Here is a 56,511-nt window from a genome sequence, read left to right as displayed (position 1 = left end):
GCGCCCGGATTGGCGCGGCGCGCGTCATCCAGCGAGATCTGGTTGGAGGGGTTCTCGACCTTTTCGACGACCAGCATATGGCGCGACAGCCGGAGCTCGCCTCTGCGCGGGTCGATCTCGGCGTGAACGTCAGTCTCGCTGCCATAGCGGGCGCGGGCGGCCTTGGCGATCGCGTCTTCCATGGCGGCGATCACGATGCCGCGGTCGATCGACTTCTCGCGCGCGACGGCGTCGGCGATCTGCAGCAGTTCCAACCGGTTGGCGCTGACGGCCATGGCTCAAATCTCCTCTAATCAGGATCGATCTCGCCTCTGCGCGCACGATCGGCGGCGAGGCGATGTTTCTTGGTGTTGGTCGGCAGCGGCTTCTTCGCCGCCTGGCCGTCTTTCAATTTCGGTTTCGGCTTGGCCTGGGCCGCAGGCTTGGCGTGCGGCGCCAGCGGCGGGGCAAGCCCGAGGTCGCGCTTCTTCTCGCGCTCGGCCGCCTTGCCGCGGCGCATCGACTCGGCGATCAACTCGTCGGTCAGCACCAGCTTGGCGTCGCCGATGTCGGTCATCGGTAGCACGACGCTCGGGTCCTGGTCTTTCGCCACGTCGTCGCGGGTGATGCACACGCCGTCGCCGTCGAGCCCGGTGATGATGCCGCGGAAGCGTTTGCGGTTCTGATGCGCCACCGCCATCTCGATCTTGACGAGATGGCCGATGTGGCGCTCGAAATCGGTGCGGCGGACCAGCGGTCGGTCGATGCCCGGCGAGGAGATCTCAAGCCGATAGGCGCGATCGATCGGGTCGGCGATGTCCAGCACCGGCGACAGCGCCCGCGACACCGCCTCGCAATCCTCGATCTGCATCGTGCCGTCGGGACGTTCGGCCATGACCTGGACGGTGCAGCCGGCCTCGCCGGAGATGCGGATCCGGACCAGGCGGTAACCCATTCCCTGCAGCACCGGCTCGGCCACCGCGGCCACGCGCGCGGCGACACCCGGCTCGACCACGAGACGGGGCTCGGTCAGAAGATCGGTGTCAGCGGCTGCGAACGTGGGTTCAGTCATCAAGGGGTCGATCGCGTGTCTTGCTTGCGGCCATTCTGCCGGCTCGATCGCGTTCACCGGACCAAATCGCCTCGCGGCGGAGCGATCCAGGTAACAAAAAAGAGCGGGTCCGGAAGGGCCCACCCTCACTACGCGATCGTATATGAGATGATGTTTGATGCGGCTCATATAGCCGCTTTGCGGGCTGACGGCAAGGGTCGTATCGGCCCAGGAAGGGTGGAACTGCGAAATTGCCGGCCCGCCGCGGCCGTCCTTCGGCCCATCGCCTCAACCAGGGTGCTGCGGACATTCCCGACAAATAACTGGCCGTTCACCAAGATTGAATAAAATTGAAGGAGAGGATTTGCCCGGCTCAGGCCAAAAGCGAGCGGGCTGAAATGAGGCGGGTCGCCTCGTCTTGCTGTGGCCGTCATGGGCTGAGTTCGGCACTGGGGCGGCGGGGACGACCGGAGTGCGCTCCGAGGCTCCGATCCCGCTTCGCCGACGGCCGAACGCTGTGCAACGGCAGTCCGGTCGTCTGCGGGCCTATGCGCGCCTGCGGTCATCGACGAGCAAGTGGCCGCGTTCTCGGCGCGGCGACGCCGGTCGGCGCGCGGACAATGGCTGATCAGCGTCGCCTGAAAATGAGATAGTTCGCGACCCGGCCCTCGCGCATCGCCTTGCGGCCATAGCGCGTCATTGTGTAGCCGTTCCATGGCAGGCGCCAATCGTCAGCGCGCTCCGCAGTCCAGGCGAAGTCGGGTGAGCGCAGCAGATGCCACAAGGTCCATGCGCAATAATCGGCGATGTCGCTGACGAAGCGGAATTCGCCACCAGGTTTCAGGGCTCGCGCCATCGCGGCGATCGTCGCTTCTTGCACGAAGCGTCGTTTCCAATGGCGCCGCTTCGGCCAGGGATCTGGATGGATCAGATCGATCCGCTGAACCGAGCTCGGCGGCAGCCAGGCAAGCAGTTCGGCTGCATCGCCCGCGAGCAGCCTGACATTGCCGATATTGTCGGCCTCGATCGTCGCAAGGATCTTGGCCATGCCGTTGATATAGGGTTCGCAGCCGATGAACCCGGTTCGTGGATAGGCCTTTGCTTCGGCCGCGAGATGCTCGCCGCCGCCGAATCCGATCTCGATCCGCAGGTCATCGATCGGCGGATCGAACAACGCCGGCAGCACGGCATCAGCAGGCGAAGCAAGATCAAGGGCGAGATGGGGAAGCAGGTTTCCCATCAGATCGGCCTGATGCGCACGAAGCTTGTGGCCTTTGCGCCGTCCAAAGAAGGAGCCCTGACGGTGCGAAGCCTCGGTGTCGGCGTGATCGTGATCGACGGGCATGATGGTCGCAGTACTCATCGCAGGGTTTGATAGAGACGGTGGAGGAGGCGCGTCCGCGGCTCGATCGAGGAGATGTACATCTGCTCGTAATGCGTATGTGCGCCCTTGCCGTCGACGCCGAGCCCGTCCAAGGTCGCCGTGAACGGCGCGGTGAAGTTGCCGTCGGAGCCGCCGCCGGTGATGGTGTCGACAAGCTCGAAGCCGATCTCTTCGGCGAGCGAGCGCGCATGTTCGAACAGCGCAGCACCGGCGTTGCCCTTGACGTAAGGCGGGCGGTTGACGCCGCCGGTCACTTCGACGCTGACGCCCTCGCTGCGCGACGTCAGGCCGAGAATCTTCGGCACGATCTCCTCGGCGTCTGCTGGCGTCGGCAGGCGCGCATCGACCTCTGCATAGGCTTCCTCGGCGATCACATTTGGACGCGTGCCGCCGCGGACGACGCCGACATTCACCGTGATGCCGCGCTCAAGATCATTGAGAGCTTCAAGCGCGTGAATCACGTTGGCGAGTTCGCGGATCGCACTGCGTCCATCCTGCGGCCGCGCACCGGCGTGGGCCGGAACGCCGCGGATGGTGACATCGAAACGCGCCACGCCTTTGCGGCCGGTGACGATCCTGCCGCCGTCGCGCGCCGGCTCGGTCACCAGCACGTATTTGGCCTTGCGGCCCTCCTCTTCGATCAGTACGCGCGAGGTCGGGCTGCCGATCTCCTCGTCGGAGACGAACAAATGAGTAATGCCGAGGGGCGATCGCTTTCCGGTCAAACAGAGATGACGAAACGCATGATAAGCAAGGTAGGCGCCGCCCTTCATGTCGTAGATGCCCGGCCCGAAAGCGACGTCGCCGTCGATCGAAAACGGCAGGCGCCGAAGAAAGCCGATGGGATGCACCGTATCGAGATGGCTGAGGATCAGGATTCCCGGCTCCTGCTGGCCCCAGCCCGACCGGGCGATCAGGTGGTCGCCGCAGCCGTCCCGGCCGGATACGCGCTCGACCACTGCGTCCAGCCCGCGATAGCCCTCGGAAACCAAAGAGACCAATTGATTGATCTGATCAGGGGCTTCGGTGGGTGTTTCAATCTCCACCCATTGGCGGATGCCATCGAGGATTGTTCGGCTATCGAACGGATTGGTCGGGACGGTCATGTGTGTCGGCTTGTCGGGTGTCTAACTTTAGGGGATCCGATCGCTGGAAAGAGGCTGACCGCTGCGAGCTGCCAATGCATGCGCCAGCGGTCAACCTCTTGGTCCACATGCGCACAAAACGGCCGGACGCGCGACCCTGATTTCCGCCCGTTCGGCTCCAGCTGCGAGCGCGACGATCGGATTTTCCTATCGACCGTTTTGATTTTCAGAATGAAGATTGCGAAGAGGCGGCACGGGCTTCGCTGACAGCGGCCGTGCTCGGAAGACTGACATTCGGCTCGTGATGGTCGGTTAGTAGATCGAACGACCTCGCTGTTCGCCAGGACCGTACGTCGAACTCACCGGAGCCAGTCACATGTTCTGAAATCGAGACCCTGCCGGAGCGGGGCGCCGGACGTGTCGTCAGTCCGGCATGAAGCCAAATGTCTGATTTGTCGCGATTTCGTTCCGAAGTTCCGATGAGGAGGATGTTGCCGCCCGATCGGAACTTCAATCTCGGTGGGGTTCAGGCGTCATCTTCCGGCGCTTCGCGATCAGCAATCTGCTCGACAAGGTCGACGATGCTGCGACGAAGCTTGGAGTCGTGAATCCGCGTGAACGCGCGGGTCAATGCCAGCCCTTCGGAAGTTGCCAGAAAATCTGACACATAGGCCGGAGAGGCGCCGTCGAAGGGCTCGCCATTGGTGCTGCCGCTCGGGACGCCTTCAAACAGGAAGGAGACCGGAATCTGCAGAACCTCAGAAATTTGCTGAATACGGCTAGCGCCGACACGATTGGTGCCTTTTTCGTACTTCTGGATCTGTTGGAAAGTAAGCCCGAGAGCCTCACCAAGCTTTTCTTGGCTCATACCCAACATGATACGGCGCATCCGCACCCGGCTGCCAACATGCTTGTCAACAGGGTTGGGCGCTTTCGTCGACATCTCTCAACTCCCTAGAAATCAGGTCCCGGAACGAGGCGCTTGCAGTATGCCTCAGGCACTCACGCCGTCAATTTATGCTCGCATGTCCTACTAACTAGGACGGTCGAGCAGCAAATTGAGCGGATCATGCTGCCGCGCGAGAATGCGAATTGCAGCACGCCTCTGTCAACACTTGGAGTTTTACTTGTCGAAAAAAATCTTACGATGTCGGAAAGAATCGGGATTAGGCGCTGTCAGGGACGCTTTTCAGCAACACGCCGGCGCACAACGGTGCCCAGAGCGATCACTAACAGGATGATCGCCGGGATATCGCCGGCCTTGGCGTAGATCGTCGGCCGCAAGGCCGCTGGCAGCGCCGCATCGAGTATGCCCTCTGCGCCGAGCGGCAACTGCGCGATAATGCGGCCGACGGGATCGATCACAGCAGATATGCCAGTGTTCGCGGATCGAACTAATGGAAGGCCTTGCTCGATTGCGCGCCATTGCGCTTGTTGTAGATGCTGATGAGGACCGGTCGAAATACCGAACCAGCCATCGTTCGTCAGGTTGACGATCCAGCCCGGTCGCTCGTCCGATCCGCTGATATCGCCCGGGAAAATGGCCTCATAGCAGATCAAAGGAAGAACACGCGGTGCGTGTGGCACCTCGAGGTTGCGCCTGGCTGTCCCGACGATGAAGCCGCCCTGCACCCTTGTCAGTTGCTCAAGACCGATCCGCTCCATCAGGTCCTGGAACGGCAAGTACTCGCCGAAGGGGACGAGATGAAGCTTATCGTAGTATGACAACACGCTGCCGTCGTGATCGATGACGTAGATCGAATTGTAGGCGCGGGTGATCGGGCCATTGCGCGGGCCGTCAGGGGCGCGCACCGAACCGGTGATCAGTACTGTGTCCGGGGCCAGCAGATCAGCGATCTGGGCCATCGCGTCCGCCTCGCGCGTAAGGAAGAACGGAAACGCCGATTCGGGCCAGATCAGGATGTTGGTGTCGCGCACACCGGTGGAGTTCGGCCCGGAGGCGCGATCCGACAGAGCCAGATAGCGCCGCATCACGTCGGCCTTGGCGCCATAGTTGAATTTCACGTCCTGCTGCAGGTTCGGCTGCATGATCCGGAGTTTGAGATCGCGGACCAGGGACGTCGGGTGCTGGGCGAGCCGGATCGCGCCGAATGCGCCCATCAGGACGAGCACGGCCGCCGCCGCCGCTGGCAGATGCCAGCCGTCGCGCCATCTCTTGCCGTCGATCAGCACCGCGGGGCTTGCGAAGATCGCAACGGCCAGGAAGGTCATCCCCCACAGCCCGATCAGCGATGCCGATTGCGCCAAGGCGAGCGGCTGAGACAGCGCGTAGCCGAACGTATTCCAGGGAAAGCCGGTGAGCGCGTGGCCCCGCAGCCATTCGCTCGCTGTCAAGCAGACGGCCAGCGCCAGGATCCGTGTCGGCCCACGGGTCCATATCGACCGCGCCAGGGCGAAGCCAAGGGCGTGGAAGAGGGCGAGATAGGCCGGCAGGCCGAGGACGGCGAACGGCATCAGCCAGGCGAAGGTCTCGGCATCGACCAGGAACGCGTTGCCGATCCAGTACAGGCCGGGCACGAAATAGCCCATGCCGAAGCAGAAGCCCGTCAACGCAGCGGCTGGTATGCCACGGCGCGCGCCTGCCGCGGCGCCGTCGATCAGCCAGACCACCACAGGAAAGCTGATCGCCAGCACCGGCCAGGCGTTGAACGGCGCCATGGCCAGCGCCGACAGCGCACCGGCCGCGACGGCGATCGCTGCGCGTTTCCAGCCCCAGGCCAGCACGACGCCGAGCGCGACGCCCCGAATCGACGAAGGGCGGATCACTGCGGGCTGGCTCCGTCGGTTGCGGGCGGATTGTCGTCGTCGGCGCCCGGCGGCTTGCCGCCCTCGGCGGCCCGCGGCGGCTCGATCACCTCATTGCTCTCGCCGGAGGCTTCGCCGCGACGCCGGCTCTCGCGCGGCGGACGCGGGACGGGTCGCTCCTTGCGCGGCGCGATGCGCAGCCGCTTGACCCGGCGCGGATCGGCATCCAGCACCTCGACCTCGAAATTGCCGGGGCCGGAAATCAGCTCGCCACGCACCGGCAAGCGGCCGACATGGTTCACCAGGTAGCCACCGAGCGTCTCAACGCCTTCGCCGGCCTCGCCGGTTACGAACTCCTCGCCGATCACCCGGCGCACATCGTCGAGGCTGGCGCGGGCATCGGCGATGAAGGCGTTGTCGGCCTGTCGCATGATCGCCGGCGGCTCGTCGCTGTCATGCTCGTCATCGATCTCGCCGACGATCTGCTCGACGATGTCCTCGATCGAAACCAGCCCGTCGGTGCCGCCATATTCGTCCACGACGAGTGCGAGATGGATGCGCGAGGCCTGCATCTGCGCCAGCAGGTCGATCGCGCGCATCGAGGGCGGCACGTAGAGCAGCTTGCGGATGATGTTGGCCTCGAACAGCGGCATCGCGAGATCGACGGTCTTGAGATCGAGGCCGGCGGGCAGCGGCTTCTTGCGTCTGGCCTTCGCCTCGTCGGAGACGCGGGCCTGCGCCGTCATGAAGGCCAGCAGGTCGCGGATGTGGACCATGCCCTCTGGATCGTCCAGCGTGTCGTTGTAGACGACGAGCCGCGAGTGCGACGCGCTTTCGAACAGGCTCATCAGCTCGCCAAGCGGGATATCACGCCTGACCGCGACGATGTCGGCGCGATGCACCATCACGTCGGCGATGCGCCGCTCGTGCAGGTCGAGGATGTTGCGCAGGAGCGTGCGTTCGACCGCAGAGAAGCCGATGTCATCCGGCGTCGAGGCGTCGAGCACGACCTGCAGGTCATCGCGTACCGAACCGCCGCCCTTCCAGCCGAACAAATTGCGCAGCGCCCGCAACAGCCAGTTCTCGCTCGGCGAACGGCCGAGCTCGGCCGGCGGGACCACGGCCGGCAGGTTGCGCGTCTGGCGCGGATTGTCGTGAATGGGCTCGGAATCGGCCATGGTCAGTCCAACCGCTCGCGGTCGGCATAGGGATCGGGGACGCCGAGATGCGCCAGGATCTCGGTCTCCAGCGCCTCCATCTCCTCAGCCTCGGCATCGCTCTCATGATCGTAGCCGATCAGGTGCAGGAAGCCGTGCACAGTGAGGTGGCTGAGATGGTGGTCGAACGGCTTCTGCTCCTCGTCGGCCTCGCGGCGCATCGTCTCATAGGCGATCGCGATGTCGCCGAGCATTCGCGGCGCGTCATCGTCGCCGCGGGGCCCGGTCGGCTGCAGCGCCGGAAATGACAGCACGTTGGTCGGCTTGTCGATGCCGCGCCAATTGCTGTTCAAGGTGCGGATGCCGGCATCGTCCGTCAGCATCACCGCGATCTCGGCGTCGCCGACCTCGGCGTCGACCCTTTCCGCGGCGGCGAGGATCGCGCGATGTATGACGTCCTCGGCGTCGGGCTGGTCCTGCCAGCAGTCGGCCGCGATGATCACCTCGGTGGTTGGAATGGGACTTTGTGGCATCCTGGTCGATATCTGTGCGGATGGCGCGCTCATGTCATGCGCCGATCGGCGTGCTTGCTCTCGCGTCAGCGGGCTTTCGGCCCCTCATAGGCGGCGACGATGCGGGCCACCAATTCGTGACGAATGACGTCCTCGCCGGTGAACCTGACCTGGGCGATTCCCTCGACCCCCTCCAGCAGGCGCGCAGCCTCGGCGAGGCCCGACGTCTGGCCGTTGGGCAGGTCGACCTGTGACGGGTCGCCGGTGATGATCATGCGGCTGTTCTCGCCGAGCCGGGTCAGGAACATCTTCATCTGCATCGATGTGGTGTTCTGGGCTTCGTCGAGGATGATCGCGGCATTGGTCAGCGTGCGTCCGCGCATGAAGGCGAGCGGCGCGATCTCGATCTCGCCGGCCTGCAGCGCGCGCTCCACGATTCGCGCATCCATCAGGTCATACAGCGCGTCGTAGATCGGACGCAGATACGGATCGACCTTCTCGCGCAGATCGCCCGGCAGGAAGCCGAGCCGCTCGCCGGCCTCGACGGCGGGACGCGACAGGATGATGCGATCGACTTCCTTGCGCTCGAACAGCTGCGCGGCATGGGCGACCGCGAGCCAGGTCTTGCCCGTGCCGGCCGGGCCGATGCCGAACACCAGTTCGTGGCGCTTGAGCGCGCGAATGTAGGAATCCTGCGCGGCGGTGCGGGCGCGGACCGGCCGCTTGCGCAGGTTGATGCTCTCGAAGGCGTTCTTGGCGCCCTTGGCGTCGAACTCGAACAGCGAGCCCTGGGCGACGACGGCGCGGATCGCGCCCTCGACGTCGCCCTGAGACAGATCCTGGCCCTGCACCGCCTGCGTATACAGCGATTCCAGCACCCGCCGCGCTGCGTCGCAGCCGTCGCGTGAGCCGCCGATGGTGATGTGATTGCCGCGGGAGTCGACAACGACGCCGAGCCGGCGTTCGACCAGCGCCAGATTCTGGCCGTAGGGGCCGACCAGGGCGGACGCGGCGCGGTTGTCGTCGAAGTCGATGACGACCTGGGTCTCGGGGGGCATGGACATGTCGCGGTCGAACTTGCGGCTGGGAGCGAGGGAAGATGAATCCGATGCGCTCTTGGGCAAGTGCTCAGCCTCCGATGGACACAAGGGGAGTGGCGGCGCCCGCAACCGGAGCCGCTGTTGCTACAAGCTCGCCAAGCAGGCTGTAGCGTTCAAGACTGTCGATTCGAACCGGCAGGACCTGGCCGATGATGTTGTCGGGCGCCATCACATGGGCCGGCTGCAGATAGGCCGTCCGTCCCACCAATTGACCGGGCTTGCGCGCGGCCCGCTCGAACAACACGTCCACGACCGTGCCGATCGCAGCCTTGTTGAAGGCCGCTTGCTGGCTGTCGATCAAGCTCTGGAGGCGCTCCAATCGCTCGTCCATCTCGGTCGCTGACACCATCTCCTGCATGTCCGCCGCCGGGGTGCCCGGGCGCGGCGAATATTTGAAAGAATAGGCTGCAGCGTAGCCGATTTGCGCGATGAGCGCGAGGGTGGCGCGAAAATCTTCCTCGGTTTCGCCCGGGAACCCGACGATGAAGTCCGAAGAGAATGCAATATCCGGCCGCGCCGCGCGAAAACGGTCGACAACTTTCCGATAATCGGACGCACCATGTTTACGGTTCATCAGGCCGAGGATCCGGTCAGAACCGGACTGCACCGGCAGATGTACGAACGGCATCACCGATGCGAGATCGCGATGGGCGGCGATCAGGCTGTCATCGACGTCATTGGGGTGGCTGGTCGAATAGCGGATCCGCGCCACGCCGGGGATCTCGGCAATGCCGTAGAGCAGGCGGCCGAGCGTCCAGGTGCTGCCGTCCGGCGCTTCACCGTGATAGGCGTTGACGTTCTGGCCGATCAGCGTGATCTCGCGGACGCCGTTCTCGGTCAGCCGCGTCACCTCGTCGAGGATGCGCGCCACCGGACGCGACATCTCGCTGCCGCGCGTATAGGGCACCACGCAGAAGGTGCAGAACTTGTCGCATCCCTCCTGCACGGTCACGAAGGCCGAGACGCCGCGGGCGCGAATGGCCTCGCGGCTCGGCCTGGCCAGGAAGCCGAACTTGTCCTCGGCCGGAAACTCAGTCTCGATCGCCGGCTCGCCACGGCCGGCGCGGGCAAGCAGTTCGGGCAGATGGTGATAGCTCTGCGGTCCGACCACGACGTCGACGGTCGGGGCACGGGTGACGATCTCGGCGCCCTCGGCCTGGGCCACACAACCGGCGACCGCAATCTGCATCGCGCGGCCTTGCCGCGCCGCCTCCTCCTTCGCCACCCGCAGCCGCCCGAGCTCCGAATAGACCTTTTCGGAGGCCTTCTCCCGGATATGGCAGGTGTTGAGGATCACCAGATCGGCGTCGCCCGCCTCGGCGGTCTCGACGAAGCCCTCAGCGCCCAGCGTGTCCACCATGCGCTGGGCATCGTAGACATTCATCTGGCAGCCATAGGACTTGATGTGCAGCTTCCGCGGCGGCGTCATGAACCCTTGCATGCGATCGGGAGCGCGCCCCTTCGGCGCAGGGCTCAGATATAGGCTATAGGGCCGAAAATCCAGCGAGCGGGCTCGTTTTCTGGCTCAGCCGGCCCAAAATGGCCGGAAGTTGCCGCATATCGTCGAAAACCAGGGTGGCGCCGGCAGCCCGCAGGTCGTCTGCATGCCCGTCGCGGCAGTGGCTGCCGCCATGAAACCCGAGCACCGTCATGCCGGCGGCGACGCCTCCCCGGATGCCGGCCGAACTGTCCTCCACCACCACGCAGGCGCTGGGTTTGGCGTTCATCTGCGCCGCGGCGAACAGGAACAGGTCCGGAGCGGGCTTGCCATTCTCGACCTGGGACGAGGAGAAGATATGGGGGGCCAACCGGTCGTACAGGCCGGTCGCGCCGAGGCTGACACGCATCCGCTGATGCGAGCCCGAGGACGCCACGCAAACCGGAACCGTGAGGGCATCGAGCGCGTCGGCGATGCCGTTGATCGCCTGCAGGTCCCGCTCAAACGCGCTGTACATCTCGGCCTGCAGCTTGGCGCTGAAATCGTCGGGCAGACCGTGCCCGAGTTCGGCTTCGATCTCGACGCAGGCCTGCTTCAGCGATCGGCCGAGGAAACGACGGAACACCTGATCGGTCGTGATCGGATAGCCGCAGCGGCTGAGCACGTCGGCGTGCGTCTGGCAGGAGATCACCTCGCTGTCGACCAGCACGCCGTCGCAATCGAAAATGACGAGATCGAAGCTCACCGCGCCGGATCAGCCATTCGTCTCTTCGTCGAGCGGCACGCAATACAGCTCGAGCCGGTGGTCGACGAGCTTGTAGCCGAGCTTACGGGCGATCTCCGCCTGCAGCTTCTCGATCTCTTCCGACGTGAATTCGATCACCTTGCCGTCGCGCAGATTGATCAGGTGATCATGATGGCTGTCGCGCATCTGCTCGTAGCGGGCGCGGCCCTCGCGGAAATCGTGACGCTCGATGATGCCGGCGTCCTCGAACAGCTTGACCGTGCGATACACCGTCGAGATCGAAATCTTGTCGTCGACGGCGACGCAGCGGCGGTAGAGCTCTTCGACATCGGGATGGTCGCTGGAATCCGCGAGCACGCGGGCGATCACCCGGCGCTGCTCGGTCATCCGCATGCCGGTCGCGGCGCAGCGGGCCTCGATCCCGGTGGAATTGAGCGCTGGAGTTGGTTTCAAGGAGGTCATCGTGTTTCGCCTCAAGGATGCGCTTTCTGCCACCAAGCGCAGTTTACGACAAGTCCCGGCGCATCAGAAGCGCATTCAACTGTTCCCCGCCGGGCTGCAGGTAATAGCGTTCCCGTCGGCCGACGGTCGCAAATCCGGCGCGTTCATAGAGTCTGCGCGCGGGCTGGTTGTTCTCCTCGACTTCGAGGAAAACTGTGCGCACGCCGCGGCCCGCCAGATGCCCCAGATGTTGCAGCAACAGATCACGAGAAAATCCACGGCCGCGCTGATTTGGGTCAAGTGCAATCGATAAAATTTCCGCCTCGTCGGCGCCGATCCGCGAGACGATGAAGCCGATGACGCGACGCCCGAGGCGCAGCCGGTGGACCATCGTGTTGCGCTCGGCGAGCATCGACTCGAACTCGCCCTCACCCCAGCCACGGTGAAACGATGCGGCATGGATCTGGGCCAGCCGAGCGGCGTCGCCCGGGGAGGCGGCCTGGATCGACGGTTTGGAGCGTCCAAACCAGCGGAACAGCATGTTCATGACGAGGCAGCCGTGTGCGCCAGCTCGGGCGCCGCGCCCGCCGGTGGCTTCACATCTGGCGCACGCAGATAGAAGGGACGCGCCGGCGCATGCGCCGGATCGGCCGCCGCACCCAGCCACGCCACCCACGCGATGTCGGGTCCCGGCTGGTTGTCGACCGCCACCGGCGCCGTGGCGCCGGCGGGCCATCGCTCCGCCAGCATCGATGCGGCATTGCCGACGAGATGCGGCGCGGCAAAGCGCGCGTCGGCAAGCAGATCGTCGATCGGCGCCACTTTCGGCGCGACCAGCTCGTCGCCATTGCCGCTCACGATCTGGTAGTAGACGTGATCATGCCGGGCATCGATCGCCGAGATCACCGGAGCATCGCCGTCGGCGCTGACCACCGGCGCAGCGTAGGCCGACAGCGTCGTCACCCCCACCACCGGCTTGTGCGCTGCCAACGCAATGCCACGGGCAGCGGAGAGGCCGACGCGCAGCCCCGTGAAACTACCGGGGCCGGTGGTGACGACGATGCGGTCGAGTTCCTGGAAGGCGATGCCGGATTGCTGCCTCACGCGTGCGACCAGGGGCATCAGTGCCTCAGCATGGCCACGCTTCATCGGCAGCGTTTCCTGCGCCCGCATCACGGCGGAATCCGTGTCCAGAACGGCGGCTGCGCAATGGTCGAGAGCCGTATCGATGGCCAGTATCAGCATCCTGTCAGGGTCGCATTGTTGGAGGCGCGCGATGCGCGGAATACCTTTGCGGTAACGCGATAAAGTGAGTTGCTACGTTCTTACACGGTCGCCGCGCGGAGCGCATCACGGCGCGAGGCAGGATTTAGTTAAATTACTGGATATGCTGCCGTTTAAGCAAATCTTTCCGTGCCCAAAGGCCGGAGGCCCGGCGACGCCGGGCGACGGCGCCGGTCGCAGTGGTCGTTGTCCGGCCGCCGAAAGCAAGTTCGTTGTGATTCAAAGGGCGCCGCGCGATCCGCTGACAGTGGTCGACGCCATCAGCCGCGCGCTGGTGATGATTGCGTTCGATCTCGACGGCACGCTCAGCGCGCCCGGACGGCTTCAAGCTGGCCCGGGGCCTGTCATCAGCTGTGGGTGCGATCGAGCTGATCAGCAGCATCACGGGCAGATCAACCTGCCGGCGTCGAGCCGCAAGATCGGGATGGCCCGCGCGGGCGAGTCGACTCCGGATTCCGTCGGAAACGCAAACCGGAACGTCAACGATGACGTATCATCGGCAACCCGGCCCGCGACCGGAACGACGGCGTGAGCAGCGGGACAATGATGATGTCGCGAACAGGAAAGCTGTTCGCGACCTCTCTATCAGCCTTCGCTCTCACATCGGGCGGACTTCGACCACCTCGGGTACGAAGTGCTTCAGCAGATTCTGGATGCCATGCTGCAGCGTCGCGGTCGATGACGGGCAGCCCGAGCAGGCGCCCTTCATGTTGAGGTAGACGATGCCGTCCTTGAAGCCGCGGAAGGTGATGTCGCCGCCATCATTGGCGACCGCCGGGCGGACGCGGCTTTCGATCAAATCCTTGATCATCCCGACCGTCTCGGTGTCCGCCTCGTCATAGAACTCGTCGTCCTCATCGGTGGCGTCGTCATTGGCGGCGCTGCCATCGGCGAGCAGCGGTGCGCCCGACATATAGTGCTCCATGATCGCGCCAAGGATGGCCGGCTTGAGATGCTGCCATTCGCCGTCGTTCTTGGTCACGGTGATGAAGTCGGCGCCGTAGAACACGCCGGTGACGCCGCCAATGGCGAACAGGCGCTCGGCCAAGGGCGAACGCGCAGCCGCCTCGCGGCTCGAAAATTCCATCGTTCCGGAGGGCAGCACGACGCGGCCCGGGATGAACTTCAGGGTGGCAGGATTGGGGGTGGCTTCGGTCTGGATGAACATGATCTTCTCCGGCAGCGCCGGTTCAAGGCCGGCCTGGTGCGTCCTCATAGCAGATGGCGCGCGGCCGCGCACGATCAAGAGGGGCGCGTCCCGGTTTCGGACCTAACCCTATGACAGCGCGTCGATATCGGCGTCGGCGAGGTCGCCCGGCACGATCACCAACGGCACCGGGAAGGCGCCGATGGTCTTGGTGACGTGGCTCACCAACGGCCCCGGCCCTTCGGCGCCGGCATTGGCCGCCAGCACGAGCAGCGCAATATCGCGATCGGCCTCCACCGTCGCCAGGATCTGCGTGGTGGGATCGCCTTCCCGGATCACCCGGTCCGGTGCCTGGATGCCGATGGACGACAGCAGCGTCGCGGCCTGATCGAGCGCCGCATTGGCCTCGTCCTGGGCTTCCGCGCGCATGAGATCGGCGACCCCGAGCCATTGCTGGTTCTGGTCCTCCGTCTCGATGACATGCAGCATCACGATGCCGCCGCCCGCGCGCGCAGCCCAACGCCCCGCATAGCGAATCGCGCGGTCGCATTCCGCACTGTCATCGACCACGACCAGGCATTTCGGCGTGTGCCCGATATCGTAGCTCTGCCGCTGCACCGCCATTGCTATCCCCGCCTGCTGCTGCGAGATGGACATCGCGATGCTGCCACACCCCGGTTGCGTTGGGGAGAGGGGCCGCAGGTTCCTTGCCGTCGACAACGGCCGCGCACCCCGAACGCCAGGGCGCCGTCGCGCTCAGCTCTTGCGGATGAAGCCGACGATATCCTTCGCCGCCTTCATGGTCTCTGCTGCAATGGCCTGGGCACGCTCGCCGCCATCGATCAACACGGAGTCGACATAACCGGGATCGGCTGTGAGGCGCTTCATCTCCGCGGCGATCGGACCAAGCTTGGTCACGCACAGTTCGACCAGCGCATTCTTGAAGCTGGAGAACTGACCGCCGCCAAAATCCCTGAGCACCTCGGCCTTGCTGCGGTCCGACAAGGCCGCATAGATGCCGACGAGGTTGTCGGCCTCGGGACGTGCCTCCAGTCCCTTTTCCTCGGTCGGCAGCGGCTCCGGATCGGTCTTGGCCTTGCGTACCTTCTGCGCGATCGTATCGGCGTCGTCCGTCAGGTTGATGCGGGAATAGTCCGACGCATCCGACTTCGACATCTTCTTGGTGCCGTCGCGCAGCGACATCACACGGGTCGCAGGACCGGTGATGAAGGGCTCCGGAAGCGGAAAGAACAGGCCATCGCCAAAGCCGTGGCTGCGGATCGAGTCGCCGAAATCATTGTTGAACTTCTGCGCGATGTCGCGTGACAGCTCGAGATGCTGCTTCTGGTCCTCGCCGACCGGAACATGGGTGGCGCGGTAGAGCAGGATGTCGGCCGCCATCAGCACCGGATAATCGTACAGACCCACCGACGCATTTTCGCGGTCCTTGCCGGCTTTCTCCTTGAACTGCGTCATCCGGTTCAGCCAGCCGATGCGCGCGACACAGTTGAAGATCCAGGCGAGCTCGGCATGACCCGAGACCTGGCTCTGATTGAACACGATGTGCTTCTTCGGATCGATGCCGGCGGCGATGAACGCCGCGGTGACCTCGCGGGTGTTACGTGCGAGCTCGGCGGGGCCACCCCAGACATCGACGGGCATGGTGATCGCGTGCATGTCGACCACGCAATAGATGCAGTTGTGGGTTTCCTGCATCTTCACGAAGTTGACGATCGCGCCGAGATAATTGCCGAGATGCAGGTTGCCGGTCGGCTGGACGCCCGAGAAAACCCGTTCCACGAAGGCCATGGTGACTGTTCCAGATGATGGATTTGGTGCGTCGTTTGGCACGGGCGCCTCAAAGGTGCAAGTCGCCGGCGGGCCGCTGCCGTAGTGCCCGGACGGTTTCGCCCCAGCTCACGACGCGCAGGGCCGACAGCAGCCCGACATAGAGCATGACGGCTCCGCCGATCAGCACGGCGAGCAACGCGGCGAGGCCGAGATGGCCCGTGGTCTCCGGGCTGGTCAGTTGCACCGCTGCCGCGAGCGCCGCCCCCATGATCGCCGCCGCCAGCACCATGCGCGGCAGCCGGCGCCGTGATGCCTGGGAGATCGCAAAGCCGAAGCTTGCGGTCCCGCGCCGGATCAGCACCGCGGCATTGGCCCAGGCGCCGAGCGCCAATCCCGCCGCGATGCCGTCCACCCCGAATCGCTGGCCGAGCAGGAACGCCAGCGCGATCGCGACGCCGCATCCGATCAAGGTCGCGCGCAGCGGGGTCTGCGTGTCCTCGCGGGCGAAGAAAGCGGGCTGCAGTGCCTTCGTCAGCACCTGGGCGGGAAGGGCGGCCGCCAGCCAGCCCAGAACATGCGCGGTCGCGGTCGCGTCATCCGAGGTGAATGCGCCGTGTTCGAACAGCAAACGAATGATCGGATCGTTCAGGATCATCAGCCCCAGCGTGGCCGGCAGCGCGAGCCCGATGGTCAGCTCGAGGCCGTGCGACTGCACCTCGGCCAGCGCCTGCTTGTTGCCGCCATGCAGCGCCCGTGTCAGTTCCGGCACCAGCACGGTGCCCATGGCGACGCCGACGAGCCCGAGCGGCAGCTCGATCAGGCGGTTGGCAAAATACAGCCACGACACCGCCGAGGGTTGGCTCGATGCGATGATCGCACCGGCGACGGCGAGCAACTGCGGGCCGGCGCTGGCAACCATGCCCGGCAACGCGTTGGCGAAGAAGCCGCGCATCTCCGCGTCGAATGCGAGCCGCACGGGCGAGGCGATGCGCGCGCCGCGGCCGCGCCGCGCCAGCATCGCGAGCTGCAGCAGGCCGGCGACGCCGATCGTGGCGGCGAGCAGCAGCGCGGCCCGCGCGGGATCCGGATGTTGCGTCAGCAGCACGATCGTCACGCCGATCAGCGCGACGTTGAAGAGCAGCGGTGCAAACGCCGCCAGCGCGAACCGTCTTTGTGCGCTGGAGAGCGCGAGCAGCACGGTGGAGGGGCCGGCGAAAGCGAGATAGGGCAGCATCAGCCTGGAGTCATCCACGGCCAAGGTGAGCGTCTCTTCACCGCTGAATCCCGGTGCGAGGATCGCCATCACGAGCGGCATCAGCAGTGCGAGCCCGACCGTTGCTGCAAAAAGTCCGGCGCTGACGGTGCCGAGCACGCGGCCGGCGAAGGCCGCTGCCTGCATTGTGCCAGCCTGCTGGTATATTCGAAGCCACGCCGGCACCAGCGCTGCATTCAGCGCGCCCTCTGTCAGCAATCGCCTCACGACATTGACGAGCTGGAATGCTGCGAGAAATGCGTCCGCGACCGGGCCTGCGCCCAGCAGCGCGGCGATCAGCGCGTCCCTGCCGAAGCCGAGCAGGCGCGAGGCCAGTGTTCCTGACAACACGGTGACGAATGAACGGATCATGAGGCTTCTATAGCAGCGCGGCTTGTGATAGGCCGCAGCGTTTGCAAAACGCCGTAAACGGGGCCCGTGAATGACTGACGCGAAATACGATGTTCTCGGTATCGGCAACGCGATTTTCGACGTGTTGGTGCACGCCGACGAAGCCTTTCTCGCCAAGCATGCCATGACGAAGGGCAGCATGGCGCTGATCGACGAGGCGCGTGCCGCCGCGATCTACCGCGACATGGGCCCGGCCACGGAGATGTCGGGAGGGTCTGGGGCCAACACCATCGTCGGCCTCGCAAGCCTCGGCGCGCGTGCCGCTTATGTGGGCAAGGTCCGGGACGATCAGATCGGCCGGATGTATTCTCACGATATCCGCGCTGCCGGCGTGACCTTCGACACTGCGCCGGCCACGGACGGTCCGGCGACCGGCTGCTGCTACATCCTGGTGACGCCCGACGGTGAGCGCACCATGAACACCTATCTCGGCGCCGCGCAGAACCTGACCGCCGCCGACATCGATCCCGCCCAGATTGCCGCGGCCCGCATCGTCTATCTCGAAGGCTATCTGTGGGACCCCAAGGAGGCCAAGGAGGCCTTCGTGAAGGCCGCGACGGTCGCGCATGATGCGGGACGCGAGGTGGCGCTGACATTGTCGGACTCGTTCTGCGTCGACCGCTATCGCGAGGAGTTCCTGGACCTGATGCGGGGCGGCACCGTCGATATTGTCTTCGCCAACGAGGCCGAACTGCACTCCCTGTATCAGACCTCCGATTTCGACGGCGCGCTGAAGCAGCTGCGGGAGGATGCGACACTCGGCATTGTCACCCGCAGCGACAAGGGCTGCGTCGTGGTGTCGAATGACGGCGTCATCGCGGTGCCGGCGCATCCGATCGAGACGCTGGTGGACACGACCGGCGCCGGCGACCTGTTCGCCGCGGGCTTCCTATTCGGGCTGGTGCGCAAGACCGGCTACGAGATGGCTGGACGGCTCGGCGGCCTCGCCGCCGCCGAGGTGATCCAGCATATCGGCGCCCGTCCGCAGGTGTCGCTGAAGGAGTTGGCCGCGCAGAACGGGCTAAAGGCGTAACTGACCAGACGAGCGTTTCCTGAGAGACGGCGATCCATGCTGGTCTGGGCTCGCGCCGTCTGCAACGGCAGAGAACTCTATTAGTTTAGGCCACGCCAAACGTCGGAGGCGCGCGATCTCATCGATCGCGCGCCTCCGCGCTGTCTCAATGCATCACGCGGCCTTCCGTCCGCCGGCGGCATCCAGGCCGGCATAGACCGCGCGCTCGAAGCCGGCAAAGGTCTCCAGGCACAGCCGGTCTGCGAACGGCAACAGCTGCATCAGGATTACGCCGGTGACGTCCCGCGCGGGATCGATCCAGTAATATGTGTTGGCGAGGCCGGCCCAGGCGAGGCTGCCGGCGCTGCGGCCCTCCGGTGTCGGCGCCGTCGTGATCATGAAGCTCAGGCCCCATTTCTTGACGATGTCCGGATAGAGATCGACGTCATTGGTGACCCCGGGCACGGCCGCCGCCATCTTGGTCATCTCCAACTCGCCGATATGGTTGTCGCGCATCGCTGCGACCGTCTCCGGCTTCAGCACCTGGTTGCCATTGCCGCGGCCGTTGTTGAGGATCATCCGGGTGAAGCGGATGTAGTCGCCGGCGGTGCCGTAGAGTCCGCCGCCACCCATGTGGAATTCCGGCTCCTGCTCGATCTCGAACGGAATCGGCGCCAGCGCACCGTCCTCGCCGCGGGCATGCATGCCGACCAGCCGTGCGCGCTGCGACGCGCCGAGCTTGAAGCCGGTATCATCCATGCTGAGCGGAGCGAACAGATTGTCGCGCAGGTAGCGATCGAGCGTCACGCCGCTGACGGCCTCCACCGCCTTGCCGACGAAGTCGATGTTGATGCCATATTCCCAGCGCGTGCCCGGGTCGGAGGCGAGCGGCAGCGTCAGCGCGTCGTTCTTGCAGGTGATGATGCCGGGTGTGCCGGCCTTCTGCACATAGCTCGCCATGTCGCCGTTCCACATGTCGTAGCAGAACCCGGCGGTATGGGTCATCAGATGGCGCAAGGTGATCGCGGTCCTGGCCGGCCGCAGGATCGGCTCGCCATGGGCGTCGAAGCCGTCCAGCACCTTCGGCGCGGCAAGATCGGGGAGAACCTCGCCGATCGGCGCGTCCAGCGACAGCCGTCCCTGTTCGACCAGCTGCATTCCGGCGGCGCAGGTGATCGCCTTGGTCATCGACGCGATCCAGAACACGCTGTCCGTCGTCATCGGGTCGTCGCGGCCGAGGTCGCGCTTGCCGAAGGCGCCTTCGTAGATCACGCCGTTGCTGTCCGCGGCGACGGCGACGACGCCGGGAATCTCGCCGGCCTCGGCCCTCTGCCGCAACCCGCGATCAATATCGGTCTTGTTCTGCATGATGTCCTCCCGTTCCGTTCTTGTGTGACGGCGGATGATTGTTTCCTGCGCCGTTCCGGCCAGCAAGAACCGTCCGCCGTGGGACTGGTCGCGATCTCGTGATGATGCGGCGCGAATGATCGCGGCACGGGAGAAGGCCGTCCGGAAGGCCACATCCCTTCAAATTCCTCAGAGAATCATGGTTAGTTCCGTCCAGCCGCGAGCCTGCCACATGGGGGCCATGTTCCCATCACGGGCCTGGTCCTGTTGTGAGTTGCAACCATTTCTGCATTAAAGGGTTGAAGACACCGGCCTTTTCAGGCCGCGCGAGACATTTTTGGCGGCAACGACCGCCAAATGGGGGCGATATGATTTCGACATGGAGCGAGTGGAAGCGGTATCCGCGGCCCGGCCGCGGTGACAATATCGAGGCGCCGATCACGCCCGGAATCTACGAGGTGCGCATCGCCGCAACCGGTGCGTTGTACGCGTTCGGCGCCGTCGACAATGTCGCGCAGGCGCTGGCGCTGCTGCCTGTCGGGCAGAAGTCCTGGTTTGGACGCCGCGACCCTGCGGCGTTGCCCGACCTCGAATACCGCACCTGCGCAACGTCGACCAAGGCCGACGCCAAGGCGGCAGCCGAACGCATGATCGGACGTCGCGAGACCTATATGAGCGGCGCGGCCTGAGCCGCTGGCATCGGGCGGTCAGCACGCGCCGTCAGTACGCATTTGGTGCTGGAAAGGCACGGTTGGCCAGATCGAATGTACCGTTCAGGCGGCGCACACGCCGTGCGCCTGCGCCCGACGGTGGCTATATTCGAGGCGACATGTTGCTCGCTTTCGAGGAGTTGCCCGATGACACCGACCGCAGCCACCCGCACCACGCCGTCCGCGACTGCCAGCTTGCGGGAACGTCTGAAGGACGGCTCGCTGCTGCGTGAGCAGTGCTATATCGACGGCAGCTGGGTCGGCGTTCCCGTCTTCCCGGTCAACAATCCGGCCACCGGCGCCGAACTCGCCAAGGTGGCTCAGCTTGGCGCCGCGGAGACGACGCAGGCGGTCGAGGCCGCCGCGCGGGCCTTCCCGGCCTGGGCCAAGCTGACCGCCAAGCAGCGCTCCAATCTCCTGCGCAAATGGTTCGAGCTGATCGTGGCGAACCGCGAGGACCTCGCGCTGATCCTCACCTCCGAGCAGGGCAAGCCGCTCAACGAGGCGCTCGGCGAGGTCGATATCGGCGCCGCCTATATCGAGTTCTTCGCCGAGGAGGCGCGCCGCGTCTATGGCGAGACGATCCCGACGCAGAAGCCGGATGCACGGCTGCTCGCGCTCAAGCAGCCGATCGGCGTCTGCGGTGCGATCACGCCGTGGAATTTTCCGAACTCGATGATCACCCGCAAAGTGTCCCCGGCCCTCGCTGCCGGCTGCACCGTGGTGCTGAAGCCGGCCAATGAAACGCCGCTGTCGGCGCTGGCGCTCGCCGTGCTGGCTGAGCGCGCCGGCATTCCGAAGGGCGTGCTCAACATCATCACCGGCGACGCGCCGCCGATCGGCAAGGTGCTGTGCGAGCATCCGGCCGTTCGCTTCGTCGGCTTCACCGGCTCGACCGAGGTCGGCAAGATCCTGTACCGCCAGTCCGCCGGCACGGTGAAGAAGCTCGGCCTCGAGCTCGGCGGTAACGCGCCGTTCGTGGTGTTCGACGATGCCGATGTCGATGCGGCGGTCGAAGGCGCCATCGTCTCGAAGTATCGCAACATGGGCCAGACCTGCGTCTGCGCCAACCGCCTCTATGCACAGGACGGCATCTACGACGCCTTCGTCGAGAAGCTGGCGGCGCGGGTCGCGGCGATGAAGATCGGCGACGGCACCGAGGCCGGCGTTGTGCAGGGACCACTCATCAACGAGGAGGCGGTGGAGAAGGTCGAGCGCCACATCGCCGATGCGGTGAAGGGCGGCGCGACGATCGTCACCGGCGGCAAGCGCCATGCGCTCGGCCGCACCTTCTTCGAGCCGACGGTTCTATCCAACGTGAAGGCCGATGCGCTGGTCGCGCATGAGGAGACGTTCGGCCCGCTCGCGCCGGTCATCCGCTTCCAGAGCGAGGCCGACGTCATCGCGATGTGCAACGCCTCGCCGTTCGGTCTTGCCTCCTACTTCTACGCCCGCGATCTCGGCCGCGTCTGGCGCGTGGCGGAGGCGCTGGAGTCGGGCATGGTCGGCGTCAACACCGGCCTGATCACCACCGAAGTGGCGCCGTTCGGCGGCGTCAAGGAGAGCGGCCTGGGGCGCGAGGGTTCGCATCACGGCATCGAGGAATATCTCGAGATCAAATATGTGATGATGGCCGGCGTGTGAGATCACGCCGACCTGTCGACCGAAGATGACGTCGAGACCGCGGGAAGCTTGTTCACCGGCACCATGAAGGATTTGTTGCCGACCTGATAGATCACCGTCCCGCTCTTGCCGTCATTGGTCGAGATCTGCGACTGACCGAACATGATGACGTTCTTGTAGACGATCCCGATGCCTTGGCGGGTAATGCCGTCGGTGGTGACGCTGACCTGTGCCTCATTGCCCTTGACGGCCAGGACGCGAAAGCTCGCGCTCTTGCCGTTGTCGGCCGAATAGCCGGCCCAGCTGCCCGTCAGGTTGCTCTCATTGGCGGGAGGGGCCTGCTTTTCGAGCATCGCGGTGGCCTTGCCGCCGCCGGCCGAGAACAGCAGCACGGCATTTTTGCCGTTCTTGGTTCCGAGCGTCACGGGGCCGAAGTCGATGGTGGAGCCGTTGACCTTGCCGATGCCGCGCTCGGTGCGTCCATGATGGGTGTATTCCACCGTCGCCTGGGCGCCGCGAATGTTCACGACCTTGAAGCTCACGGCCTGGTTGTTGGCCGTCCAGCTGCCCTTCCACTCACCGAGCAGGTTGCTCTGGTGATAGACCCGCTCCATGGCGGGAGAAATCTGGTTCGTGCTTTGGACGATCGCCATGGGCGCCCGCAACGAGCTGATGTGCTCTTGTCGATATATTTCTAAACATTACAAACTGTATCGAGGCGTAGCCCCGCAGGGTAAACGATGGGTTAATGGCGGCGGCGGTGCTCCGCTGCGCGCTGCGACCGATCGTCTCGGGCTCGCGCGCCGATGTCGTAAGCCCGCTCGCCGCGTGATCTGCCCTGCGCCTGCTGACGGCAGGGACTACCGCCTCAGCACCGCGATGGTGCGATTGGCGAAGCTCAGCCGCTCCGCCATGATCGTCACGAAATAGGTCAGCAGCTTCTGCGCCAGCGCCGGGTGCTCGCGCGTGATCGCGTCGAATTGCGGGATGCTGAGCTCATAGAGCACGCTGTCGGTCTCGGCCTGGATCGTCGCGCTGCGCGGCGTATGCGCCACCAGCCCCATCTCGCCGATCGTCGTGTAGCGCCCGAGGCTGCGCACCCGCGTCGTGCCACCGCGCTCGGCCGGAACCATGACGCCGACCCGTCCATCGAGGATGAAATGCATCGAGGCCGCCTCGTCGCCGGCGCGCACGATGGTGGTGCCGGCGGGCACGTCGAGCCGTTCGCAGCGGCGCATCAGCTCGCTGGCATCGGCGTCGCTGCCGAGGATCGCGGTGAACCAGTCGCGCAGCGAGGCCTCGTCCTGGGCATGGCCCTGATGGCGCGCAATGATCGCGTTCTCGCAGCGTTCGAGCGCATGATCGAGCTCCGGCGTGATCACCACATCCTTGGTGATGAACTCGCCGGCGCGCAGCGTCCGCTCGATCGCGGGCGTCAGATGCGCCATCGCGATCTGGACGTGGCGGTCGCGCGCCAGCCGCTTGATCTGGCTGAAGCTGTAGGCGGCCGAGGAATCCATGCCGGTCACGAGCCGGAAATCGAGCACCAAAAAGCGGCATTCGGAACGGCGCTGCAGCCGCGCCTTGACGTGGCGGTACAGCCGGTTGGCCGATCCGAAGAACAGATAGCTCTGCAGGTTGAGGCCATGGATCTCGCCGCCATGCAGCGCGAGGATCTCCTGCTGCTCGCGCGAGCGGTCGAGCGAGCTGCGATATTCGGTGCCGTCGAAGCTGTATTTGATCGGGTTGATGCGCGCCGCGCTGAACGCGAAGGCGGTGCAGCCGATCACGATGCCGAGCACGATCCCGGCGATGAAGCCCCATTTCAGGATGATGATGATGATCGCGAGCAGCGAGGCATATTCGATCAGCGACAGCCGCCGCCGCGACTGCACCGCCCATTTGTACAGCGTGTCGGCGCCGAGATAGAGCAGCAGCCCGCCGAGCACGAATTTCGGCATGTAGCCGAGCAGGGACGGCGCCAGCACCAGCATCGACAGCGCGATCGTCGCCGATGTCAGTCCCGACAGCCGGCCGCTGCCGCCGGCGCTGAAATTCAGGATGGTGCGGCTCACCGAGATGCAGCCGGGGTAGCCGCCGATGCTGGCGGCGAGGATGTTGCCGAGGCCGGTGACGGTGAGCTCGCGCTCGATATTGGCCTCGCTATGGGTCGCGACCTCGATGCCCGTCGTGTTGAACAGCGTGCTGCAGGCGGTGACGAAGATGACGGCGATGATGTCGCCGGCCAACGCCGGCAGCGCATGCCAGGGATAATGACTCAGCGCATCGATCGTCCAAGGCCAGGCCAGCGCCACGTGCTGTGGCGGCAGGAACGTCCATCCCAGCGTCTGCGCCGCCTTGGGCGAAATGCCGGCCAGCCAGAAGCCCGCATGGGCGGCCAGGGTCGCGACGATCAGAATCAGCGGCAGGCTGAATGGCCAGCGCGACCGGTGCCAGGTCAGGTACAGCACCAGCGCCATCACCGCCGCTGCGCCGAGCTCGTACAGCACCTGCCGCGAGGCGAAGGCGCCGAGCGTCGCCAGCTCCAGCTGCTGGCCGGTGACGACGCTGATGGCGCCGAGCAGGATGAGCGCGCCGGTGGCGCCGAGAAAGCCGGCGACAACCGGATAGGGCACGTAGCGGATGGCGCGGCCGAGCTGCGTCGTGCCGAGGCCGCCCAGGATCAATCCGGTGGCGAGGCTGGCGAACCCGAAGGTGATGAGTACCACCGGCAACAGGGCCGCGGCGGGGGCGGCTCCGGCGAGCCGGTCCGCGATCGTGCCGGCCAGGATCGCGGTCGTCGCCGCGACCGAACTGTCCGGCGCCCCGATCGCAAACGGCAGCGAGCTGCCGAGCGCCAGCACCAGCGCCATCAGCGCCGAGACGGTGAAGGTGATGCCGAGGCCGTGGCTGAGAGAGGGCGCGAGCGGGCCTGCGAAGATCAGCAGCGTATAGGACAGCCCGTAAGTGATGGTCAGAACGCTGGCGGCGGCGCCGCCAAGAATGTCCTCGAAACCGCGTCGCGCGGCCGAATGGCCGATCGTGGCCGAAACCGTGTTGCTCACGCCAATATGCCTCAATTCAATGCGGCCAGTGGTAGGCTGACGGCCGCCCGGCGCAAGTGACAATTTTATGACAAGACCAGGACAGCAGAGTCGGCCTGTGGCGACGTCGCCAAGGCTTGCAACGAGAAGACGGTTCGTTGAGGATGCGGCGCGGGACCGGTCACGCGTAGAGGATGTGGCGCGCAGCCTGGAGCAGGACGCCGGCAGGCCCAGGCCATAGGCCAGCGACATGCCGTCGATCGCGCCGAGACTGGCTGGGAGAGCCCTCATGATGCTGTACGATTGCTCAACGGCGCCCAGTCCGCGCCGCGTGCGCATCTTTCTCGCCGAGAAAGGTCTCACGCTTCCCACCGTGCAGGTCGATCTGCGCGGCGGCGAGCAGTTCACTCCGGCGTTTCGCGCCATGAATCCCGGTTGCACCGTGCCGGTGCTCGCGCTCGACAGCGGCGCGGCCATTAGCGACATCATTGCCATCTGCCGCTATATCGAGGAGCTGCATCCTGAGCCCGCCCTGATGGGACGAGACGCGGAAGAACGGGCGCTGATCGAATGCTGGGTGCGGCGGATCGAGTGGGATGGCATCTACGCCATCCAGGAAGCGTTCCGGAACAGCATGCCGGGCCTGGAGCACCGCGCGCTGCCGGGCCCGCTGCCGCTCGAGCAGATTCCGGCGCTGGCGGAGCGCGGCCGCCTGCGGGCGCGGCATTTCCTGGCATGGCTCGATACGCGGCTCGCCGATCACGCCTTCGTCGGCGGAGCCGCCTTCACGATCGCCGACATCAGCGCCATGGTGACCGTCGATTTTGCCGCGCGCGCGAAGCTCGATCCCCCCGAGCACCTTCGCCATCTCAGGCGATGGCACCAGGACGTGTCGAGCCGCCCGAGCGCGAAGGCGTGACGTGGCCGACGGCTTGCCTAAGCCGCAAGCTTGGCCAGTCCTTCCCAGTCGAATGTGATGCCGTGGCCGGGTCGTGCCGGCGCCAGCGCGAGGCCATTCTCCAGCAGCAGCGGGTGTTCGATGAAGCGGTCGAGGCCGAAGCCGTGCGCCTCGAGGAACGAGCGGTTCGGGCAGGCGGCGAGCAGGTGCACGGTGACGTCATGCGCGCCATGGCTGGTCACCGGCAGGTTGAAGGCTTCGGCGAGCCGCGCGATCTTCATGAAGGACGTGACGCCGCCGCAATTGGTGACGTCGGGCTCGGGATAGGACAGGGCGCCAGAGGCGATGTAGGTCTTGAAGTCCCATAGCGAGCGCAAATTCTCGCCCGCCGCGATCGGCACGCCGCCGGCAGCCAGGATGCGGGCATGGCCGGCGATGTCGTCGGGAATGATCGGCTCCTCCAGCCAGGTCAGATCGAACGGCTGCAGCGCGCGTGCGGCGCGGATCGCCTCCTCGACCGTCCACTTCATGTTGGCATCGGCCATCAGCGGAAAGCCGTCGCCGAGATGCTCGCGCATCGCGGCCACCCGCGCGACGTCGGCGCCGAGATCAGGCCGGCCGACCTTCATCTTGATGGCGCGAAAACCCTTGGCGAGATTGTCGTCGGTCTGCTTCAGCAAGGCCTCGTTCGACAGATCGAGGTCGATGCCGCCGGCATAGCAGGGCACGCCGGCATCGAAGCCGCCGAGCAGCTTGAACAGCGGCAGCGTCGCGCGCCGCGCCTTCAGATCCCATAGCGCGATATCGAGCGCCGACAGCGCCAGCACGACCGGTCCGCCGCGCCCGCCATAATGCAGGCCCCACCACACCCGGTGCCAGATTGCCTCGGTGTCGTCGGCATCATGGACCGCGATCAGATCGGGAATCTCGCGCCTGACGATGTCGGCAACCGCGCCGCCATTGCGCCCGACCGTATAGGTGTAGCCGACGCCTTCGGCGCCGTCGACATCGCGCACCCGGCAGGTGATCAGCTCGAATGCCGTCATCGCACCATGCGTGCTATCGGACAGCGTCACGCTGAGCGGAATGCGGTAGAGCCCGGTCTCGATCGATGCGATCAGTGCCATCGGCGCGGTTCCTTCCCTGGATTTTTGGCGAAGGTTATGCTCGTGATGCGGCAGGGGCAAATGCGAATGCCACATGGCCGACCCGGGCCGGGCCTCGATATGGATCAGCATGCTACCTGGATGTGGTGAGTCTGAATGACGAGCGATCGCGACATCCTGGCTCTGGGTGACCTCGATGGCGCCGATATCCTGGGTATGCTGACGCGAGCGCAGGAACTTGCCGCCTGCTGGCATGCGCGCGAGATGCCGCAGACGCTTGCAGGCCGGCGCATCGCCCTCGTCGTCGACGATGGCGGCTGGCGCAATACCACCGCTTTCGATCTCGGCGCCCGATCGATGGGCGGGCTGTGCGTGCACGTGCCGATACGTCTCAACGCAACGGAGGCGGCGGAGGATCTCGCCGCCTATCTTGACAACTGGTTCGATGCGGTGGTCTGCCGGACGCCCGAACTGGAGATGCTGTATGCGTTGTCCCACTGGGCGCAGGCGCCAGTTGTCAACGCGCGCACGCGGCAGAATCATCCCTGCGAGACGCTCGGCGACCTCGCCTTCCTGTGGCATCGCCACGGCGCGATCGACGGCCTGAAGATCGCCGTGGTGGCGCCCGCGGCGAACATCCTGGGCTCGTGGATCGAGGCCGCGCAGGTGCTTCCGATCGAGGTCGTCCAGGTCTATCCGGCGCGGTGGCACGCGCCGGGAGAATCGCCGCGCTTTCGCGTCGCGACCGATCTCGGCGAATTGCAGGATGCCGACGTGATCATCACCGATTGCTGGCCGCGAGATGACGACGCCGGCGACCTGCAGGACTATCAGATCACCGCAGCGCTGCTGGATGGCCTTCGGCCTGATCTGGACTTCCTGCCTTGTCCACCGGTGACGCGGGGAATGGAGGTCTCTGGCGATGCCATGCTGCACCGCGCCTGTCGGGTGGTGCAGGCCAAGGCGTTCCTGCTGCACGCGCAGAATGCCGCGCTCGAATGGGTGTTCGGTGCGCTGTGATCTCCGGTCTTGGCTTTTCCATGCGCGTTGCGCTTGGGATGAAAAGGTTGAGTCTGACGCGGTCCGGCCGACTTGATCCTGAGCAGGGGACGGCCGTGAGCGGCAATAGAGGTGTCGATGAGCTCAAATCGCATGGCGAAGTTGCTGGATCTGGCACGTCAGATCTCGCGTCTTGAGATCGGTCATCCGATGAGAGTAGCCGTCGATGGCCGAACGGCATCGGGCAAGACGACCCTGTCGGACGAGTTGGCAGAGCTGATCGAACGAAGCGGCCGGCCGGTCATCAGGACATCGATTGACGGGTTTCACCGTCCGAAAGCTCAGCGCTACGCGCGCGGACGGTTCTCCGCTCTCGGCTACTACAATGATGCCCGCGATCTGTCCGCCGTCAGATCCCTGTTGCTGGAGCCGCTGGCGCCCGGTGGCGATCGCCTCTACAGGACGGCGTCCTTCGATCTCAAGCGTGATGTGGCGATCGCGCAGCCTTCCGCGCTGGCGCCGGTTGATGCGGTGCTGGTCGTCGACGGGACCTTCCTTCAACGACCTGAGCTGCGGGATCATTGGGACATCGTGATCTTCGTAGAGACGTCGAGAGGCGTCTCTGATGCAAGAGGTCTGAGGCGCGACCGTGACCGCCTCGGCGAGCAGATTGCCATGAAGGTCTATGCAGAACGCTATGGACCTGCTTTTGACCTCTATGAGGAGACCTGTGATCCCGCCAGAACAGCCGATGTCGTTTTCAATAACGACGATGTAGATGATCCGATCCTTCGCATCAGACGGGGAGGCCGGCTCTCGCCGGATCAGCACTTCTGAACCCTGGCAGCGGCCATGCGGCCGGAGGTTTGCTGGTGGACGGTGACACGCTATGCTCGGCCATGTCCCCGATCCATTCTGTATTGCTCGATCTCGACGGCACGCTCATCGACTCGCGTCCCGGCATCGCCGCGAGCACGCTGGCGGCCTTGCGGTCGCTGGGACACACGCCCGACGACACGCTCGACGTCACAGCCTTCATCGGCCCGCCATTGCAGGACATGCTGCGTGTCCTACTGCAGGCCCATGGCGGCGACCGTGTCGACGACGCCGTCGCCGCCTATCGCCAGCATTATGGTGACACCGGCCTGTTCGACTGTGCGCTCTATCCCGGCATCCGCGACGCGCTGCAGGCGATGCACGACGCCGGCCTGCGGCTCGCGACGTCGAAGCGCGAAATGTTCGCGCGGCGCATCCTGGAGCATCTCGGCCTGGCATCGTATTTCCGTGCCATTCACGGCTCGGTGCCGTCAGGGGCGCTCGACCACAAGCCCGAGCTGCTCGCACATATCCTCGCTGAGCGGAATATCGCGGCGCCCGACAGCCTCATGGTCGGCGACCGCCGCCATGACGTCGCCGGCGCCCATGCTGTTCGCACGAGGAGCCTCGGTGTGCTCTGGGGTTATGGCAGCCGCGACGAGCTCGAAGCCGCTGGCGCAGACCGCCTCGTGGAAAATCCCGCCGATCTCGCGGGCACCGTGCTGGCGATGCTGCGCCGATAGTCCGGTGCGAGCCGCGTCTGCTGGATGCACGATGGCGTCCTGCCGGGTCGCAACCTTGCGCCCGAACCCAAAAGCCGCGAAGATCGCGAACAAACAATCCCAGGGCAGGAATACCACGCACATGGAATTCGACGACGTCATCCTCGGCCGCCGCAGTATTCGTGGCTACAAGCCCGATCCCGTGCCACGGGCGCTGATCGAGGAGATCCTCACGCTGGCGATGCGCGCGCCGTCGTCGATGAACACCCAGCCGTGGAATTTCTACGTCATCACCGGCGAGCCGCTCAACCGCATCCGTGCCGGCAACACCGAGCGCATGCTGGCGGGCGTGCCCCAGTCGCGCGAGTTTCGCATCGGCGAGCCGTTTGCCGGTCAGCACCGCGAGCGTCAGATTGGCGTCGCCAAGCAATTGTTTTCCGCCATGGGCATCGCACGCGACGACAAGGAGAAGCGTCAGGACTGGGTGCTGCGTGGCTTCCGCCAATTCGATGCGCCGGTCTGCATCATCGTCACCTACGACCGCGTGCTCGCCGGCAGCGACGACACGCCGTTTGATTGCGGTGCCGTCACCACGGCGCTGGTCAATGCCGCCTGGTCCCGCGGCCTCGGCGCGGTCATCAACAGCCAGGGCATCATGCAGTCGCCGGTCGTCCGCGAGCACGCCGGCATCGCCGACGACCAGGTCATCATGAAGAGCATCGCGCTCGGCTGGCCGGATCATGATTTCCCCGCCAATGCCGTGGTGTCGGAGCGGAAGTCGGTGAAAGAGGCGACCGTGTTTGTGGGGTTTGACGATTAGCTGCGCGCCGAGAGCTTGCAGCAATCCTCAAAGATGGTTTGCGGCGCTTTCGATATCGGTGGCGAGCAGCATGTGAGGTGCGTCCACCCATCGCCGATCCGCGTATGAATCAGCGAGATGGTGGGAACGGCGAGACCGCCATCTCGCTCCGGGGAACAGCGCGGCTGCGCACACCCAATGGCGCATATGCCGCAGCAATTCAGGCGTCTGCCGGCAGGATCAGCGCGGCTGCTCCAACGGCAGCGGGGCTGCGGCCTTGCGGGTCTGGATGGCGATGTTGCTCCTGACCTCGCGTACGATCGACAGGCTCAGCAGCCGTTCCACCAGGAAGTGCCGGTAATGCTCCAGATCGGCCGTGACGACCTCGAGCAGGTAGTCCGAGTCGCCGGAGACGAGATGGCAGGCAAGGACTTCCGGCATCGCACACACCGTGTCCTCGAAGGCCATGGCATGTTCGTTCGCGTGCCCCTCGATCTTGACCGCGAGAAATGCGGAAAATCCGAGACCGACGCTGTCGCGGTTCAGGACCGCGCGATAGCCCTGGATGACACCCTCCTGCTCCAGCCGTTTGACGCGGCGAAGACAGGGTGAAGGCGACAATCCGACCCGGTCAGCTAGGTCGACATTGCTCAGCCGCGCATCGGCCTGCAGCTCTCCGATGATGCGTTGGTCGATCGCGTCGAGTCTGGCTTTTGGCATATCTCTGACAATCGCGGCAGGGAACGGACCATTCATTGCATCGTCTGTCGGCAAGATAGCACAGTTCGCAAGGACATGCGCTCCAGTTCGGGATCAATATCTCTGTCGACCGGCAGCGATTGCGAGGAGCGGCCGATGAGCCCTGCGCGCGTCTCGGCCGGTCTCCGTCGCATGATCTTGCCTTCACCAGCCCGGGAGACGCCGACTATGGCCGACATTGCTGTGCACCCATCCGTGATCGCTGCCGTCGAGAGATATTTCGATCTGATGTTCGATTCCAATGTCGAGCAATTCGATCGTGTGTTTGCGCCCACTGCGCGACTGCATGGCCTGCGTGAGAGTGGCCTGCGCGTTCTCACCGCGGCCGAGTATCGCGAGCTGTTGGCGACCACGCCCTCGCCCCAGTCGAAGGCGGCGCCACGTCACCAGGAGATCTTGCTGATCGACCTCGCCTCGCCATCCCAGGCGCTGGCGAAGGTCCGCGTGCGGATCGATCAGACGCTCTATCTCGATTATCTTTGCTTCCACCTGATTGATGGCGAGTGGCTCGTGACGGCCAAGTCGTTTCATATCGAGAGCCGCTTTTTGGCCAACGGGTGATTGCGCGGTCGTGTGCTGCGCCATGTCAGCTAAGCGAAAACTGCCCGTCGCTTGCTGATCAGCTCTCTCCGCTCGCGGCAGGGCGACCGCATATGGAGCTTTACATATTGCGCTCGTCTGTTTCCACGTCGTCATGGCCGGGACAAGCCCGGGCATGACGGATGACCTCGTTGGCAGGCGTCTGTGTCGCGATTGCCCCATGTCGTCACATGCAACCGTCCCGCGTTGCCGCCGCTCTGCGAGGTCCGGCACACGAAAGAGAGCGCACCGTTGGTGACGCGTGACCTCGGTTGCCACGCAAGGAGAAGATGAGCGGCTCCACAAGCCTCCCAGCCAGGGGTCGCACGCAGCATCGCTCAGATGTTCAGCTCACGTCCCGTCACCCGCCGGAACGCTTCGAGATAGCGCTGGCTGGTGGCGTCGACCACGCTCTGCGGCAGCGGCGGCGGAGGGGCCTCGCCGTTCCAGCGGCCGGCCTTACGCTCGGCGTCGAGATAGTCGCGCAGCGGCTGCTTGTCGAAGCTCGGCTGCGGCTGGCCCGGCTTGTAGGCGTCGACCGCCCAGAAGCGCGAGCTGTCAGGCGTCATCACCTCGTCGATCAGGATGATGTGGCCATCCTTGTCGCGGCCAAACTCGAACTTGGTGTCGGCGATGATGATGCCCTGCTCGCGGGCGAGCGTCTCGCCGAGCGTATAGACCGCGCGCGTCATGCTCTCGAGCGTGTAGGCCGTCTCGTCGCCGACCACCTCGCGCATCCGTGCGATCGTGATGTTCTCGTCATGACCGGTCTCGGCCTTGGTCGCCGGGCTGAAGATCGCAGGCTCCAGCTTCTGGCTCTCGACCAGGCCTGCAGGCAGCTGCTCGCCGGCCAGCGTGCCGCTCGCCGCGTATTCCTTCCAGGCCGAGCCGGAGAGATAGCCGCGGATCACGCATTCGATCGGGAACACGTTGGTGCGCTTGCACAGCATCGCGCGGCCCAGGATCTCCTGGCGATGCGGCGCGAGCTCCGGGACCTCGGCGATGATCGCGTCGGTATCGGCCGAGATCATGTGGTGATGCACGACGCCTTCCAGCGCATTGAACCAGTAGGCCGAGATCTGTGTCAGCACCGCGCCCTTCATCGGGATGGTCTCGTTCATCACGACGTCGAAGGCGGAGATGCGGTCGGTGGTCAGCAGCAGCACGCGGTCGTCGCCGACGGCATAGATGTCGCGGACCTTGCCGCGGCCGATTTTCGGGAGCGGCAGATTGCTGGCGAGAAGCGTGGTCATCGGGGCGGGCTTTCGAAACGGGAGCGTTGCGCTCCCAATAGCCTATTCCGGCAGCGGAATGAACTCGTGCTCCTGCGGAACGGCGGCGAAGCGGCCGGTTTTCCAGTCCTGCTTGGCCTGCTCGATGCGCTCCTTGCTGGACGAGACGAAATTCCACCAGACATGGCGCGGCCCTTCCAGCGCGTCGCCGCCAAGGAACATCATCCGGGTCGGCTTCACGATGCGCACGCTGATGGCGTCGCCGGGACGGAAGATCAGCAGCCGCGGCCCGGTATGGCGCTCGCGCGCGATCTCGATTTCGCCATCGACGATATAGATCGCGCGCTCCTCGTGGTCGGGATCGAGCGGGACGACCGTTCCGGCCTGCGCGGTGACCTCGACATAGAACCAGGGCGAGACCATCGTCACCGGCGAGGCCGCGCCGAAGGCTTTGCCGGCGATCACGCGCGCGGTGAAGCCGGTGTCGCTGACCGTCGGCAGCGCGTCGGCCGCGTAGTGCTGGAAGCTCGGCGCGATCTCTTCGGATTCGACCGGGAGCGCGATCCAGCTCTGCAGGCCCAGCATGCTCTGGCCATTCTGCCGCTGCAGATCCGGCGTCCGCTCCGAATGCGCGATGCCGCGCCCGGCGGTCATCAGGTTCATCGCGCCGGGCTGGATCTCCTGGACATTGCCCTCGCTGTCGCGATGCATGATGGCGCCGTCGAACAGATAGGTGACGGTGGCGAGCCCAATATGCGGATGCGGCCGCACGTCCATGCCCTTGCCGGAGACGAACTGCACCGGGCCGAAATGATCGAAGAAGATGAACGGACCGACCATTTGTCGCCGCCCATGCGGCAGCGCGCGGCGCACGGCGAAGCCGTCGCCGAGATCGCGGGTGCGCGGCACGATGACGTGCTCCAGCGCATCGCAGGAGGCGGGGTCGCCGAATTCGGGATCGATCGATGGCTGCCAGCTCATGGGATCCTCCAGAGATGTGATCGCGCGAGCTTAGCAGCTTTGCCGAGGCCACGGCAGGGCATGAGGCGGCAGTGGGGCCGCGATTTGAACGGCAGGCCGCTCCGGCCTAGAGTTCCGGCGCTGACATTGGACCCGCCTTGATGCCGCTGGAAAGCCTTGATCTCGCGTTGCGTGCTGCCGCCATCGCCTTGCTTGCGGTGCTCGCCGTGTCGCTGGGACGCGACCTCGGCAAGCAATGGAGCGGCCGGCTCGCGATCGCCCTGGCGCTGGGCGCGGCGGCGCATGCTTTGACGTTCAACATCGGCGGCGCCGCGGCCCCCTCGCTGGCGGTCGCGCCCCTGATCGCGGTCGCAACCGCCGCCATCGTCGTCCTCTGGCTGTTCTGCCGCGCGCTGTTCGACGATGGTTTTGCGCCGCGTTGGCTGCACGGCCTGATCTGGCTCGCAGTTTTCGGCTTCAGCATGATCAGTTGCCTCGTGCTGGGACCGTCCGGCCATGTGCGGCTCGTGATCGTCGCCAACAATCTGCTGGCGCTTGGCTTCGTCGGGCTCGCCTTGGCGCAGACGGTCCGCTCGTGGTCGGTGGATCTGGTCGAGCGACGCAGGCGCGTCCGCGCTGTCGTGGTCATTGCGGCGCTCGGCTATGGCGGCGTCAATGCGCTGCTGCAGATTGGGACCGTCGGCGGCGGTGCGTCGGAGCTCGCCAATGTCATCAACGCGGCGATGTTGCTGGCGGTGGTCGGCGCCGTCGCGCTGATGCTGCTGAGGGTCGGCGCCGGCGACGTGTTCGCCGTGGAGACGCCTCGGGCCATGGCCGTCAGCGAGGCTGCAGCTGCCGCGGCGACCAAAGCCGGCGAGACGGTCGCGAACCGCAGACTGGTCGAGCGGCTGACCCGGCTGATGGCGGATGAGCGGATCTACCGCCAGGAGAACGTCACCATCGGCGCACTGGCCACCAGGCTCGGCATTCCCGAATACCGGTTGCGGCGGCTGATCAACAGTGAACTCGGCTATCGCAACTTCAGCAGCTTCCTGAACAGCCACCGTATCGCGGAGGCGCAAGCGGCGCTCGCCGATCCCGCCCAGGCCGAGGTGCCCGTGATCACCATCGCGATGGATGCCGGGTTCCAGTCGCTCGGTCCCTTCAACCGCGCCTTCAAGGCGGTGACCGGGGTGACGCCGACAGAATACCGCCGCATGAGGCGGTCCGCGGCGTGACGGTTGCGATGTTGAAATCGAAGGAGAATTTCGAAATCGGCGAGGTCGCTGCGGCTTTCGACGAGGAGATCCTTCGAAATCGGCGAGCGCTGCAGCCGCCGCTGCGCTGTCGTCCAACAGGTCCATCCGCCGGAGCTGCCCATGACGCGCCGCCGCCTGCTGTTCGCTGTCTTCGCCACCACCACGCTGACCGCCCTGGCCGTCGCCGTCGCCCGCGCCCGCGACGTGCCCCAGGTCGCGACGGGTTTCATCGCCAGCGTGGTGTGTTCGGAGACCTTCGTCTCCGGCGTCGACCCGGACCGCATCCTGTCCGAAACCCAAGCCGCGATGCCCGGTGCTGGCCTGCTGAACTGGGCCATGGACGTCCATGTGGATCGCGTCGCCAAGGACGTTACCGTCACGCTCCTCGGGCTCGGCCGCAGCCATGCGGTCTTTGCCGAGGGGCTCGGCTGTCATCTGGACCATGGCGAGGCGCAAGGCTGGCCGACGGCGCGGCCCGCTGCTGCGCAGCCGGCCGCGCTCCCGGAGATCGCTCCGCCCCATCCCGTGGCGCCGGCGACACCTGCGCTCGCCGCCGCACTCGATCGCGCCTTCTCCGAGCCGGAGTCCCCGCCGTTCCGGCGCACGCATGCCGTGATCGTGCTCAAGGACGGCAAAGTGATCGCCGAACGTTACGCCCCCGGGTTCACGCTCGACACGCCCTTGCTCGGTTTCTCCGCGACCAAGTCGATGACCGCCACCCTGATCGGCATTCTCGTCCGCCAGGGCAGACTCGCGCTGCACGCGCCAGCGCCCGTCGCCGCGTGGCGGAGCGAGATCGATCCGCGCCACGCCATCACCATCGATCACCTGCTGCGGCATACCGCGGGGCTCGCGCTCGGCAACTCGCTGCAGGCCTCGTTGTTGTCTGCGCTCGAGCCCGTCAATCGGATGAAGTTCGTCGAAGCGGATCGCGCGGCGTTCGCCGAATCCATGCCGCTCGAAACCAATCCGGGCGCTGTCTTCAACTACCACGACGGCAACACCGTCATCCTCTCGCATCTCATCCGCGACGCCGCTGGCGGCAGTGCTGCGGATGTGCTTCGTTTTGCCCATCGCGAGCTGTTCGATCCGCTCGGCATGACCAGCGTAACGATCGAGTTCGATGCCGCCGGCACTCCGGAGGGATCGAGCCAGATGCTGGCATCGGCGCGCGATTGGGCGCGGCTCGGCCAACTCTATCTCGACGACGGCGTCGTCGGCGGCCGCCGCATCCTGCCCGCGGGCTGGGTCGATTATGTCAGCACCCCGACGCCGGACGCCTTTGTCGGCATCGGCGCCGGATTTTGGACCAATCGTGGCGACAGTTTCGGCGCGAATTACCGCATCTCCCATGGCTGGCCGCGCGATGCCTTCTTCGCCAAGGGCACGCTCGGCCAGTATGTCATCGTCATCCCCTCCGAACGCCTGGTCATCGCGCGCTTCGGCCGCACCGTGAACTGGCCGCCGGAGGTCGACGGCGTGGCACGGCTCGTGAGCGACGTGATTGCCGCGACACATGGGGAATGATGCATGCGCTATGCTCTCCCCAACGCGGTGGCCTGCGCCACACGATCGAACCGCTCCAGCCCCAGGATCGCGTCGGCAAAATGCTGCGCCCGGCTGCTCAGCACCGGCCGCGCCAAGGTGATGAACTTGTCGCTCATGGCCTGCGCCGAGGGGAACGAGGTCGGCTCGCCCGACGGATCGTCATGCAGCCGCTCGTGCACGCCATCCTCGGTGGTGATGGTGACGCGCGCGCCGAACGGATGGCTGCGGCCGATCTCCAATTTGTCGTCCTGCACGACGTCGAACTTGTTCGCGAGGTTGTTGATCGCAGCATCGCCGAGCCGCGTGTAGTCGTCCCAGCCGAAGCGGCCCTGGTCGAGCGCCAGCGCGCCGGTGAAGAACATCGAGAACTGGCCGCCGACGATCGAGGTCGGGTGGCGCTTGGTCGCGGCATCGCCGGTCAAGGTGATGCCGTTGCGGTGCAGACCGATCTCGACGCGCTTGACCTGGTCCGGGGTCAGATTGTGCTCGCGGCGCAGTGCGATGATGGCGTCGATCGCGGCATGCGTATAGCGGCAGCTCGGATACGGCTTCACGCCGATCTTCATCGTCTCATAGGTCGTGCCGAGGCCGGCGACCGCTTTCTCCCGGTGCGGCGTGTCGGTGTAGCCGACCAGCAGGCCGTGCTTGCCCTCGACGGATTCGATCGCGCCGACGAAATCGTTCTTGGCCAAGGTCGCCGCGATCACGCCGTTCATCGCCGACGCCCCGACCTGGTAGCGCTTGTTCCAGGCGCCGTTGACCAGGAATTGCAGCGAGCCGGCCGCCTGGCTGCCGGACACGCCGAACGCGTAGATCAGCTGCTGCTCGGACAGGCCGAACAGCTTGCCGGCGGCCGCGGCTGCGCCATAGGTGCCTGCCGTCGCAGTCGGGTGAAACCCGCGGGCATAATGCGAGGTTGGATCGAGCGCATTGCCGAGCCGGCAGCACACTTCATAGCCGGCGACGATCGCGGTCAGCACTTCGCGGCCCGACGCGCCGACCATTTCGCCGACGGCGAAGGCGGCCGGCACCACCGGGGCGCTGGGATGCAGCGACGAGTCGGCGTGGGTATCGTCGAAATCGAGCGAATGGCCCATCGTGCCGTTCAGCAGCGCCGCCACCGCCGGCGTCCACGTCCTGGAATCGCCGAACACGGTCGCCTCGCCGGCCGAATCCAGCTTGAGTGCCGCCAGCATCTTCACCACGGATGGGGTGGATTCCGCCTCGCGCCGGGCACGGATGGCGCTGCCGAGAAAGTCCAGGGTCAGCACCTTGGCGCGGTCGAGTACCTCGGGCGGGATATCGTCATATTTCAGGTCGGCGACATAGGCGGCGAGCGTTGCGGTTTCCTGGGCCATCGTGTTTCCTCGGTTCGTTGGAAACAGCGTAGGCAAGCTGATTCTGCGTTTCAAGCCGCTCGGATCGGGTGGGAAGCTGCTATGTCCGGACCGCGCCGGTCCTTGCGAGGTGAGTGAGCGATGGCGTCGTTCAAGGAGCTGTTCGGGCGGGTCCGCGCCCGCAAGGCGCCGATGTCGCTGGCCGTGCGCGGCACGGTGGCGGCGACGCTGGCCTTCGCGATCGCGACCGCATTTCAGCTCAAGCTGCCGCTGTGGGCGGTGCTGACCTCGCTGATCGTGACGCAAGGCAGCGTCGGGCGTTCGCTGAAGGCGACGCGCGACTACATGTTCGGCACCATCGGCGGGGCGATCTATGGCGGCGCCATCACGGTCTTCATCCCGCATTCGGGCGAGCTGCAACTGCTCGGCATGCTGATCCTGGCGGTGACGCCGCTCGCCTTCATCGCCGCGATCAATCCCAGCCTCAACGCCGCGACGGTGACGGCGGTGATTGTGCTGCTGGTGCCGACCATGGGCCATCTCGATCCCCTGGGCTCGGCGATCGACCGCGTGTTCGAGGTCGCGGTCGGCGCGCTCACGGGACTCGCCGTCTCGTTCATCGTGCTTCCGTCGCGCGCCCATGTGCAGATGCGCAGCGCGGCGGGGCGGCTGCTCGAGCTGATCGCCGCGGCGCTGGCCGAATTGCTTGCCGGCCTGTCGCGCGGCCGTGACAACGACGCGCTGCACCTGATCCAGGACGGCATCGGCGCGGCGCTGACCGAGCTGAACGCGACCGGCGCCGAGGCCGAGCGCGAGCGCGCGGCGCGGCTGTCCTCGGGCGCCGATACGGGGCCGCTGCTGCGTACGATCCTCAGGCTGCGCCATGACGTCGTGATGATCGGTCGCGCCAGCGTGGTGCCGCTGCCCTCGGAGCTGCAGGCGCGGCTGTCGGGTCCGGTGACGCGCGTCAGCGACGCCATTGCCAGCTATCTGCGGGGCTGCGCCGGCGCCATCCGCAATGGTTCCGGCCCGCCGGCGATCTGGCCGGTTCATGTCGCCCTCAAGGCCTATGCCGAGGCGGTCGCCGCGGTGCGCAGCGACGGCCTGACGCGCGGCCTGCCGGGCGACGCGGCGGAGCGCTTCTTCGCGCTCGGCTTCTCGCTCGATCAGATGCGGCAGAACTTGATCGACCTCGAGCGCGTCGTCGCCGAATGGGCCGGCGCGTCGACGGGCAAGCCGCATCGGCCGCAGCCGGAGCAGACGTCCGACACGGCCGGCGCGTGACGGCGTCATCGCGACAGCCGCAGGAAGCGCATGACCAGCAGGGCCGCGTAGATCGCGGTGCCGAGCGATAACCCGATCCAGATCCCGGTCGCGCCCAGCGCGGTCCGCAGACCGAGCACATAGGAGGCGGGAAAGCCGATCAGCCAGTAGCCGAGCACGGCGAGCAGCAGCGGCACGCGCGTGTCCTTGATGCCGCGCAAGGCGCCCACCGCGATGGTCTGCAGTGCATCGGTGATGAAGAAGGTCGTGCCGACCAGCAGCAAGGTGGCCGCCAGCGCCGCGGTCGCCTCTGCATCGGCGAGGCCGGAGCCGAGGAACAGCTGCACGATGTCGTACCGCGCCAGGATGATTCCGACGGTGAACAGCACGGCAAGCGAAACGCCGAGCAGCATCGCCATCAGCCCGGCGCGCCGAACCCCGATCGCGTCGTTGCGTCCCGTGGCATGGCCGACGCGGACGGTCGCGGCCATGCTGATGCCGAACGGCACCATGAACAGGATCGCCGTGATCTGCAGCGCGATCTGATGCGCGGCCAGCGCGGCCGTGCTGATCAGTCCCATCAGGATCGCGGCCGCGGAGAACAGGCCATATTCGAGCAGGAACGACAGCGAGATCGGCGCGCCGATGACGAGGAGCTGGCGCATCAGCCGCCAGTCGATCCGCTGCAACCGTGCCAGCACGTGATAGTCGCGGAACGGCGCACGACACGTTGCGAACCACAGGCCGGCGAGAAACGTTCCCAGATTGACAGTCGATGTGGCCAGACCGACGCCGGTCAGGCCGAGCTGCGGAAAGCCCCACTGGCCGTAGAGCAGCGGATAGACCAGCAACGCGTTGAGCGGAATCGCGGCCAGCGTGATCCACAGCACCGGCTCGGGGCGGTTGACCGCGCCCATGAAGCTGCGCAGCGCCAGGAACCACAGCATCGGCGCAATGCCCCAGGCGAGCCCGGCGAGATAATTCTGCGCGAGATGGGCCACGCCCGGGGCCTGTCCCAGCGCGAGCAGGATGGCCTCGCCGTTCAGCGCGATCAGCATGATCGGCAGTGCGATGAAAAGGCCGGCCCACAGGCCGACCCGCAACGCGCGCCGCACCAGGCCGGCGTCGGATGCGCCGTAGGCCTGGGCGGCGAGCGGCGCCACCGCCGACATCAGTCCCATGCCGAAGGTCGAGCCGACGAAATAGACCGTGCCCGCCAAGGCCGCCGCCGCGACGGCGTCGCCGCCGAGCCGGCCGATGAAGGCGAGGTCGGTCGACATCATCGCGATCTGCGACAGTTGCGTCAGCGCCATCGGCGCGGCGAGGCGCATCGTGTCCCAGAGTTCGAGCGCGAAAGACGGTGCGGGCGCCGCCGGAGGCGCGTGGTCGGTTCCAATTGCGGTGGTCATGAGGGCGGCTATAGCAGCCCTCGTGACGTCCTGCACATCAAGGACGTATGTTCCGGTTCGGAGACGTGCGGCGCGTGAGCGCAGTTCCGCGCAACAATTCGCGATCATAGGCTCAAACATCTTCGCGTTCGTGACAGCGCGATCTCGCGGCGCCTTTCGCGCCCGAGCTCTGCCTGGCCAGTGGCCCTCGGAGATGAGAGGGCGCAGGGAAGGCTGGGTGCTTGACCACACCCATGGCCCGCCTGCAAAAGAAGTAGCAGGCGGCAGTCACCACAGGTCGGCCGCACATCCGGCCTTCCCTGCGCAATGGTTGGAACGGCTTATACGTACTCTCCCCGGTGCGCCGTGCTTGTTGGCCACCGTCGCCAGCGGATCGCCCGCCGGCTTGACCTCAGCGTCGGGAGGCCAGGACCATACGATTTCGCCGTATGCGGTCGCTCATTCGTCCACGCGCCGGTCTCGGGTTGCTTCCCTCGTGCGCGCTGTGAGCCGCCGCATCCATCGCATCCCCGCCCTCTACGGTCCGTGACGATCGCGAAGCGTCCCTCTCATGAGGACGGGATGGCGGCAGTCTTTCCGATTTTCGGAAATAACGCAAGCGGAAAATTTCGGCAAACCAGATGGCTTGAAGCAGGTCATTGGGTTGGCTATCGAATTGAGTGTTTCAGCGAGCTGGGTCTCGCTTGTTCGGCCGATCCGCCGTAACGTTGAAGCGATCTTGCTCACGAAACGTCAACAGAAGCGCGAGGTGAGTCGCAAAGACGGCATGCGATCGATCTTTCGCGAAGGTTCGCTGCCACATCCCTTGGCGCGACATGTTGGCGGGATACCTTGGCGTGATAGGGAAGTTCGCTGACCATGACGATCGTTCTTGAGCCCGTCGACGATCAGTTGCCAATCGATTTTCATCAGCTCGAGCTGGACGCGAGAGCCGGCGGTCATGCCAACATGACCCGGCTGTCGGCCGAGTTCGCCGAGGCACCGTCGATGTTCCACCGCGTGATCGCAGCCCATGTCGATGGCGTGCTCGCCGGCATAGGCGCGATCACCGACGAGCCGGTGCCGTCCACGCAGCCGGCCTGGCGCATGCGGCGGCTTTACGTGCACAGGGACTTCAGGCGCCGTCGCGTGGCACGGACCATCGTGGCAGATCTGCTGCGCGCGCCAGCCGGAGAGATCGAGATCGTGACCGTCCACGCGGGCAGCGATGACGCTGCACGCTTCTGGGAGGCGATAGGGTTCGATGCTGTCGCAGGGCAAGGCTGGTCGCATCAGCGGCGACTCCGATCGGCCTGATGTCGCGGCGTCAGTCCCGGCCGAATTGCGCAAGAAACCCACGAGCCCGTTGGTCGAGCTCGTGTTGGCGTTCAGTGCGCAGAGATGCAATCCAGGCTGTGGCAGCCGCGGACCTCGCGATTGGTTTGCTGGCGCCTTGCGAGGGGGGCTGCGGGATCAGGCGGACGCTGCGACTTGCCGGAGCATCGTCTTTGCGACCAGCCGGTGAAACGGCATGATGATGGTGAGATAGATGCGGCCGAGCGCGTTGTGGGTCTGCACCAGGGTGGTCGCGGTCACCTGTGACGTCTTGCCATGAGAGGCGGCATCGATCACGACGCGAAAATCCAGATGCATGTCGTCGAAGCCGAGCACAATCCGTTGCGGCGTTTCATCGACGACCGGAAACATGCCGATCATCGGCCGCGGATTTTGCGCGTCAGCGCCAGATGTCTTCAGACCGAACGGGCGGACCAGCAGATTGCGCAGCTTCACGAGCGCGGCCATCCACGCGGGTGCCTGACCGAGCATACGCTCGGCCGCCATGCGGGCATCGAGCGCCGGGGCTTCGACGGTGATGCGGAAGGCATCGGCGAAGTCCGCGTCAGCAAGCCAGCGCGCACGGTCGACATCGGGAGTGATTTCGCTGATGGTCATGGGCCATGAGCCTCGCAAGCCGTGGTCGTCGCTGCGATCCGCACGATAGTACATCGCGCGCCTGCGGCGATCGAATTACCGTCGATCCCCTCGTTTCTCCGCTCGCGATGATGCCGCGCAGACACGAGGCGTCGAACGTTTCATCGCCCGCGCTCCGGCACGCGGGTGATCTTGGCGCCAAGCGCGTTCAGCCGCTCGTCGATGCGCTCGTAGCCGCGCTCGATCTGGTCGGCGTTGTCGATCTTGGACGTGCCTTCGGCGCAGAGCGCGGCCAGCAGCATGGCCATGCCGGCGCGGATGTCGGGGGAGACGACGCGGGCGCCGCGCAGCCGGCTCGGGCCGGACACGATGGCGCGGTGCGGGTCGCACAGCACGATACGCGCGCCCATCGAGATCAGCTTGTCGACGAAGAACATCCGCGACTCGAACATCTTCTCGAACATCAGGATCACGCCCTCGCATTGCGTGGCGGTAACGATCGCGATCGACATCAGGTCGGCCGGGAAGGCCGGCCAGGGCTGGTCCTCCAGCTTCGGCACATGGCCGCCGAAATCGTCCTTGATCTTCATGGTCTGGTCTGAGGGCACGATGAGGTCGTCGCCGGCGACCTCGCAGACGATGCCGAGCCGCTCGAAGCCCATCCGGATCGAGCGCAGATGCTCGGTGCCGGCGCGCACGATGCGCAACGGCGAGCGCGTCACCGCGGCGAGCCCGATCAGCGAACCGACCTCGATGTGATCGGGCTGGATCGCGTAGGACGCCTGGCCGAGCGTGCTGGCGCCATGGATCACCATGGTGTTGGTGCCGATGCCCTCGATATTGGCGCCGAGCGCGACCAGGAAATGCGCGAGGTCCTGGACATGCGGCTCGGAGGCCGCGTTGCGCAAATAAGTCGTGCCGTGCGCGGCGACGGCCGCGACCAGCGCGTTCTCGGTCGCGGTGACGCTGGGCTCGTCGAGGAAGACATCGGCGCCTTTCAGGCCGGAGGCGCGCAGCTCGATCTTGTCGGTCGCGGTGACGGTGGCGCCGAGCTGCTCGAAGGCCAGGAAATGCGTGTCGAGGCGGCGCCGCCCGATGACGTCGCCGCCGGGCGGCGGCAGCGCCACTTCGCCGCAGCGGGCGAGCAGGGGCCCGGCCAGCAGGATCGAGGCCCGGATGCGGGCGCACAGGTCTGGATCGAGATCGGCGGCGCGGATCTCCTTGGCGTGGATCGCGAGCCGGTTGCGGCCGCGCCATTCGGCGGACGCGCCGACCGAGCGCACCAGCTCGACCAGCGTCTCGGTGTCGCGGATGCGCGGCACGTTGTCGAGCGTCACCGGATGCTCGGTCAAGAGTGCCGCGGCGATGATCGGCAGCGCCGCGTTCTTGTTGCCCGACGGCTCGATCGCGCCCTTGAGTCGGTGACCCCCCTCGACGATGTATTGAATGGGCGCCATGCGCGAAAGGTCCGTTTGGAGAGGGGGCTTTGCAGGAGGACGACCGGCCCCAGGGGAACCTGGATCGGCGACGGAAATAGCACGAAAGGCACAGGCAGGCCACTGCTCCGGCTGAGGGGGCAGAAGTTCAACTCTCGTCCGGTGAGGCATTGTCCTGGGCCGCAGGAACGCTGATATTCACGGTGGGAGCTGTCATGATCGAAGTCGTCACGGTATCGGAACGGAAGGCACGGGAGACCGCACGGCGGCAGCGGGCGGCTGATGCCGTCATGGTTGAGCTGAAGGCATTCGCGCAGCGATGCGGCGGCCACTTCAGCGTCTTTGGATCGGTCGCGCAGCAGCGCCTGTCATTCGACAGCGATTTTGATGTCATTGTCGATATCCCGCCCGAGCAGGAGGTCGCTGCCGTCGAACTCGTCGAGGATCTTTGCCGCCAGCATGGTCTTCCGACCGACATCCGACTCAAGTCTCACGCCAACGAGCGGCTGCTCGCGCGCGTCGCGGATTATGCGGTGATCCTGCCGTGAGCGACAAGCTACAGACGTTACGGACCCCCACACATATGTTGTGAGTCCGGCATGATCCAGGAAGTCCGGGATGTCAGGTTGGTCGCAGAATATTCTCGTCCGCGATTATCGCCAGGCGGGCAATTTCTGGGAATCGACGAAAGGCAGAGCAGCACCTGGTCGCCTATGTGCGAGCGCGCGACGTCTTCCTCATAGCCGTAGGAAATTTGGTAGATATCGTTTGTGTATTTGACTGCCGTTCCGCTTACCTCGTCGTCTTTGGAGAGAGGAAATTTTAGCGTCTCACCAAAGCGTCCGGTGATGGAGGCTATTTGTGTTCGCGTGCAATGGCCGCGCATCTGCGGCAGCTTTTCGTCCATCACCGCGGGATGCACTTTCGCATAGTTCAGACGATATTCGCCGATCCATGGTGGGACGGGTACATTCGATCCCATTTCTCCGAACAACGAGATTGCTTTGACCTGCGCATCAAGAATGCAAATTTGCTCCGCGCCACACGCGCGCCTGTCGTCGAGACGTTCCTTTGCGCTGGTCTTTACGTCTGCAGCATCGGCCTTCTTTGCCGTAAGCGCTTGCTTGAACGCGATCGCGACTGCCTGATCGAGTTCGGCGAGATGGTCATCTTCGCAGATCAGCTTTTCGTCAGACGATTTTGCGCGCGAGCAATCGAAACTTGGACTGGTCGCGCTCGCAGGCGCATGGCCAAGAAGCAAAGGGAAGAGCGCCGGCGAGAGTTTCTTCAAGCTGATAGCCATCTCGGTAATTCCCGGGGAGCCCCCGATACGGCTGGCAACGCTACACGTCTACATTCGCCGACAGCGAATTGTCCTGGATGAATTCGCGGCGCGGCTCGACGACGTCGCCCATCAGCTTGGTGAAGATGTCGTCGGCCTCGTCGACCTCCTTGACCTTCACCTGCAGCAGCGTGCGCGCCTCGGTATCGAGCGTGGTTTCCCAGAGCTGCTGCGGATTCATCTCGCCCAGCCCTTTGTAGCGCTGCATGGCGATGCCCTTGCGGCCGGCATCGGTGACGGCCTCGAACAGGTCGATCGGGCCGTGGATCACGGTCGGTGCGTCGCCGCGGCGCAGGAAGCCGGGCTTGGCATAGGCCTCCTGCAGGCGCGCCGCGTAGTCGTCGAGCTTGCGCGCATCGGCAGAGGCAAGCAGGGCATCGTCGATCACGGCGACGTCCTTGACGCCGCGCACGGTGCGCTCGAAGGTGAAACCCTGGCCTTCGACGAAGTGACCGATCCAGCCGCGTTCGACCTCGTCGGCGAGCACGTCGAGCCGCTTGGCGATGTACTCCGCCGCGGCATCGGCAGTGGCGATGTCACGGGTAATGTCCGCGCGCAGCACGCCAGCGATCGCGGCCTGCTCGACGACCGTGCGGTCGTAGCGGCTGTGCAGGTTGCGCAGGATGTTGCGGACGATGCGCGCCTCTTCGACGAGCGCCAGGAGGTCGCGCCCCTTGCGTTCCTCGCCCTCCGCGCTCTTGAACACGCAGTCGTCGAGGCCGGTGCCGATCAGATAATCCTCCAGCGCGCGCTCGTCCTTTAGATACTGCTCGGACTTGCCGCGCGTCACTTTGTAGAGCGGCGGCTGCGCGATGTAGAGATGGCCGCGATCGATGATCTGGCGCATCTGTCGGTAGAAGAACGTCAGCAGCAAGGTGCGGATGTGGGCGCCGTCGACGTCGGCGTCGGTCATCACGATGATCTTGTGATAGCGCAGCTTGTCGATCGAGAAGTCGTCGCTGATGCCAGTGCCGAGCGCCGTGATCAAGGTGCCGATCTGCTCGCTGGACAACATCTTGTCCGGACGCACGCGTTCGACATTGAGGATCTTGCCGCGCAGCGGCAGCACGGCCTGGAACTCGCGGTTGCGGCCCTGCTTGGCGCTTCCGCCGGCCGAGTCACCCTCGACGATGAACAGCTCGGACTTGGCCGGATCCTTTTCCTGACAGTCGGCGAGCTTGCCCGGCAGCGAGGCGATGTTGTTGAGCGGATTCTTGCGCGTCAGTTCGCGCGCCTTGCGCGCCGCCTCGCGAGCGGCGGCGGCCTGGATCACCTTGCCGACGACGGTCTTGGCCTCGGACGGATGCTCCTCGAACCACGCCGACAGCGCTTCGTTGATGACGTTCTCGACGACCGGGCGCACCTCCGAGGACACCAGCTTGTCCTTGGTCTGCGACGAGAACTTCGGATCTGGCACCTTCACGGACAGAACGGCGGTCAGCCCCTCGCGGCAGTCGTCGCCGGTCAGCGCGATCTTTTCCTTCTTGGCGTGGGCATCCGCGTAGCCGTTGACCTGGCGCGTCAGCGCGCCGCGGAAGCCGGCGAGATGGGTGCCGCCGTCACGCTGCGGGATGTTGTTGGTGAAGCACAGCACGTTCTCATGATAGCTGTCGTTCCACCACAGCGCCGCCTCGACGGTGATGCCGTTGACCTCCGAGCGGACCATGATCGGGGACGGCACGATCGCCTTCTTGTTGCGGTCGAGATATCTGACGAACTCCTCGACGCCGCCGGAATAGAACATCTCCTCGCGCTTCTCGACCGCGTGGCGCATGTCGGAGAGCACGATGTGGACGCCGGAGTTGAGGAAGGCGAGCTCGCGCAGGCGATGCTCGAGCGTCGCGTAGTCGTATTCGACCATCTTGAAGGTTTCGGTCGAGGCGAGGAACGTCACCTCGGTACCGCGCCGGCCCTGTGCCTCGCCGACCACCTTGAGCGGCGCTACGGCATCGCCATGGGCGAACTCGATCAGGTGCTCCTTGTCCTCGCGCCAGATCCGCAGCTGCAGCTTGCTCGACAGCGCGTTGACGACGGAGACGCCAACGCCGTGCAGACCGCCGGAAACCTTGTAGGAGTTCTGGTCGAACTTACCGCCGGCATGCAGCTGGGTCATGATGACCTCGGCTGCCGACACGCCTTCACCCTTGTGGATGTCGACCGGAATGCCGCGGCCGTCATCGCGCACCGTGACGGAATTGTCGGCGTTGAGCACCACCTCGACGCGGCTCGCATAGCCGGCGAGTGCTTCGTCGATCGCATTGTCGACGACCTCGTAGACCATGTGGTGCAGGCCGGAGCCGTCATCGGTGTCGCCGATATACATGCCCGGGCGCTTGCGCACGGCATCCAGGCCCTTCAACACCCGGATCGATTCAGCGCCATAGTCGTTCGCGGTTGCAGGCTCGTTGTCGGCGATGGTTTGCCGGGCGGGTTCGGTCATGTGAGGCCTTTGAAAGGATCCCGAGGAGCGGTGTCGCGCGAGGGTGCTGAGAGCATTCTTTGTGCCATGAAAGAGGGGACGCGCCTAGCGCAAAAAGGCGTATCCTAAGATATTGAAGAAATGGGTTTTTTTAACGTTTTTTCAAGCCGCCCGAAGGCCTCGTTGGGGCCGCGCGAAAGGCCGATTCGGGCGCGATTTTTGCGGCTGCTTGAAAGCACCTGGCGAGGCCTCGCCGAAGGCCTCTCAAAGACCGCAGGCCGCCCATTGGGCGGCCTGCGAGGGGATCGGTCTCGGTGGTCGCCGTTCGGCCGTGGGCCGTGGTGCCAGCGGACCGTCAGTACAGCGGCAGCGGGAGGGCCCGGCCGGTCGGGCCGACCATCAGGCCCCAGGTATCGCCGGCGCCGAGCGCGATCGTATCGCTGACGGGCGCGCGGCCTGCGATCTTGATCTCGTAGCGGTATTTTCCCGGCGGCAGATCGAGCAGCGGGCCCTTGGGCGTCTTCGGGCTGCCGATGCCGGCCGCGATCTTCACCGTCTGCTTGTTGATCGTCAGCACGGCGTCGGCGTCACCGACATTGCCGAGCATCAGCTTGGACTGTCCCGGCTTGGGCAGGATCTCGGCCTTGGCCGCGGCGTCCGCGTTCTTCTGCACCAGGTTGACCGAGGTCTCGCCTCTCGCGCGGCCCAGTGTCAGCACGGCCGGCCCCTGCGGCGAGGCGAAGGCGAGCCGGGCGCTGTCGACGCTGATCTGCGCGCTCTGCGGCGTCTCCTGCCAGCCGAGCTTGGCCAACTCGCTACGGTAGAACGCTACGACGGCTTTCAGCTCTGCCGGCACGCTCGCTTCGAGCTCGAGCCGCACCGGCGTGTCGATGCCCGGCGCCTTGGAGCGGCCCATCGAGGTCGCGCTGCGCTCCTTCGGGACCGGCAGGGCCGAGCTGGGATCAGCCTCGAGCGGCGCGGCAGCCGGGGCGGGCTGCGCGGCGGCCGTCGGCCCGGCGGCCGCGACGAGACCAGTACCGTCGGCCGTCACGTTCACCTTGGGGCCCATCTGCATGATCGTGAACGCGACCGCCTTGCCTTTCGTGGAGAACTCCAGCCGCGCCATGGTCGGATTGTCGATCACGGTCGGCGCCTCCTTCCAGCCGGCAGGCTTCAGGGTCGCGCGGTAGAAGCCGGTGAGCGCCCGCACCGATGAGGTCGACTTGAACTCCAGCCGTCCCTGGCTACCGTCGAACTCCACTGCCTCGGCGGTCTCGGGCAGCGGGATCGGCGCAGGATTGCCGGCCAGCGCCTTCAGCGGCGCGTCCGACATGGCGCCGACCTGCGCGCTGCGGCGCGCCTCGTCGGCGGCGATCACCTGCTTGGCCATCGCGGCGGCATCGGCCATGAACCTGTCGTCGGCGTCCTTCTTGGCCTTGGCGCGCGCGGCCAGCGCCGCCTCGGTGGCGCGCACCGACAGCTCGACCATGGTGAGATCGTAGTTGCGCGACAGCCTCAAGGTTCCGGTCTCCTCGGCAGAGGCCACCTTCAGCGTCACGTCGTTCGCCGTGCCCGGTGCGGCCGCCTCGATCCGCCAGCCGCGTGCCGGCAGCTCGCGCGTGTAGAAGGCAAGTACGGCCGGCAGCTCGGCGATCACGGCGCCCTTGGCCTGGCGGCTCGGCGACGTCGCGCCGCCGAGACTCTGCGACCACTTCGTCGGCTTTGGCATCGGCAGGCCCGCCCGCTCCTCACCAGCCTCGAGTTCGGCGGGAAGCGCGAACGGCGCAACCCGGACCTCGACATTGGTCCTGCCGTCGTCGCGCCGGGTCAGCGTCAGCATCACCGGGCTCTGGCGGCGAGAGCCGTCGTTGTCGTCACGGCCGTAGAAGGCTCGCACGCCGCCCGGCATGGTCTCGCTCAGATCGGCATTCGGCCAGCGCGCGGCGGCCTCCGGCGCGAGCGGCTTCCAGCCGATTGCGATCATGTCCTTGGCGTAGAGGGCCTTCGCCGCGTCGAGCGCCATCGGCACGACGCAGGACAGATACGGCCGCGTCTCGTCGAATACGAGGTCAACGGCCCCGTCGGCAAACGGCAGGTCGGCGTAGATGCGCTGCGGCGAGTAGGTCACGTCCGACTGGCCGGGATGGCCGGCGCTTCCGCTCAAGTAGACCGTCAGTCCCTGCTTGCCCTTTTTGTAGTTGAGCAGGGCGCTGCGCTCATCGAGCGGGCGGACGTAGCGCACCCAACCGTCGGCAGCGAGCAGCTGCTGTGTCGCCGGGTTCGCTGCCGCGGCCAGCATCGGGACCCGGTAGACGACGCGGTAGCGGTCGGGACGCGACGTGTCCTCGACCGCGCCGTCGAGCCGCGGGAGTCCGTGCACGTCGACGATGGCGTCATCGGCATGCGCGGGAACGGCGCAGCCCGTGAGCAGCAACAGTCCGCATGCGAACAGCCGCAGCCGCGGCCCGGCGATGGCCTGCCGCCATAGCTCTGTCATCACAGATCTCCAGGACCATGTTCGGGCGCGGGGCGCGCCGGGCTTTGGAGCACGCCGGCGGGAGCTGCGTGTCATCCAACGACAGCTAGGTCGTGGACTCAAACCGCATCCAGAGGCGGGTTGAGGCGAGCAAGACGGCGGAGAGGAAATTGCGAGCGCTCTTATCGTAGCGGGTCGCGATGCGGCGGAAATGCTTCAACTTGTTGAAGAAGCGTTCGATCAGATTGCGCTGTCGATAGAGAGCAGGATCGACCGAACGCTGAACCTTGCGGTCGCGGCAGGTTGGGATGTGAGCGCGCCCGCCACGGCTTTCGACCAGATCGATGAGGGCTCGGGCATCGTAACCGCGGTCGGCGACCAGATCGCGCCCCGGCTCGACCGCTTCGATGAGGGGCGGCGCCACGGTCTTGTCCGAGGACTGGCCCTGCGACAGCACAATATGGACCGGCATGCCGGCCTGATCGACGATGGCGTTTATCTTGGTGCTCAGTCCTCCACGAGAACGGCCGATGGCGTTATCCGGGCCCCCTTTTTACCACCGGCGGCGTGCTGGTGAGCGCGGATGATCGAGGAGTCGATTAACTGCAATGACTGTGGAGACTTCGCTGCCAAGGCCTCAAATATCTGCAGCCAGATGCCCTTCTTGGCCCATCGATTAAAGCGATTGTAGGCTGTTGTGTAAGGGCCATAGCGCTCAGGCAGATCGCGCCACGGCGTGCCAGTGCGCAAGACGAAGAAGATGCCGTTGAGCACCTTGCGGTCATCCGGCCGCGGCCGGCCGTTCTTCTTGCCCTCCGCTCCAGGCAACAGCGGCGCGATGATTGTCCACTCCGTGTCTGAAAGGTCGAAGCGAGCCATCGGGACCTCCTCTTTTGGGAAGCCTTGAATCACTCCGCCCCGTCACCCGCAAGGGGTTTGGGTACAGGACCTAGTCGAGGCTGGAAACCAAGAGGTTCAACGCCGGAGCGAGCTACCGTCGCGCGCTGATCCGACCGCCTTCGACGTCGAAGATCTCGCCGAGCTCGCGCAGCTCGGCAAAGGCCGCGGGATCCGCCCCGGTCAGCCATACCTGGGCACCGAGCGTGCCGAGCTCGGCGAACAACGCGGTGCGGCGGCCGGGATCGAGATGGGCGACGATCTCGTCGAGCAGCAGCATCGGCACGATGCCCGTGGTCTCGGCGACCAGGGTCGCATGCGCAAGGATCAGCCCGATCAGCAGTGCCTTCTGCTCGCCGGTCGAGGCATCGCGCGCCGGCATGCTTTTCGGCGCATAGATGACGTGGAGATCGGTGAGATGCGGGCCGTCAAGCGTGCGCCCCGCCGCGGCATCGCGCGCGCGGTTGTCGCGCAGCAGTGCGCGATAGCGGTCTTCGACGGCGAGCGCGGGCTCGGTCAGCAGCGCATTCTCCATCCAGCCGGCGAGCGCGATCTCGGCGGATGGGAATGCGGAGGCTTGTCCGCGCTGGCGCAGCATCGCGGCGAGCTTCACCGCGGTCTGGCCGCGGCTCGCGGCGACGGCAACCGCGAGCTCCGCCGTCTCGCGCTCGATCGCGTCACACCAATGGTCGTCGAAATTGCGCACCTCGAGCAGCCGGTTGCGCGAGCGCAACGAGCGCTCCAGCGCCGAGACGCGGCTGGAATGTTCGCTGTCGATGGCGAGCACCAGGCGGTCGAAGAAGCGGCGGCGCTCGGAGGCTGCGCCCATGAACAGACCGTCCATCGCCGGCGTCAGCCAGACCATGCGGATGTGGTCGCCGAACGCGGCCGCCGAGCCGACCGGCTCGCGGTCGATGCGGCAGCGCCTGACAATCGCGGCGTCGTTGCGCGGCGGCTCGATGCCGGTGCCGAAGGTCGCCAGTCCCAGCGCGCCCTCGATCTCCGCCGAGATCGCCCAGGAGCCGTCGCCCTGATTGTCGGCCACGTCTTCCAGCGTGGCGCGGCGCAGGCCGCGGCCGGGCGCGAAGAACGAGATCGCCTCCAGGCAATTGGTCTTGCCGGCGCCGTTCGCTCCCACCAGCGCGACCATGTCCGCCTGCACGCTGACGCTGGCCGCGCGATAGCTGCGGAAATGCGTCAGCGCGAGGCGGTTGATGCGGGAGGGGGTCATGGGAAGAAGTTACAAGCCCAGCTTTGTCATTGCCGGGCTTGACCCGGCAATCCATCGTCCGCGTCAGCGGACTATTTCATCATAAAGATCGCGCCAGTCCGGATTACTCGCGACGATGAGGTCGATCTTCCATTCACGTGACCAGTGCTTGATGTTCTTCTCACGCTGCAATGCTGCGGCGATCGTCTCATGCGCCTCGAAATAGACCCGCCGCTTGATGCCGTAGCGTCTGGTGGAACTCTCGGCGAGACCTTCGCGGTGCTCATAGACGCGCCGAATAAGATCGTTGGTCACGCCGATATAAAGCGTGCCGCCGGGCTTGCTGGCGAGTATGTACACCCAGTTGGCCATTTGTTGAGATGGATGGCCGGGTCAAGCCCGGCCATGACGAGTTAACCTGAAAGCTCGCAGCGGGCGTGAGGTCACACCCGCATCGGCATCAGCACGTACAGCGCGTTCCGGTTGTCGCGGTCCTGGATCAGGGTTGGCGAGCCCGGGTCGGCAAGCCTGAGCACCGCGACCTCGCCCTCGATCTGGGCGGCGATGTCGAGCAGATAGCGCGAGTTGAAGCCGATATCGAGCGCGTCGGCGGCGTATTCGACCTCGAGCTCTTCGGTCGCGCTGCCGGAATCGGGATTGGTGACCGACAGCACCAGTCTGCCGGGGGAGAGCGCGAGCTTCACGGCGCGGCCGCGCTCGCTCGAAATGGTGGAGACGCGATCGACGGCAGCGGCGAAATCGGCCTTGTCGACGATCAGTTCCTTGTCGTTGTTCTGCGGAATGACGCGGCCGTAATCCGGGAAGGTGCCGTCGATCAGTTTCGATGTCAGAACGACCTGGCCCAGCGTGAAGCGGATCTTGCCCTGTGACAGCTCGATCCTGATCTCGCTGTCATTGTCCTCGATCAGGCGCTGCACCTCGCCGACGGTCTTGCGCGGCACGATCACGCCCGGCATCTCGGCGGCGCCGGCGGGTTGCGGCAGGTCGACCTGGGCGAGGCGGTGGCCGTCGGTCGCCACCGCGCGCAGGCTCGGCTGCTTGGCCGTGCCGCCGGCATGCAGATAGATGCCGTTCAGGTAATAGCGCGTCTCCTCGGTCGAGATCGCGAATTGGGTCCGGTCGATCAGGCTCTTGATGTCCTTGGCGGGAACCCCGAAGGCATGCGTCATGTCGCCCGCGGCGAGATCCGGGAAATCGCTTTCCGGCAGTGTCTGCAGGGTGAACTTGGAGCGGCCGGCGCGGATCGCGAGCACGGCGCGCTCACCATCGCTCTCCAGCACGATCTGCGAACCATCCGGCAGCTTGCGCACAATGTCGTAGAACATGTGCGCGGGCACGGTGGTCGCACCCGCGGTAGCGGTCTCGGCCGCCAGCGTTTCCGTCACTTCGAGGTCGAGATCGGTCGCGCGCAGCGAGAGCCGCGCATTCTCGGCACGCACCAGCACATTGCCCAGGATCGGGATGGTGTTGCGCCGCTCGACCACCCGGTGGACGTGGCCCAGCGACTTCAGGAGCTGCGCGCGTTCGACGGTTACCTTCATTGCACTACCCGCCCGTTCCCAACTGAGCTTGTCCTGGAATGCCGGCGGGCTGAGCAGCGCCGCGGCCGATGGCACCTCGCGCCCGAACGGCGCTTGGTCAGCGTCCAGGAGCGTGAGGGGGAGGCGTAAAGTGGCGCGGATGAGGCCCGAGCGCAAGGGATGGCGGGCCGATTTCCCATGTTTCGGCAGGCGCTTCCGCGATCCGGAGGCCAGGTCCGAGGGGACGTCTGAAGGGCATGAAGACCACGGCTGGGGACGGACCTTCTGTCCGCTCCCCCGGGCCGTGCGCGCTCGTTCAATCCTGAAGCTGGCGCTTCAGCGCCTCGACCTCGTCGTTCAGCGTCGTGTCCTTCCCGACCAGCGCCTCGATCTTGCGGACCGCATGCAGCACGGTGGTGTGGTCGCGACCGCCGAAGCGGCGGCCGATCTCGGGCAGCGACCGCAAGGTCAGCGTCTTCGCCAGATACATCGCGACCTGGCGCGGGCGGACGACGTTGGCGGTGCGCCGCGACGACAACAGGTCGGAGCGGCTGACATTGTACTGCCGCGCCACGACGCGCTGGATGTCCTCGATCTTGATCCGCTTCGGCTCCTGCGGCCGCACCAGGTCGCGAACCTCGCGCTCGGCCATATCAAGCGTGACCGGCTGGTTGTTGAGCTTGGAATGCGCCAGCAGACGGTTGATGGCGCCTTCGAGGTCGCGACCATTATGGGTGATGGAGCGGGCGAGATAATCCAGCACCGGCTCCGGCACGTCGAAGCTGGCATGATGGGCGCGCGCCGCCGCGACGCGCGACTTGAGAATGCCGAGCCGCAGATCCTCGCCCAGCGTGGCCATCTCGACGACCAGACCGCCGGCGAGCCGCGAGCGGACGCGGTCGTCGAGGCTTTCGAGATCGGACGGCGGGCGGTCGGCCGCGATCACCACCTGGCGTCCGGCATCGATCAGCGCATTCAGCGTGTGGCAGAACTCCGCCTGCGTGGACTTGCCCTGCAGGAACTGCAGATCGTCGATGACCAGCACGTCGATGCCGCGCAACGCCTCCTTGAACGCCAGCGCCGTCTGCGATTTCAGCGCCGCAACGAAGCCGTACATGAACTTCTCGGCGGTGAGATACAGCACCTTGCGCTCGCCGCCGGCATTGCCGGCCCAGGTCACGGCCTGCAGCAGATGCGTCTTGCCGAGGCCGACGCCGGCATGAATGTAAAGCGGGTTGAACATCACGGGATCGCCGCGGCGGCCGTCGGCGACCTGGCGGGCGGCGGCATGGGCGAGCGTGTTGGCGCGGCCGACCACGAAGCTGGCGAAGGTCAGGCGCGGATCGAGCGGCGAGCCGCCAAGCGCGTCATGGCTGGCCGCGACCGGCGTCATCACCGGCGCACGGGTGTCGGCAGGCTTGGCGTCACCGCGCTCGGCGCGGCGCGCTTCGACGGCGACCGGCGCCTCCTTGGCGGGCGTTGCGCAGCGCATGGCGGTGCGAACGGAGAGATCGATGCGATGCACCTCCGGCATCTCCGCCTGCCAGCAGGAGAGCACCCGCTCGGCGTAATGTGCCTGGATCCAGCTCTTCAGGAAACGCGTCGGCACCGACAGATGAACGCTCTCATCCTGCACGGCTTCGAGGTCCATCCGCGCAAACCAGCTCGTATAGACGTCCTCGCCGACGGTCGAGCGCAGCCGACCCTTCACGCGAGACCAGCGTTCCTGTTCCGAATTTGTCATGGCAGTCGCAACTTTTCGAATTGAGTGGTGGTGTCAAGTGATCGCCGGGCAGATGTCCTGAAACGGAATCGCCAGCCGCGGCGAGACCTCGAGCGGAGGCTCAACTCCAGACATAGCTTCGCCGTTCAGCGCGCACGCTGTCGGGCAGATCAATGCTGGTCGAGGAAGTGTCTCCGCGAGGTCAGCGCATACTCCGATGCGCGATGAGGAGGGGAGGACCGATGGCCGTGCTGGGGGTGTCGACCGCTAAGGGTGCGTGATCCGGAACCGGTGTTCTGTGTCCAACCGTGATGTGTCCGTAAAGCATGCAACCTCCCCGCCTCGCCGTGATTGCTCACGGCAAGTTGTCATCTCGCACATGTCCCAAAGGCAGCCGCGTCCGAACCCCAAGATTCAGCCGCTACGCCATACATCCCGTCCAATTGTCCACCCACTGAGCGAAGCTGTCGTAAGCTCCAGCCGGGTCGACCCTTGCCGTATTTCTCTTGTTCAAAACGGCACAACGATGATGTTGTGCCCGAGAAATTTCGACAATGATCAGCCGCTACCCATAATGACTATGGATACCGA

The 56,511-nt window shown here is 65.7% G+C and carries 52 protein-coding genes (1 of these 52 only partly in view); 15 read left to right on the top strand and 37 right to left on the bottom strand.

Going from position 1 to position 56,511, the window contains the following annotated elements; genetic code table 11:
* From nusA to tsaB, 14 genes are all read right to left on the bottom strand, one after another.
* Window positions 1-275, bottom strand: partial view of a transcription termination factor NusA gene (nusA, locus tag BBTA_RS00265; protein ID WP_011942582.1) — the start only. Its footprint begins 1,339 nt before the window's first position; 275 of the gene's 1,614 nt are visible here — the first part of the coding sequence; it begins with the start codon at window positions 273-275; its stop codon lies beyond the left edge, outside the window.
* A 14-nt stretch (window positions 276-289) separates the two neighbouring features.
* Window positions 290-1,051, bottom strand: coding sequence for a ribosome maturation factor RimP (gene rimP, locus BBTA_RS00260; RefSeq protein WP_011942581.1), 762 nt, complete (start codon window positions 1,049-1,051; stop codon window positions 290-292).
* A gap of 607 nt (window positions 1,052-1,658) precedes the next feature.
* On the bottom strand, window positions 1,659-2,393 hold the full coding sequence (locus tag BBTA_RS00255) for a tRNA (guanine(46)-N(7))-methyltransferase TrmB (protein WP_011942580.1): 735 nt from the start codon (window positions 2,391-2,393) through the stop codon (window positions 1,659-1,661).
* On the bottom strand, window positions 2,390-3,520 hold the full coding sequence (locus BBTA_RS00250) for a M20 family metallopeptidase (protein WP_011942579.1): 1,131 nt from the start codon (window positions 3,518-3,520) through the stop codon (window positions 2,390-2,392). Before BBTA_RS00250 ends, BBTA_RS00255 begins: the two co-directional genes overlap by 4 nt.
* A 505-nt stretch (window positions 3,521-4,025) precedes the next feature.
* A complete protein-coding gene (locus BBTA_RS00245) occupies window positions 4,026-4,442 on the bottom strand; it encodes a helix-turn-helix domain-containing protein (protein WP_011942578.1) in 417 nt (138 codons plus the stop codon).
* 233 nt (window positions 4,443-4,675) lie between these two features.
* Window positions 4,676-6,286 (bottom strand): apolipoprotein N-acyltransferase, encoded by a 1,611-nt coding sequence (gene lnt, locus BBTA_RS00240; protein ID WP_011942577.1) that lies wholly within the window; start codon window positions 6,284-6,286, stop codon window positions 4,676-4,678.
* Entirely contained in the window at window positions 6,283-7,443 is a 1,161-nt protein-coding gene (locus tag BBTA_RS00235) for a hemolysin family protein (RefSeq protein ID WP_011942576.1), read from the bottom strand. Before BBTA_RS00235 ends, lnt begins: the two co-directional genes overlap by 4 nt.
* 2 nt (window positions 7,444-7,445) lie before the next feature.
* Entirely contained in the window at window positions 7,446-7,955 is a 510-nt protein-coding gene (gene ybeY / locus BBTA_RS00230) for an rRNA maturation RNase YbeY (RefSeq protein ID WP_011942575.1), read from the bottom strand.
* A 65-nt stretch (window positions 7,956-8,020) separates the two neighbouring features.
* The gene (locus BBTA_RS00225) at window positions 8,021-8,998 is read right to left on the bottom strand and encodes a PhoH family protein (RefSeq protein ID WP_049795278.1); all 978 of its coding nucleotides are present in this window, start codon (window positions 8,996-8,998) and stop codon (window positions 8,021-8,023) included.
* Window positions 8,999-9,062: 64 nt separating this feature from the next.
* Window positions 9,063-10,463 carry a tRNA (N6-isopentenyl adenosine(37)-C2)-methylthiotransferase MiaB gene (miaB, locus tag BBTA_RS00220; protein WP_011942573.1) on the bottom strand — a complete coding sequence of 467 codons (1,401 nt, stop codon included), beginning with the start codon at window positions 10,461-10,463 and terminating at the stop codon, window positions 9,063-9,065.
* 55 nt (window positions 10,464-10,518) lie between these two features.
* Complete coding sequence (locus tag BBTA_RS00215) at window positions 10,519-11,217, bottom strand: HAD family hydrolase (RefSeq protein ID WP_011942572.1); 699 nt, start codon at window positions 11,215-11,217, stop codon at window positions 10,519-10,521.
* A 9-nt stretch (window positions 11,218-11,226) separates the two neighbouring features.
* On the bottom strand, window positions 11,227-11,679 hold the full coding sequence (locus BBTA_RS00210; RefSeq protein ID WP_011942571.1) for a Fur family transcriptional regulator: 453 nt from the start codon (window positions 11,677-11,679) through the stop codon (window positions 11,227-11,229).
* Window positions 11,680-11,722: 43 nt separating this feature from the next.
* Complete coding sequence (gene rimI, locus BBTA_RS00205; protein ID WP_011942570.1) at window positions 11,723-12,205, bottom strand: ribosomal protein S18-alanine N-acetyltransferase; 483 nt, start codon at window positions 12,203-12,205, stop codon at window positions 11,723-11,725.
* On the bottom strand, window positions 12,202-12,903 hold the full coding sequence (tsaB, locus tag BBTA_RS00200) for a tRNA (adenosine(37)-N6)-threonylcarbamoyltransferase complex dimerization subunit type 1 TsaB (protein ID WP_011942569.1): 702 nt from the start codon (window positions 12,901-12,903) through the stop codon (window positions 12,202-12,204). The genes rimI and tsaB overlap by 4 nt, the downstream gene beginning before the upstream one ends.
* Window positions 12,904-13,045: 142 nt before the next feature.
* Between tsaB and BBTA_RS00195 the strand changes: the two genes are divergently transcribed.
* Entirely contained in the window at window positions 13,046-13,474 is a 429-nt protein-coding gene (locus BBTA_RS00195; protein ID WP_041750236.1) for a hypothetical protein, read from the top strand.
* A 66-nt stretch (window positions 13,475-13,540) separates the two neighbouring features.
* Here BBTA_RS00195 and BBTA_RS00190 read toward each other — a convergent pair whose 3' ends face one another.
* From BBTA_RS00190 to murJ, 4 genes are all read right to left on the bottom strand, one after another.
* Window positions 13,541-14,110 (bottom strand): NifU family protein, encoded by a 570-nt coding sequence (locus tag BBTA_RS00190; protein ID WP_011942567.1) that lies wholly within the window; start codon window positions 14,108-14,110, stop codon window positions 13,541-13,543.
* A gap of 108 nt (window positions 14,111-14,218) precedes the next feature.
* Entirely contained in the window at window positions 14,219-14,713 is a 495-nt protein-coding gene (locus BBTA_RS00185) for a universal stress protein (RefSeq protein ID WP_011942566.1), read from the bottom strand.
* A gap of 132 nt (window positions 14,714-14,845) precedes the next feature.
* Window positions 14,846-15,898: a tryptophan--tRNA ligase gene (gene trpS / locus BBTA_RS00180; RefSeq protein WP_011942565.1), complete on the bottom strand. Its 1,053-nt coding sequence runs from the start codon at window positions 15,896-15,898 to the stop codon at window positions 14,846-14,848.
* Between the two features lie 49 nt (window positions 15,899-15,947).
* Entirely contained in the window at window positions 15,948-17,504 is a 1,557-nt protein-coding gene (murJ, locus tag BBTA_RS00175; RefSeq protein ID WP_011942564.1) for a murein biosynthesis integral membrane protein MurJ, read from the bottom strand.
* Window positions 17,505-17,574: 70 nt separating this feature from the next.
* Here murJ and BBTA_RS00170 point away from each other — a divergent pair, with 70 nt between their 5' ends.
* Complete coding sequence (locus tag BBTA_RS00170) at window positions 17,575-18,576, top strand: adenosine kinase (protein ID WP_011942563.1); 1,002 nt, start codon at window positions 17,575-17,577, stop codon at window positions 18,574-18,576.
* A gap of 153 nt (window positions 18,577-18,729) precedes the next feature.
* On the opposite strand, the gene BBTA_RS00165 is transcribed toward BBTA_RS00170, so the two are convergent.
* A complete protein-coding gene (locus tag BBTA_RS00165; RefSeq protein WP_011942562.1) occupies window positions 18,730-19,923 on the bottom strand; it encodes a serine hydrolase in 1,194 nt (397 codons plus the stop codon).
* Window positions 19,924-20,270: 347 nt separating this feature from the next.
* On the opposite strand from BBTA_RS00165, the gene BBTA_RS00160 reads away from it, so the two are divergent.
* Complete coding sequence (locus BBTA_RS00160; protein WP_011942561.1) at window positions 20,271-20,591, top strand: hypothetical protein; 321 nt, start codon at window positions 20,271-20,273, stop codon at window positions 20,589-20,591.
* A gap of 168 nt (window positions 20,592-20,759) precedes the next feature.
* Complete coding sequence (locus tag BBTA_RS00155; protein WP_011942560.1) at window positions 20,760-22,256, top strand: NAD-dependent succinate-semialdehyde dehydrogenase; 1,497 nt, start codon at window positions 20,760-20,762, stop codon at window positions 22,254-22,256.
* A 2-nt stretch (window positions 22,257-22,258) separates the two neighbouring features.
* Here the strand turns inward: BBTA_RS00155 and BBTA_RS00150 are convergent, their stop codons facing one another.
* Together BBTA_RS00150 and BBTA_RS00145 are read right to left on the bottom strand one after the other, a co-directional pair.
* Window positions 22,259-22,888 carry a hypothetical protein gene (locus BBTA_RS00150; protein ID WP_041750235.1) on the bottom strand — a complete coding sequence of 210 codons (630 nt, stop codon included), beginning with the start codon at window positions 22,886-22,888 and terminating at the stop codon, window positions 22,259-22,261.
* 207 nt (window positions 22,889-23,095) lie between these two features.
* The gene (locus BBTA_RS00145) at window positions 23,096-25,300 is read right to left on the bottom strand and encodes an SLC26A/SulP transporter family protein (RefSeq protein ID WP_011942558.1); all 2,205 of its coding nucleotides are present in this window, start codon (window positions 25,298-25,300) and stop codon (window positions 23,096-23,098) included.
* 268 nt (window positions 25,301-25,568) lie between these two features.
* Between BBTA_RS00145 and BBTA_RS00140 the strand changes: the two genes are divergently transcribed.
* Window positions 25,569-26,198, top strand: coding sequence for a glutathione S-transferase family protein (locus BBTA_RS00140; protein WP_011942557.1), 630 nt, complete (start codon window positions 25,569-25,571; stop codon window positions 26,196-26,198).
* Window positions 26,199-26,215: 17 nt separating this feature from the next.
* Here BBTA_RS00140 and BBTA_RS00135 read toward each other — a convergent pair whose 3' ends face one another.
* Window positions 26,216-27,304 (bottom strand): mandelate racemase/muconate lactonizing enzyme family protein, encoded by a 1,089-nt coding sequence (locus BBTA_RS00135; RefSeq protein WP_011942556.1) that lies wholly within the window; start codon window positions 27,302-27,304, stop codon window positions 26,216-26,218.
* Window positions 27,305-27,439: 135 nt separating this feature from the next.
* Here BBTA_RS00135 and BBTA_RS00130 point away from each other — a divergent pair, with 135 nt between their 5' ends.
* The 4 genes from BBTA_RS00130 (at window position 27,440) to BBTA_RS00115 (ending at window position 30,640) form a co-directional block, all read left to right on the top strand.
* Complete coding sequence (locus BBTA_RS00130) at window positions 27,440-28,303, top strand: ornithine carbamoyltransferase (protein WP_011942555.1); 864 nt, start codon at window positions 27,440-27,442, stop codon at window positions 28,301-28,303.
* A gap of 132 nt (window positions 28,304-28,435) precedes the next feature.
* Window positions 28,436-29,119: a uridylate kinase gene (locus BBTA_RS00125; RefSeq protein ID WP_244424284.1), complete on the top strand. Its 684-nt coding sequence runs from the start codon at window positions 28,436-28,438 to the stop codon at window positions 29,117-29,119.
* Window positions 29,120-29,181: 62 nt separating this feature from the next.
* Window positions 29,182-29,841, top strand: a complete 660-nt coding sequence (locus BBTA_RS00120; RefSeq protein ID WP_011942553.1) for an HAD hydrolase-like protein — start codon at window positions 29,182-29,184, stop codon at window positions 29,839-29,841.
* A 121-nt stretch (window positions 29,842-29,962) separates the two neighbouring features.
* Window positions 29,963-30,640, top strand: coding sequence for a nitroreductase (locus BBTA_RS00115; protein WP_011942552.1), 678 nt, complete (start codon window positions 29,963-29,965; stop codon window positions 30,638-30,640).
* A 219-nt stretch (window positions 30,641-30,859) separates the two neighbouring features.
* On the opposite strand, the gene BBTA_RS00110 is transcribed toward BBTA_RS00115, so the two are convergent.
* A complete protein-coding gene (locus tag BBTA_RS00110; protein ID WP_011942551.1) occupies window positions 30,860-31,339 on the bottom strand; it encodes an Lrp/AsnC family transcriptional regulator in 480 nt (159 codons plus the stop codon).
* A gap of 207 nt (window positions 31,340-31,546) precedes the next feature.
* Between BBTA_RS00110 and BBTA_RS00105 the strand changes: the two genes are divergently transcribed.
* A complete protein-coding gene (locus BBTA_RS00105) occupies window positions 31,547-31,939 on the top strand; it encodes a nuclear transport factor 2 family protein (protein ID WP_041750233.1) in 393 nt (130 codons plus the stop codon).
* Between the two features lie 356 nt (window positions 31,940-32,295).
* On the opposite strand, the gene BBTA_RS00100 is transcribed toward BBTA_RS00105, so the two are convergent.
* Window positions 32,296-33,210, bottom strand: a complete 915-nt coding sequence (locus tag BBTA_RS00100; protein WP_011942549.1) for a phosphoribosylaminoimidazolesuccinocarboxamide synthase — start codon at window positions 33,208-33,210, stop codon at window positions 32,296-32,298.
* Between the two features lie 42 nt (window positions 33,211-33,252).
* Window positions 33,253-34,170, bottom strand: coding sequence for a pirin family protein (locus tag BBTA_RS00095; RefSeq protein ID WP_011942548.1), 918 nt, complete (start codon window positions 34,168-34,170; stop codon window positions 33,253-33,255).
* 140 nt (window positions 34,171-34,310) lie between these two features.
* Between BBTA_RS00095 and BBTA_RS00090 the strand changes: the two genes are divergently transcribed.
* Entirely contained in the window at window positions 34,311-35,387 is a 1,077-nt protein-coding gene (locus BBTA_RS00090) for a helix-turn-helix domain-containing protein (protein WP_011942547.1), read from the top strand.
* Between the two features lie 141 nt (window positions 35,388-35,528).
* Window positions 35,529-36,935, top strand: a complete 1,407-nt coding sequence (locus BBTA_RS00085; protein ID WP_011942546.1) for a serine hydrolase — start codon at window positions 35,529-35,531, stop codon at window positions 36,933-36,935.
* An 8-nt stretch (window positions 36,936-36,943) separates the two neighbouring features.
* On the opposite strand, the gene BBTA_RS00080 is transcribed toward BBTA_RS00085, so the two are convergent.
* A complete protein-coding gene (locus BBTA_RS00080; RefSeq protein WP_011942545.1) occupies window positions 36,944-38,314 on the bottom strand; it encodes an MmgE/PrpD family protein in 1,371 nt (456 codons plus the stop codon).
* Between the two features lie 120 nt (window positions 38,315-38,434).
* On the opposite strand from BBTA_RS00080, the gene BBTA_RS00075 reads away from it, so the two are divergent.
* Window positions 38,435-39,577, top strand: coding sequence for an FUSC family protein (locus BBTA_RS00075; protein ID WP_011942544.1), 1,143 nt, complete (start codon window positions 38,435-38,437; stop codon window positions 39,575-39,577).
* A 5-nt stretch (window positions 39,578-39,582) separates the two neighbouring features.
* Here the strand turns inward: BBTA_RS00075 and BBTA_RS00070 are convergent, their stop codons facing one another.
* Window positions 39,583-40,965: an MATE family efflux transporter gene (locus tag BBTA_RS00070; RefSeq protein ID WP_011942543.1), complete on the bottom strand. Its 1,383-nt coding sequence runs from the start codon at window positions 40,963-40,965 to the stop codon at window positions 39,583-39,585.
* Window positions 40,966-41,823: 858 nt separating this feature from the next.
* On the opposite strand from BBTA_RS00070, the gene BBTA_RS00065 reads away from it, so the two are divergent.
* Window positions 41,824-42,261, top strand: coding sequence for a GNAT family N-acetyltransferase (locus BBTA_RS00065; protein ID WP_011942542.1), 438 nt, complete (start codon window positions 41,824-41,826; stop codon window positions 42,259-42,261).
* Between the two features lie 156 nt (window positions 42,262-42,417).
* Here the strand turns inward: BBTA_RS00065 and BBTA_RS00060 are convergent, their stop codons facing one another.
* The gene (locus tag BBTA_RS00060) at window positions 42,418-42,897 is read right to left on the bottom strand and encodes a DUF2867 domain-containing protein (protein WP_011942541.1); all 480 of its coding nucleotides are present in this window, start codon (window positions 42,895-42,897) and stop codon (window positions 42,418-42,420) included.
* 140 nt (window positions 42,898-43,037) lie between these two features.
* Window positions 43,038-44,333 (bottom strand): UDP-N-acetylglucosamine 1-carboxyvinyltransferase, encoded by a 1,296-nt coding sequence (gene murA / locus BBTA_RS00055; RefSeq protein WP_011942540.1) that lies wholly within the window; start codon window positions 44,331-44,333, stop codon window positions 43,038-43,040.
* Between the two features lie 194 nt (window positions 44,334-44,527).
* On the opposite strand from murA, the gene BBTA_RS00050 reads away from it, so the two are divergent.
* Window positions 44,528-44,860 carry an N-acetylmuramoyl-L-alanine amidase gene (locus tag BBTA_RS00050; protein WP_041750232.1) on the top strand — a complete coding sequence of 111 codons (333 nt, stop codon included), beginning with the start codon at window positions 44,528-44,530 and terminating at the stop codon, window positions 44,858-44,860.
* 17 nt (window positions 44,861-44,877) lie between these two features.
* On the opposite strand, the gene BBTA_RS38000 is transcribed toward BBTA_RS00050, so the two are convergent.
* The 8 genes from BBTA_RS38000 to dnaA all read right to left on the bottom strand — a co-directional run bounded on the left by BBTA_RS38000 (window position 44,878) and on the right by dnaA (window position 55,941).
* Entirely contained in the window at window positions 44,878-45,615 is a 738-nt protein-coding gene (locus BBTA_RS38000; RefSeq protein WP_011942538.1) for a lysozyme inhibitor LprI family protein, read from the bottom strand.
* A 40-nt stretch (window positions 45,616-45,655) separates the two neighbouring features.
* Window positions 45,656-48,094, bottom strand: coding sequence for a DNA topoisomerase (ATP-hydrolyzing) subunit B (gene gyrB, locus BBTA_RS00040; RefSeq protein WP_011942537.1), 2,439 nt, complete (start codon window positions 48,092-48,094; stop codon window positions 45,656-45,658).
* A gap of 334 nt (window positions 48,095-48,428) precedes the next feature.
* Window positions 48,429-50,570: a hypothetical protein gene (locus tag BBTA_RS00035; RefSeq protein ID WP_041750231.1), complete on the bottom strand. Its 2,142-nt coding sequence runs from the start codon at window positions 50,568-50,570 to the stop codon at window positions 48,429-48,431.
* A gap of 85 nt (window positions 50,571-50,655) precedes the next feature.
* A protein-coding gene (locus BBTA_RS38530) for an IS5 family transposase (RefSeq protein ID WP_148221378.1) occupies window positions 50,656-51,428 on the bottom strand; the annotation gives its coding sequence in 2 pieces (ribosomal slippage) (window positions 50,656-51,095 and window positions 51,095-51,428; 774 coding nt in all).
* Between the two features lie 112 nt (window positions 51,429-51,540).
* On the bottom strand, window positions 51,541-52,677 hold the full coding sequence (gene recF, locus BBTA_RS00020) for a DNA replication/repair protein RecF (RefSeq protein WP_011942533.1): 1,137 nt from the start codon (window positions 52,675-52,677) through the stop codon (window positions 51,541-51,543).
* A 63-nt stretch (window positions 52,678-52,740) separates the two neighbouring features.
* A complete protein-coding gene (locus tag BBTA_RS00015; RefSeq protein ID WP_011942532.1) occupies window positions 52,741-53,028 on the bottom strand; it encodes a GIY-YIG nuclease family protein in 288 nt (95 codons plus the stop codon).
* A gap of 71 nt (window positions 53,029-53,099) precedes the next feature.
* Entirely contained in the window at window positions 53,100-54,218 is a 1,119-nt protein-coding gene (gene dnaN, locus BBTA_RS00010; RefSeq protein WP_011942531.1) for a DNA polymerase III subunit beta, read from the bottom strand.
* Between the two features lie 295 nt (window positions 54,219-54,513).
* Complete coding sequence (gene dnaA, locus BBTA_RS00005; RefSeq protein WP_011942530.1) at window positions 54,514-55,941, bottom strand: chromosomal replication initiator protein DnaA; 1,428 nt, start codon at window positions 55,939-55,941, stop codon at window positions 54,514-54,516.
* Window positions 55,942-56,511: the final 570 nt, after the last annotated feature.

It is taken from the genome of Bradyrhizobium sp. BTAi1 (assembly GCF_000015165.1).
GTDB lineage: Bacteria > Pseudomonadota > Alphaproteobacteria > Rhizobiales > Xanthobacteraceae > Bradyrhizobium > Bradyrhizobium denitrificans.
This window is presented reverse-complemented; position numbering and strand designations above follow the sequence as displayed.

Bases quoted from the DNA above. Each gene is read 5' to 3' on its own strand.
- rimP (WP_011942581.1), bottom strand. From the start codon at position 1,051: ATGACTGAACCCACGTTCGCAGCCGCTGACACCGATCTTCTGACCGAG.
- BBTA_RS00255 (WP_011942580.1), bottom strand. From the start codon at position 2,393: ATGAGTACTGCGACCATCATGCCCGTCGATCACGATCACGCCGACACC.
- BBTA_RS00250 (WP_011942579.1), bottom strand. From the start codon at position 3,520: ATGACCGTCCCGACCAATCCGTTCGATAGCCGAACAATCCTCGATGGC.
- BBTA_RS00245 (WP_011942578.1), bottom strand. From the start codon at position 4,442: ATGTCGACGAAAGCGCCCAACCCTGTTGACAAGCATGTTGGCAGCCGG.
- BBTA_RS00235 (WP_011942576.1), bottom strand. From the start codon at position 7,443: ATGGCCGATTCCGAGCCCATTCACGACAATCCGCGCCAGACGCGCAAC.
- ybeY (WP_011942575.1), bottom strand. From the start codon at position 7,955: ATGCCACAAAGTCCCATTCCAACCACCGAGGTGATCATCGCGGCCGAC.
- BBTA_RS00225 (WP_049795278.1), bottom strand. From the start codon at position 8,998: ATGTCCATGCCCCCCGAGACCCAGGTCGTCATCGACTTCGACGACAAC.
- miaB (WP_011942573.1), bottom strand. From the start codon at position 10,463: ATGACGCCGCCGCGGAAGCTGCACATCAAGTCCTATGGCTGCCAGATG.
- BBTA_RS00210 (WP_011942571.1), bottom strand. From the start codon at position 11,679: ATGACCTCCTTGAAACCAACTCCAGCGCTCAATTCCACCGGGATCGAG.
- rimI (WP_011942570.1), bottom strand. From the start codon at position 12,205: ATGAACATGCTGTTCCGCTGGTTTGGACGCTCCAAACCGTCGATCCAG.
- tsaB (WP_011942569.1), bottom strand. From the start codon at position 12,903: ATGCTGATACTGGCCATCGATACGGCTCTCGACCATTGCGCAGCCGCC.
- BBTA_RS00195 (WP_041750236.1), top strand. From the start codon at position 13,046: ATGCTGCCGTTTAAGCAAATCTTTCCGTGCCCAAAGGCCGGAGGCCCG.
- BBTA_RS00190 (WP_011942567.1), bottom strand. From the start codon at position 14,110: ATGTTCATCCAGACCGAAGCCACCCCCAATCCTGCCACCCTGAAGTTC.
- BBTA_RS00185 (WP_011942566.1), bottom strand. From the start codon at position 14,713: ATGGCGGTGCAGCGGCAGAGCTACGATATCGGGCACACGCCGAAATGC.
- trpS (WP_011942565.1), bottom strand. From the start codon at position 15,898: ATGGCCTTCGTGGAACGGGTTTTCTCGGGCGTCCAGCCGACCGGCAAC.
- murJ (WP_011942564.1), bottom strand. From the start codon at position 17,504: ATGATCCGTTCATTCGTCACCGTGTTGTCAGGAACACTGGCCTCGCGC.
- BBTA_RS00170 (WP_011942563.1), top strand. From the start codon at position 17,575: ATGACTGACGCGAAATACGATGTTCTCGGTATCGGCAACGCGATTTTC.
- BBTA_RS00165 (WP_011942562.1), bottom strand. From the start codon at position 19,923: ATGCAGAACAAGACCGATATTGATCGCGGGTTGCGGCAGAGGGCCGAG.
- BBTA_RS00160 (WP_011942561.1), top strand. From the start codon at position 20,271: ATGATTTCGACATGGAGCGAGTGGAAGCGGTATCCGCGGCCCGGCCGC.
- BBTA_RS00155 (WP_011942560.1), top strand. From the start codon at position 20,760: ATGACACCGACCGCAGCCACCCGCACCACGCCGTCCGCGACTGCCAGC.
- BBTA_RS00150 (WP_041750235.1), bottom strand. From the start codon at position 22,888: ATGGCGATCGTCCAAAGCACGAACCAGATTTCTCCCGCCATGGAGCGG.
- BBTA_RS00140 (WP_011942557.1), top strand. From the start codon at position 25,569: ATGATGCTGTACGATTGCTCAACGGCGCCCAGTCCGCGCCGCGTGCGC.
- BBTA_RS00135 (WP_011942556.1), bottom strand. From the start codon at position 27,304: ATGGCACTGATCGCATCGATCGAGACCGGGCTCTACCGCATTCCGCTC.
- BBTA_RS00130 (WP_011942555.1), top strand. From the start codon at position 27,440: ATGACGAGCGATCGCGACATCCTGGCTCTGGGTGACCTCGATGGCGCC.
- BBTA_RS00125 (WP_244424284.1), top strand. From the start codon at position 28,436: ATGGCGAAGTTGCTGGATCTGGCACGTCAGATCTCGCGTCTTGAGATC.
- BBTA_RS00120 (WP_011942553.1), top strand. From the start codon at position 29,182: ATGTCCCCGATCCATTCTGTATTGCTCGATCTCGACGGCACGCTCATC.
- BBTA_RS00115 (WP_011942552.1), top strand. From the start codon at position 29,963: ATGGAATTCGACGACGTCATCCTCGGCCGCCGCAGTATTCGTGGCTAC.
- BBTA_RS00110 (WP_011942551.1), bottom strand. From the start codon at position 31,339: ATGCCAAAAGCCAGACTCGACGCGATCGACCAACGCATCATCGGAGAG.
- BBTA_RS00105 (WP_041750233.1), top strand. From the start codon at position 31,547: ATGGCCGACATTGCTGTGCACCCATCCGTGATCGCTGCCGTCGAGAGA.
- BBTA_RS00100 (WP_011942549.1), bottom strand. From the start codon at position 33,210: ATGACCACGCTTCTCGCCAGCAATCTGCCGCTCCCGAAAATCGGCCGC.
- BBTA_RS00095 (WP_011942548.1), bottom strand. From the start codon at position 34,170: ATGAGCTGGCAGCCATCGATCGATCCCGAATTCGGCGACCCCGCCTCC.
- BBTA_RS00090 (WP_011942547.1), top strand. From the start codon at position 34,311: ATGCCGCTGGAAAGCCTTGATCTCGCGTTGCGTGCTGCCGCCATCGCC.
- BBTA_RS00085 (WP_011942546.1), top strand. From the start codon at position 35,529: ATGACGCGCCGCCGCCTGCTGTTCGCTGTCTTCGCCACCACCACGCTG.
- BBTA_RS00080 (WP_011942545.1), bottom strand. From the start codon at position 38,314: ATGGCCCAGGAAACCGCAACGCTCGCCGCCTATGTCGCCGACCTGAAA.
- BBTA_RS00075 (WP_011942544.1), top strand. From the start codon at position 38,435: ATGGCGTCGTTCAAGGAGCTGTTCGGGCGGGTCCGCGCCCGCAAGGCG.
- BBTA_RS00070 (WP_011942543.1), bottom strand. From the start codon at position 40,965: ATGACCACCGCAATTGGAACCGACCACGCGCCTCCGGCGGCGCCCGCA.
- BBTA_RS00065 (WP_011942542.1), top strand. From the start codon at position 41,824: ATGACGATCGTTCTTGAGCCCGTCGACGATCAGTTGCCAATCGATTTT.
- BBTA_RS00060 (WP_011942541.1), bottom strand. From the start codon at position 42,897: ATGACCATCAGCGAAATCACTCCCGATGTCGACCGTGCGCGCTGGCTT.
- murA (WP_011942540.1), bottom strand. From the start codon at position 44,333: ATGGCGCCCATTCAATACATCGTCGAGGGGGGTCACCGACTCAAGGGC.
- BBTA_RS00050 (WP_041750232.1), top strand. From the start codon at position 44,528: ATGATCGAAGTCGTCACGGTATCGGAACGGAAGGCACGGGAGACCGCA.
- BBTA_RS38000 (WP_011942538.1), bottom strand. From the start codon at position 45,615: ATGGCTATCAGCTTGAAGAAACTCTCGCCGGCGCTCTTCCCTTTGCTT.
- gyrB (WP_011942537.1), bottom strand. From the start codon at position 48,094: ATGACCGAACCCGCCCGGCAAACCATCGCCGACAACGAGCCTGCAACC.
- BBTA_RS00035 (WP_041750231.1), bottom strand. From the start codon at position 50,570: ATGACAGAGCTATGGCGGCAGGCCATCGCCGGGCCGCGGCTGCGGCTG.
- recF (WP_011942533.1), bottom strand. From the start codon at position 52,677: ATGACCCCCTCCCGCATCAACCGCCTCGCGCTGACGCATTTCCGCAGC.
- BBTA_RS00015 (WP_011942532.1), bottom strand. From the start codon at position 53,028: ATGGCCAACTGGGTGTACATACTCGCCAGCAAGCCCGGCGGCACGCTT.
- dnaN (WP_011942531.1), bottom strand. From the start codon at position 54,218: ATGAAGGTAACCGTCGAACGCGCGCAGCTCCTGAAGTCGCTGGGCCAC.
- dnaA (WP_011942530.1), bottom strand. From the start codon at position 55,941: ATGACAAATTCGGAACAGGAACGCTGGTCTCGCGTGAAGGGTCGGCTG.